Source organism: Paraburkholderia sp. BCC1884 (assembly GCF_900996225.1).
Lineage (GTDB): Bacteria > Pseudomonadota > Gammaproteobacteria > Burkholderiales > Burkholderiaceae > Paraburkholderia.
Genome location: NZ_CAAJGL010000145.1, coordinates 285,759 through 342,832, shown reverse-complemented (window position 1 = coordinate 342,832; position 57,074 = coordinate 285,759). Strand labels below are relative to the sequence as shown.

The 57,074-nt window shown below is 62.7% G+C and carries 51 protein-coding genes and 2 pseudogenes (2 of these 53 cut by a window edge); 21 read left to right on the top strand and 32 right to left on the bottom strand.

All coding sequences use genetic code 11. The annotated features are described in order from the left end of the window. From phnV to FQ705_RS32475, 5 genes are all read right to left on the bottom strand, one after another. Positions 1–752: the 5' portion of a 2-aminoethylphosphonate ABC transport system, membrane component PhnV gene (gene phnV / locus FQ705_RS32495; protein WP_144148891.1), read on the bottom strand. Its footprint begins 112 nt before the window's first position; the window shows 752 of its 864 coding nt (coding positions 1–752); the start codon lies at positions 750–752; the stop codon falls past the left edge of the window. Then, on the bottom strand, positions 742–1,698 hold the full coding sequence (locus FQ705_RS32490) for a 2-aminoethylphosphonate ABC transporter permease subunit (protein WP_144148889.1): 957 nt from the start codon (positions 1,696–1,698) through the stop codon (positions 742–744). Before FQ705_RS32490 ends, phnV begins: the two co-directional genes overlap by 11 nt. After that, the gene (gene phnT, locus FQ705_RS32485; protein ID WP_144148887.1) at positions 1,676–2,776 is read right to left on the bottom strand and encodes a 2-aminoethylphosphonate ABC transport system ATP-binding subunit PhnT; all 1,101 of its coding nucleotides are present in this window, start codon (positions 2,774–2,776) and stop codon (positions 1,676–1,678) included. Before phnT ends, FQ705_RS32490 begins: the two co-directional genes overlap by 23 nt. A 90-nt stretch (positions 2,777–2,866) precedes the next feature. Next, positions 2,867–3,958, bottom strand: a complete 1,092-nt coding sequence (gene phnS, locus FQ705_RS32480; RefSeq protein WP_144148885.1) for a 2-aminoethylphosphonate ABC transporter substrate-binding protein — start codon at positions 3,956–3,958, stop codon at positions 2,867–2,869. Between the two features lie 384 nt (positions 3,959–4,342). After that, entirely contained in the window at positions 4,343–5,098 is a 756-nt protein-coding gene (locus tag FQ705_RS32475; protein WP_144148883.1) for a DeoR/GlpR family DNA-binding transcription regulator, read from the bottom strand. 220 nt (positions 5,099–5,318) lie between these two features. On the opposite strand from FQ705_RS32475, the gene FQ705_RS32470 reads away from it, so the two are divergent. Both FQ705_RS32470 and FQ705_RS32465 read left to right on the top strand, forming a co-directional pair. After that, on the top strand, positions 5,319–6,878 hold the full coding sequence (locus FQ705_RS32470; protein WP_144148881.1) for an ABC1 kinase family protein: 1,560 nt from the start codon (positions 5,319–5,321) through the stop codon (positions 6,876–6,878). 235 nt (positions 6,879–7,113) lie between these two features. Continuing rightward, entirely contained in the window at positions 7,114–7,983 is an 870-nt protein-coding gene (locus tag FQ705_RS32465; protein WP_144148879.1) for a DMT family transporter, read from the top strand. A gap of 19 nt (positions 7,984–8,002) precedes the next feature. Here FQ705_RS32465 and FQ705_RS32460 read toward each other — a convergent pair whose 3' ends face one another. Further along, complete coding sequence (locus tag FQ705_RS32460) at positions 8,003–8,899, bottom strand: L,D-transpeptidase (RefSeq protein ID WP_409934754.1); 897 nt, start codon at positions 8,897–8,899, stop codon at positions 8,003–8,005. Positions 8,900–9,400: 501 nt separating this feature from the next. On the opposite strand from FQ705_RS32460, the gene nadE reads away from it, so the two are divergent. Further along, entirely contained in the window at positions 9,401–10,261 is an 861-nt protein-coding gene (gene nadE, locus FQ705_RS32455; RefSeq protein ID WP_144148874.1) for an ammonia-dependent NAD(+) synthetase, read from the top strand. Between the two features lie 66 nt (positions 10,262–10,327). Here the strand turns inward: nadE and FQ705_RS32450 are convergent, their stop codons facing one another. From FQ705_RS32450 to FQ705_RS32425, 6 genes are all read right to left on the bottom strand, one after another. Then, positions 10,328–10,594 (bottom strand): RNA-binding protein, encoded by a 267-nt coding sequence (locus FQ705_RS32450; protein WP_144148872.1) that lies wholly within the window; start codon positions 10,592–10,594, stop codon positions 10,328–10,330. Positions 10,595–10,599: 5 nt separating this feature from the next. After that, positions 10,600–10,905 (bottom strand): hypothetical protein, encoded by a 306-nt coding sequence (locus tag FQ705_RS32445; RefSeq protein WP_144148870.1) that lies wholly within the window; start codon positions 10,903–10,905, stop codon positions 10,600–10,602. 134 nt (positions 10,906–11,039) lie between these two features. Then, on the bottom strand, positions 11,040–11,390 hold the full coding sequence (locus FQ705_RS32440) for a hypothetical protein (RefSeq protein WP_144148868.1): 351 nt from the start codon (positions 11,388–11,390) through the stop codon (positions 11,040–11,042). Positions 11,391–11,493: 103 nt separating this feature from the next. After that, positions 11,494–12,165 (bottom strand): hypothetical protein, encoded by a 672-nt coding sequence (locus FQ705_RS32435; protein WP_144148866.1) that lies wholly within the window; start codon positions 12,163–12,165, stop codon positions 11,494–11,496. Between the two features lie 217 nt (positions 12,166–12,382). Further along, complete coding sequence (locus FQ705_RS32430) at positions 12,383–14,035, bottom strand: S10 family peptidase (protein WP_144148864.1); 1,653 nt, start codon at positions 14,033–14,035, stop codon at positions 12,383–12,385. Between the two features lie 83 nt (positions 14,036–14,118). Further along, entirely contained in the window at positions 14,119–15,681 is a 1,563-nt protein-coding gene (locus FQ705_RS32425; protein ID WP_144148862.1) for a protease pro-enzyme activation domain-containing protein, read from the bottom strand. A 304-nt stretch (positions 15,682–15,985) separates the two neighbouring features. On the opposite strand from FQ705_RS32425, the gene FQ705_RS32420 reads away from it, so the two are divergent. Then, complete coding sequence (locus FQ705_RS32420) at positions 15,986–16,495, top strand: DUF1993 family protein (RefSeq protein WP_144148859.1); 510 nt, start codon at positions 15,986–15,988, stop codon at positions 16,493–16,495. A gap of 26 nt (positions 16,496–16,521) precedes the next feature. On the opposite strand, the gene FQ705_RS32415 is transcribed toward FQ705_RS32420, so the two are convergent. Continuing rightward, positions 16,522–16,842 (bottom strand): YnfA family protein, encoded by a 321-nt coding sequence (locus FQ705_RS32415; protein ID WP_144148857.1) that lies wholly within the window; start codon positions 16,840–16,842, stop codon positions 16,522–16,524. A gap of 135 nt (positions 16,843–16,977) precedes the next feature. Here FQ705_RS32415 and FQ705_RS32410 point away from each other — a divergent pair, with 135 nt between their 5' ends. Beyond that, complete coding sequence (locus FQ705_RS32410) at positions 16,978–17,151, top strand: DUF1289 domain-containing protein (protein WP_144148855.1); 174 nt, start codon at positions 16,978–16,980, stop codon at positions 17,149–17,151. A gap of 13 nt (positions 17,152–17,164) precedes the next feature. Here FQ705_RS32410 and FQ705_RS32405 read toward each other — a convergent pair whose 3' ends face one another. Then, the gene (locus FQ705_RS32405) at positions 17,165–17,827 is read right to left on the bottom strand and encodes a LysE family translocator (RefSeq protein ID WP_144148853.1); all 663 of its coding nucleotides are present in this window, start codon (positions 17,825–17,827) and stop codon (positions 17,165–17,167) included. Between the two features lie 158 nt (positions 17,828–17,985). On the opposite strand from FQ705_RS32405, the gene FQ705_RS32400 reads away from it, so the two are divergent. After that, a complete protein-coding gene (locus FQ705_RS32400; RefSeq protein ID WP_144148851.1) occupies positions 17,986–18,453 on the top strand; it encodes an Lrp/AsnC family transcriptional regulator in 468 nt (155 codons plus the stop codon). A gap of 66 nt (positions 18,454–18,519) precedes the next feature. Beyond that, the gene (locus FQ705_RS32395) at positions 18,520–18,753 is read left to right on the top strand and encodes a hypothetical protein (protein WP_144148849.1); all 234 of its coding nucleotides are present in this window, start codon (positions 18,520–18,522) and stop codon (positions 18,751–18,753) included. 320 nt (positions 18,754–19,073) lie between these two features. Here FQ705_RS32395 and FQ705_RS32390 read toward each other — a convergent pair whose 3' ends face one another. Continuing rightward, entirely contained in the window at positions 19,074–19,415 is a 342-nt protein-coding gene (locus FQ705_RS32390; protein WP_144148847.1) for a hypothetical protein, read from the bottom strand. 225 nt (positions 19,416–19,640) lie between these two features. Between FQ705_RS32390 and FQ705_RS32385 the strand changes: the two genes are divergently transcribed. Both FQ705_RS32385 and FQ705_RS32380 read left to right on the top strand, forming a co-directional pair. Beyond that, a complete protein-coding gene (locus FQ705_RS32385) occupies positions 19,641–21,647 on the top strand; it encodes a bifunctional DedA family/phosphatase PAP2 family protein (protein ID WP_144148845.1) in 2,007 nt (668 codons plus the stop codon). A 140-nt stretch (positions 21,648–21,787) separates the two neighbouring features. After that, a pseudogene (locus FQ705_RS32380) lies at positions 21,788–22,669 on the top strand (formylglycine-generating enzyme family protein); the annotation flags it as partial. A 135-nt stretch (positions 22,670–22,804) separates the two neighbouring features. Here FQ705_RS32380 and FQ705_RS32370 read toward each other — a convergent pair. After that, entirely contained in the window at positions 22,805–23,254 is a 450-nt protein-coding gene (locus FQ705_RS32370) for a YMGG-like glycine zipper-containing protein (protein WP_144148841.1), read from the bottom strand. Positions 23,255–23,536: 282 nt separating this feature from the next. Here FQ705_RS32370 and FQ705_RS32365 point away from each other — a divergent pair, with 282 nt between their 5' ends. Then, positions 23,537–25,159 carry an intermembrane transport protein PqiB gene (locus tag FQ705_RS32365; RefSeq protein ID WP_144148838.1) on the top strand — a complete coding sequence of 541 codons (1,623 nt, stop codon included), beginning with the start codon at positions 23,537–23,539 and terminating at the stop codon, positions 25,157–25,159. Positions 25,160–25,214: 55 nt separating this feature from the next. Here the strand turns inward: FQ705_RS32365 and FQ705_RS32360 are convergent, their stop codons facing one another. The 6 genes from FQ705_RS32360 to FQ705_RS32335 form a co-directional block, all read right to left on the bottom strand. Next, positions 25,215–26,708, bottom strand: a complete 1,494-nt coding sequence (locus FQ705_RS32360) for a transglycosylase SLT domain-containing protein (RefSeq protein ID WP_144148944.1) — start codon at positions 26,706–26,708, stop codon at positions 25,215–25,217. Between the two features lie 241 nt (positions 26,709–26,949). Next, a complete protein-coding gene (locus FQ705_RS32355; RefSeq protein ID WP_260854687.1) occupies positions 26,950–28,389 on the bottom strand; it encodes an efflux transporter outer membrane subunit in 1,440 nt (479 codons plus the stop codon). Between the two features lie 2 nt (positions 28,390–28,391). Beyond that, complete coding sequence (locus tag FQ705_RS32350) at positions 28,392–31,556, bottom strand: efflux RND transporter permease subunit (protein ID WP_144148834.1); 3,165 nt, start codon at positions 31,554–31,556, stop codon at positions 28,392–28,394. A 3-nt stretch (positions 31,557–31,559) separates the two neighbouring features. After that, entirely contained in the window at positions 31,560–33,275 is a 1,716-nt protein-coding gene (locus FQ705_RS34870; RefSeq protein ID WP_144148832.1) for an efflux RND transporter periplasmic adaptor subunit, read from the bottom strand. Between the two features lie 653 nt (positions 33,276–33,928). Then, positions 33,929–34,888 carry a zinc-binding alcohol dehydrogenase family protein gene (locus tag FQ705_RS32340; protein WP_144148830.1) on the bottom strand — a complete coding sequence of 320 codons (960 nt, stop codon included), beginning with the start codon at positions 34,886–34,888 and terminating at the stop codon, positions 33,929–33,931. A gap of 46 nt (positions 34,889–34,934) precedes the next feature. Further along, positions 34,935–35,186: a hypothetical protein gene (locus tag FQ705_RS32335; protein WP_144148828.1), complete on the bottom strand. Its 252-nt coding sequence runs from the start codon at positions 35,184–35,186 to the stop codon at positions 34,935–34,937. Positions 35,187–35,285: 99 nt separating this feature from the next. On the opposite strand from FQ705_RS32335, the gene FQ705_RS32330 reads away from it, so the two are divergent. Beyond that, positions 35,286–36,086, top strand: a complete 801-nt coding sequence (locus tag FQ705_RS32330) for an AraC family transcriptional regulator (protein WP_260854686.1) — start codon at positions 35,286–35,288, stop codon at positions 36,084–36,086. Between the two features lie 2 nt (positions 36,087–36,088). After that, entirely contained in the window at positions 36,089–36,235 is a 147-nt protein-coding gene (locus FQ705_RS34275; protein ID WP_186308100.1) for a hypothetical protein, read from the top strand. A 60-nt stretch (positions 36,236–36,295) separates the two neighbouring features. Here the strand turns inward: FQ705_RS34275 and FQ705_RS32325 are convergent, their stop codons facing one another. The 6 genes from FQ705_RS32325 to FQ705_RS32300 all read right to left on the bottom strand — a co-directional run bounded on the left by FQ705_RS32325 (position 36,296) and on the right by FQ705_RS32300 (position 43,142). Further along, complete coding sequence (locus FQ705_RS32325) at positions 36,296–37,930, bottom strand: FGGY-family carbohydrate kinase (RefSeq protein WP_144148824.1); 1,635 nt, start codon at positions 37,928–37,930, stop codon at positions 36,296–36,298. 73 nt (positions 37,931–38,003) lie between these two features. Next, positions 38,004–38,732, bottom strand: coding sequence for an SDR family oxidoreductase (locus FQ705_RS32320; RefSeq protein ID WP_144148822.1), 729 nt, complete (start codon positions 38,730–38,732; stop codon positions 38,004–38,006). A 29-nt stretch (positions 38,733–38,761) separates the two neighbouring features. Then, positions 38,762–40,042, bottom strand: coding sequence for a sugar ABC transporter permease (locus FQ705_RS32315; RefSeq protein WP_144148820.1), 1,281 nt, complete (start codon positions 40,040–40,042; stop codon positions 38,762–38,764). Positions 40,043–40,061: 19 nt separating this feature from the next. Beyond that, entirely contained in the window at positions 40,062–40,865 is an 804-nt protein-coding gene (locus FQ705_RS32310; RefSeq protein WP_144148818.1) for an ATP-binding cassette domain-containing protein, read from the bottom strand. Between the two features lie 73 nt (positions 40,866–40,938). Then, positions 40,939–41,997, bottom strand: coding sequence for a sugar ABC transporter substrate-binding protein (locus tag FQ705_RS32305; RefSeq protein ID WP_144148816.1), 1,059 nt, complete (start codon positions 41,995–41,997; stop codon positions 40,939–40,941). A 128-nt stretch (positions 41,998–42,125) separates the two neighbouring features. After that, on the bottom strand, positions 42,126–43,142 hold the full coding sequence (locus FQ705_RS32300) for an AraC family transcriptional regulator (RefSeq protein WP_144148814.1): 1,017 nt from the start codon (positions 43,140–43,142) through the stop codon (positions 42,126–42,128). Positions 43,143–43,628: 486 nt separating this feature from the next. Between FQ705_RS32300 and FQ705_RS32295 the strand changes: the two genes are divergently transcribed. Beyond that, positions 43,629–44,018 carry a hypothetical protein gene (locus tag FQ705_RS32295; RefSeq protein WP_144148812.1) on the top strand — a complete coding sequence of 130 codons (390 nt, stop codon included), beginning with the start codon at positions 43,629–43,631 and terminating at the stop codon, positions 44,016–44,018. A gap of 98 nt (positions 44,019–44,116) precedes the next feature. Here FQ705_RS32295 and FQ705_RS32290 read toward each other — a convergent pair whose 3' ends face one another. Then, positions 44,117–44,638, bottom strand: coding sequence for a PH domain-containing protein (locus FQ705_RS32290; RefSeq protein WP_144148810.1), 522 nt, complete (start codon positions 44,636–44,638; stop codon positions 44,117–44,119). A 443-nt stretch (positions 44,639–45,081) separates the two neighbouring features. Between FQ705_RS32290 and FQ705_RS32285 the strand changes: the two genes are divergently transcribed. Next, positions 45,082–45,513, top strand: a complete 432-nt coding sequence (locus FQ705_RS32285; RefSeq protein WP_144148808.1) for a hypothetical protein — start codon at positions 45,082–45,084, stop codon at positions 45,511–45,513. A gap of 89 nt (positions 45,514–45,602) precedes the next feature. On the opposite strand, the gene FQ705_RS32280 is transcribed toward FQ705_RS32285, so the two are convergent. Further along, a complete protein-coding gene (locus tag FQ705_RS32280; RefSeq protein WP_144148942.1) occupies positions 45,603–46,553 on the bottom strand; it encodes a LysR family transcriptional regulator in 951 nt (316 codons plus the stop codon). Positions 46,554–46,676: 123 nt separating this feature from the next. Between FQ705_RS32280 and FQ705_RS32275 the strand changes: the two genes are divergently transcribed. The 7 genes and pseudogenes from FQ705_RS32275 (at position 46,677) to FQ705_RS32245 (ending at position 55,477) form a co-directional block, all read left to right on the top strand. Then, positions 46,677–48,023, top strand: coding sequence for an MFS transporter (locus FQ705_RS32275; protein ID WP_144148806.1), 1,347 nt, complete (start codon positions 46,677–46,679; stop codon positions 48,021–48,023). Positions 48,024–48,106: 83 nt separating this feature from the next. Further along, the gene (locus FQ705_RS32270) at positions 48,107–49,633 is read left to right on the top strand and encodes a CoA-acylating methylmalonate-semialdehyde dehydrogenase (protein WP_144148804.1); all 1,527 of its coding nucleotides are present in this window, start codon (positions 48,107–48,109) and stop codon (positions 49,631–49,633) included. A gap of 27 nt (positions 49,634–49,660) precedes the next feature. After that, the gene (gene mmsB, locus FQ705_RS32265; protein WP_144148802.1) at positions 49,661–50,563 is read left to right on the top strand and encodes a 3-hydroxyisobutyrate dehydrogenase; all 903 of its coding nucleotides are present in this window, start codon (positions 49,661–49,663) and stop codon (positions 50,561–50,563) included. A gap of 678 nt (positions 50,564–51,241) precedes the next feature. Next, positions 51,242–51,420, top strand: a pseudogene (locus FQ705_RS34725) (LysR family transcriptional regulator); the annotation flags it as partial. A gap of 290 nt (positions 51,421–51,710) precedes the next feature. Further along, positions 51,711–52,469 carry a GntR family transcriptional regulator gene (locus FQ705_RS32255; RefSeq protein WP_144148800.1) on the top strand — a complete coding sequence of 253 codons (759 nt, stop codon included), beginning with the start codon at positions 51,711–51,713 and terminating at the stop codon, positions 52,467–52,469. A 579-nt stretch (positions 52,470–53,048) separates the two neighbouring features. Continuing rightward, positions 53,049–54,449, top strand: coding sequence for an MFS transporter (locus FQ705_RS32250; RefSeq protein ID WP_260854685.1), 1,401 nt, complete (start codon positions 53,049–53,051; stop codon positions 54,447–54,449). After that, positions 54,446–55,477 carry a D-2-hydroxyacid dehydrogenase gene (locus FQ705_RS32245; RefSeq protein WP_144148798.1) on the top strand — a complete coding sequence of 344 codons (1,032 nt, stop codon included), beginning with the start codon at positions 54,446–54,448 and terminating at the stop codon, positions 55,475–55,477. The genes FQ705_RS32250 and FQ705_RS32245 overlap by 4 nt, the downstream gene beginning before the upstream one ends. A 126-nt stretch (positions 55,478–55,603) precedes the next feature. On the opposite strand, the gene FQ705_RS32240 is transcribed toward FQ705_RS32245, so the two are convergent. Together FQ705_RS32240 and FQ705_RS32235 are read right to left on the bottom strand one after the other, a co-directional pair. Then, complete coding sequence (locus FQ705_RS32240; protein ID WP_313955692.1) at positions 55,604–56,461, bottom strand: class II aldolase/adducin family protein; 858 nt, start codon at positions 56,459–56,461, stop codon at positions 55,604–55,606. 159 nt (positions 56,462–56,620) lie between these two features. Next, positions 56,621–57,074: the final stretch of an MmgE/PrpD family protein gene (locus tag FQ705_RS32235; protein WP_186308096.1), read on the bottom strand. The gene runs 953 nt beyond the window's last position; 454 of the gene's 1,407 nt are visible here — the last part of the coding sequence; its start codon lies beyond the right edge, outside the window; the stop codon is at positions 56,621–56,623.

Below are 57,074 nucleotides of genomic sequence, written 5' to 3'. Positions count from 1 at the left end.
ACCTGGCCGACCACGACGATCGGCACCGTCGCAAAACCCGGCGGATATACGGTGAGCGTGGCGCCGAGTTCGCCGAGCGAAAGCGCGAAGCCCAGCGCAAGGCTCGCGCGGATGGCCGGCACCAGTTGCGGCAGCACGACGCGGCGCAACACCATCGACGGCGGCGCACCGAGGCTGGCGGCCGCTTCGCGCAGAATCGTCAACTCGGGGCGCAGGGCGGCGGCCGCGCAGCGATAACAGAACGGCAGCACCAGCGCGAGTTGCACGTACACGACAATCGCCGCCGAGCTGGACAAATCGATCGGCCGCTTGTGATACGCGATCAGCACCGCGAGCCCGAGCACCACGCTCGGCACGCCGTTGGGCATCATCGCGATGGTGTCAACGATTGCGCCGAGGCCGCGCCGGTCGCGCCTTTCGAGCGCCAGCGCCAGCCACAGGCCGACTATCGTGCCGAGCACCGCGACGCCCATGCCGATTTCAAGGCTGGTGGTGAGCGCGTCGAAGTCGCTCGAACCGAGCCGCTCGAACCAGCGCATGCTGAAACCGTCGGGCAGGATCGTGCCGGACCAGTGCGCGGCCACGCTCGAAAGCGCGACGACCAGCACCGGCAGCACGAACAACCAGAAGCACAGCAACGCGGCAAAACCGAGAAACAGGCCGCCGAGCATTCGCGTGAGCAGACTGCGGCGCACTGGCCGCGCTTTCTTGTGCATGACCGGCAAAACGGTCGGGTCGAGTTCAACGGCCATGGCCCGCTCCTTTCACCTTGCGACGGTTGACCTGGCGGTACAACGCATACAGCGACAAAGACATGATCAGCATCACGACCGCGCCGGCGGCGGCGGTCGGCAGATCGAGATCGACGGTGGCGGAGCTATAGATCGCCACCGGCAGCGTGATCAGATGCGCGGAGCCGAGCACCAGCAGAATGCCGAACTCGTTGAGCGTCAGCAGAAAACACAGGATCGTGCCGGCGGCGATGCCCGGCCATGCGAGCGGCAGGATCACCTTGAACGCGACCATCCAGCTATTCGCACCGAGACTGCGGGCGGCTTCGATCAGACGCATATCGAGCGTGGCGAACGAGGCGAGCGTCGGCCGCACGACAAACGGTGCGTAGAACACCACTTCCGCGAGAATCACGCCGCCGACGCCGAACAGAAAATCGAGCGGGGGCGCCTGCAGATGAAACAGCCGCTGCAAGCCGATGCTCACCGAGCCTTGCGAGCCGTACAGAAAGATCAGCGTGAACGCGACCAGAAACGATGGGAACGCCACGAACAGTTCGAGAAAGCGCGTGACCATGCGCGCGCCGGGGAACGGCTTGAAGAACAGCAACGCAGCGAGCAGGACGCCGAGCAGCGAGGCGAGTCCGGCGCTGGCAAACAGAATCCACAGCGTCGTGCCGATCACGCCGCTCGTTTCCGGATTGCCGAAGAAGTTCGAGTAAGCCTGCACGCTCAAGCCGTGCGGACCGGTCAGGCTCAACAGCACGAGGCGCACGAGCGGATAGATGACGAGCGGCCCGAGTATCACCACCGCGATGAACAGCAGATGCCATTGCGCCACGCGCTCGCGACGCTTCACGGCAGCCGTATGCGCCGCGGCGCTCGCGCTGCGACGCGCGGCAGCGGCGTCGTCGGTCGCCGACGCGCCGAGCGAGTTGGGCGTATCAGGGGTTGATAAGGACGACATCGTTAGCCTCGTAATGCAGGGAAACACGCGCGCCCTTCTCCGGCATCATGCCGTGGCCGCGCTGCATGGTGACGAGCACCGGATCGTTGGGCATCGCGTCCAGCAGAACCGAGACCGACAGCACCGCGCCGTACCATTCGACCGAGGTGATCGCGCCGTGCAACTGGCCTTCGCCGAGCGGCACGATACGCAGCGCTTCAGGCCGCAGGCAGGCCACGCGGGCGCGCTCGTTGTAGCGCACATCGCCCATGCTGAAGGCGACTTGCGGCGGCAGCAGATTGGCCGCGCCCAGATAACGGGCGACAAACCCGTCGGCCGGCGTGTCGTACAACTGTTGCGGCGTGCCGAGTTGCGCGATGCGACCTTCGCGCATCAGCAGCGTGCGGTCGGACAACACCAGCGCGTCGTCCTGATCGTGCGTCACGCAGACGATCGTGAGATTCGGCAGACGCTCGTGCAAGGCCTTCAATTCGGAACGCACCGAGGCGCGCAGATTGGCGTCGAGTGCGGAAAGAGGTTCGTCGAGCAGCAACACGTCGGGTTCGATCACGAGCGCGCGGGCCAAGGCCACACGCTGCTGCATACCGCCCGACAATTGCGCCGGCATCACATGGCCGGCATCGCCGAGTTGCACCAGCTTCAACGCATCGGCGACGCGTCGCGCCACGTCTTTGGCCGGCGTGCGACGCGCGCGCAAACCAAACGCCACGTTCTCGAACACCGACAGATGCGGGAACAGCGCATAGCTCTGGAACAGCAGGCCGAGATTGCGCTTGTGCGGCGGCACGTGCGTCAGGTCGTGACCGGCCACGGTCAACGTGCCCGACAGTCCGTCCGCTTCGATGAACCCGGCGATGAAACGCAACAACGTGGTCTTGCCACAACCGCTGCGGCCCAGCACCGTGAGCAACTCGCCGCGCTGGATCGTCAACGAGAGATCGTCGAGCACCGTGCGCGAACCGAAGCGCACTGTCAAATGATCGATCTGTACGCCGCCCGGCGTAGTTGAACGCGCGGCGTCGAGCGCGTCCGGTGAGGCGTCGAGCGCGCCTCGGTGAGCAAGACTGGCCGTATTCACCGGATTCATCCTCCAACAAGATTAATGCTGATGCGGCGCTCCAGAATTCCGGAGACGCCGCCTGACTCTATTTCTATGGCGTACGACGGCTTACTTCGGCTTGACCACGTCGAGCTGCTTGCCCGACGAACCGATCACATCGTTCTTCCAGCGCGCGGTCCAGTCGGCCTTCTTCGCCATGACCTGGTTCCAGTCCACCGGAATCAGCTTCACGCCGGCGATGGCCTGCTTGACGGCTTCGCCGTTCTTGCCGGCGAGCGGCACGTCGGTGCGACCCGGAATGCCGAAGATGTCCGGCACTTTGGCCTGCACTTCCGTCGACATCAGGTAGTCGATCAGCTTCTTGCCTTCAGCCTGGTTCGGACCGTTCTTGATCAGGCCGATGGCGTACGGCAGCTGGAACGTGGTCGGCTGGCCGCCGGGCGCTGCGGCGAGGAACACCGGCTTGAGCGACAGGCCGCCGTTGGCTGCGTCGTCCAGATCCATCTGCAGGTCGCCGTTGGCGACCGCGATCTCGTTACGCGAGAGCAGCACGTCGAGGTAGCCCGTGCCCTTGGTGTGGAACTTGGCGCTGTTTTCGAGCTTCTTCAGATAGTCGAACGCCTTGTCTTCACCCATCAGCGACGAGGTCAGGATGATCACGGCCATACCGTCGCCCGCCGTTGCCGGGTTCGAGTACGCCACCTTGCCGGTGAAATCCGGGTGCAGCAGATCGGCGAAGGTCTTCGGCTGGGTCTTGGTGACTTCCGGATTGATCGCAAACGAGAAATAGTTGTTCACGAAGGTCGCCCACGCACCGTTCGGCGCCTTGGCGATCGCCGGCACGTTCTTGTAGTTGGCGCTCTGATAAGCCTGCAGCAGGCCGGATTGATCGGCTTGCTGGATAAACGGCGGCAGCGTAACGAGCACGTCGGCCTTCGGCTGATCCTTTTCGATGGTGGCGCGGTTTACCACTTCACCACTACCCGCCGTGACGATGTTGACCTTCACGCCTTCCTTCTTTTCGAAGGCCGGCAGCACATCCTTGTAGAGGTTTTCGAGGCCGTCGGCGGTGTACAGGACCACGGCGTCAGCCGCATGAGCCTGGATTGCCGTGCCGCCGAATGCAGCGGCGGCGACCAGCGTCGGCAGCAGTTTGCGGGCGAGGCCAAACTTGGCGTGAAGGGAATTCGTCTTTGTCATGTCGCTTTCTCCGAAAGGCAAAAAACCAGACGGTCGGGAAGACCCGATACCTGTTGTGATTGAACGGCGGTAGTGCCGCACCGCTTGCGTGTTGCCCGCAACCAGTTGTCGTGCGTTTTGGGCAGATTGCAGATTGCCGACAACTTTGCTGCTTATTCTTCAGCCTGACTGACAGCCTGCCTGTGCCACTCGCGCTGCCGACCCTGCCTGAACTGGCACGGCAAGGATCACAGGTTTCCGTGACAACGCAATGACGATTCTGGCGAATTCCAAAAAATGACACAATTCGCCAATAATATCCAAACGAAACTTATCCTCGCCCGGTTTGGGCGACGCGCGTACGTTGGGCGTTCGGGAGTGAACGAGGGTGAAGGCGTGGCCGCCTCAGGCAATCAGAATTTCCGGACCGTGGGCCGTGATCGCCTTGCCGAGCGCGCGCTCGGGGGCGAGTTCGGTGACCAGATAGCGCGCCAGCTCGATGCCGTTGATGCGCACCGGCGTGACCCGCCCGAACTTCGAATGGTCGGCGACGATCACCACCATGTCGGCGGCGGCGATCATGCGGCTGCGCACTTCGGCGGCCATGCGGCTGTAGTCGGTCAGATAGCCGTCCGGCGAAATCCCGCCCGCGCCGATGAACGCGAAGTCCGCGTGATATTGCGTGAGCTGGTGAACCGTGTCGAGGCCGAACGTGGCGTCTTCGATATCCGACAGTTCGCCGCCGAGCAGCGTGACGCGGTTGTCGTTGCGGCGGCCGAGCAGCAGCGCGATGCGCCAGTCGTTCGTGTACACCGCGAGACGATGCCGGTCGAGCAGCGCGCGGGCCAGTGCCTGAGTGGTGCTGCCGGAGTCGATGATGAGCGAGGCGCCGTCCGGCACGAACTCGGCCGCGCGCTCGCCGATGGCGCGTTTTGCGCCGGCGTTGGCAGCTTCGCGCGTGTCGAGGTCGGGCTCGCGCCGGTCGCTCGAGAGCGCGCCGCCGTGGGTCGTGACCAGCAGGCCACGGCCGGCCAGCGCGTTCAGATCACGACGGATGGTCTCGCGCGATACGTTCAGTTCGCGCACCAGCTCGGCGACCGAAAGCGCGCCGGTTTTGGCGACTTGCGCCAGGATGTATTGGTGACGTTGTTCTGCGAGCATCTGTGAAAGGCCGGAAGCCGGCACGCTTGGGTTTCGCCACGGTTGGAGAAGGCCGGCGTATTGTATTACGCAAGGCGCGGCGATGCGGCCCAGATGCGCGCTGGAGAAAGGCCGCCTGCCTGCCGGGCGCCCCCAACCGGTGCGCCGACCTGCTAACCTGATGCCCTGGCCACGCGCCGATCCCCCGTCGATACCGCCTGGTCCGTCAACCGAACTGCCGATGCCGCCACTGTTTCGCCGTCTACTCCTGCTGTTCCACGCGCTGCGCTACGGTGCGCGCCTGCTCTGGCTGGCCGCCCCGCCCGACCACAAACTCCACTGGATGATCCAGCTGATCGGCCGCGTGCATGCCTCGGGGCGCAGCGGTCAGGGCCTGCACCACGTGTTGCCGGCGCTGGGGCCGTTGGCAAGCCGCTTCGCGCAGACGCTCGCCGAACGGCCGGAGCTGGCGACCAGCACGCTGCATGACGCCATCGACGCCATCGATCACATGGAGGCCCCGCTGCCGCCAGCCGAGTCCGGGGCGGCGCTGGCGCGCGCCTTCGGACGGCCGCTCGCCACGCTCTTCAGTGCCGTCGACCTGGTGCCGGTGCGCGGTGGCTTCGCCGAGCAGACTCACTTCGCGCGGCTGCTGGAGCCGGTCAACGGCCATTGCGAGGTCGCCATCAAACTGGTGCGCGTCGACCAGTTGCAACAGATCGGCGACGAACTCGCCCTGCTGCGCTGGGTCGCGCGCTGGCTGGAGAAGCTGTCCGGCTCGGCGCGCCGCCTGCAGGTGCGCAAGCTCGCCCAGAGCTTCACCGACGACATCCTGCGCCGCTTCGATCTGCGCGCCGAAGCCGCCAACCTGAGTCAGACCGGCCATCATTTCGACGGCGACAAACGCATCGTCGTGCCGGCCGTGATCTGGGACCTGTGCACCAACCACACGCTGACGATGGAGCGCGTCAGCACCTTGCCCGCGAGCGACCTGCCCGGCCTGCACGCGCATCACATCAAGCTTGCGCCGCTGGCCGCGCACATCGTCGAGGTGGTGACCGAGCAGGCGTTCGAGCACGGCTTCTTCCACGCCACGCTGGACGCCCGGCGGGTGCGCGTGAGCATCGAACCCGACACGCTGGGGCGGCTCGTGCTGGCCGAGTTTTCGATCATGTCGAGTCTCTCCACCGGCGAGCGCGAGTTCTTCGTGCACGGCGCGACCGCCTTGTTCGACCAGGACTACGGGCGACTCGCCGACATGCATCGCGATGCCGGCCACGTGCCTCACGACACCCGCGCGGAAATGCTCGAAGCCGAGTTGCGCACCCGCGCCGAAGCGCATTTCGCGGCCGAGCCAGAGGACCGCTCGGCGGGCTCGCTGTTTCATCATCTGTTGCACGCGGTGCAGCCGTTCGCGGGCGCCGTGCCGGCCCGGCTGGCGACCGCGCAGCGCTCGTTCCAGCAGGCCGAGATGCTGGCGCGCGCGCTGCATCCGGGCGTCGATACGTGGAATATCACGCGCGGCGTGCTGGCGGGTATCGCACGGCGCGATGTGGATCATCGCGGATGGATCAAGCGCATTTCGCGTGAGCTGCCACATCTCGCGCATATGTTGCCGCGCGTGCCGCAACTGGCCGTGCGCTATTTGCAGCAGGAGCACGATCGGGCTCGCACGCCACGGCAGAATGCCCAGCTGATCGCGGACATCGGCCGGGAATACCGGCGCACGCGCGTATTGCTGTGGGCGTGCGCGGTGTGCGGCGGGGTGCTTGGCGCGGGGACGGTGCTGCTGATGTGGTGACGTGCGGCGAGACGGCGATGTGCGGTGAATCGGGGAACCGGTTGACGGATGCGGATGCGGATGCGGATGCGGGTGCGGGTGCGGGTGCGGGTGCGGGTGCGGGTGCGGGTGCGGGTGCGGGTGCGGGTGCGGGTGCGAATTCTGCTGACCACGAGCGTTCGTCGATTGCAGCTTCGAACAAGACACACCTCGCCCGTCGCGACAAGATGGCGGCCTTCTCACCGCCCAGATTCCAATGCTCGTTTCCCTCATTGCCGCTGTGTTCGTCGTATTGTGGTCGACCGGTTTCGTGGTCGCCCGCGCGATCACGCCTTACGCCGATCCCAACCTGTTCCTGCTCGCGCGCTTTAGCGGCACGGCGCTGATCTTCGCGCTGGCCGCTTTGGCCACGCGCGCCGCATGGCCAAGCGGCCGCGATCTCGGCAAGCACCTGCTGGCAGGCGCCCTGCTGCAAGGCGTCTATCTCGGCGCGGGCTACTGGGCGGTGGCTCAAGGCCTGAGCGCCGGCGTGATGGCGCTGCTCGGTGCGCTCCAGCCGCTCGCGACCGCCGCCGTCGCGGCGCCGTTATTCGGCGAGCGGCTCTCGCGGCGCGGCTGGAGCGGCATGGCGCTCGGCCTGGCCGGCGTGGTGCTCGTACTGGCGCCAAAACTGGGCGCCGCGGCGCCGACAACCCACGCAAGCGCGCCCGCGTGGCTCGTCGTGTTGATCTCGATTCTCGCCATCGGTGCCATTACGGCCGGAACGCTATTTCAGAAGACATCCCTCGCGAAGGCCGATATTCGCAGCGCGAGCGCCGTGCAGAACTTCGGCGCCGCGCTCGTGGCCGCGCTGCTTGCGCTTGCACTCGGTGAACATCGCTGGATGGCGTCACCCACGCTATGGGCGTCGCTGGCGTGGGGCATCGTGATGCTTTCCGGCATCAGCGTCACCTTGCTGGTTTGGATGGTCCGGCGCGGCGATGCGGCGCGTGCCACCGCGCTGATGTTTCTCGCGCCGCCGCTGGCTGCGCTGGAAGGCTATATCGGTTTCGGCGAAACGCTGCTGCCGGTGCAGATCGCGGGTTTCGCCGTGGCGCTGGTCGGCGTGCTGCTGGCGCGCTCGTGAACGACACGCGCCTCCTGCCTCAATCGCCCGTATCCGCGCCCGCCGGCATCTTCGCGCGCGCCTTGCTGCCCGGTGCCGGCGCCCACGCCGGGCGGCTCTTGCGCTCCGAATCGACCACGACGATATAGCGGCCCGCCCAAGGCGTGATCTGCCGATCGCTCTTCAATACCCACAGCGATTTACCCGATTCGATCAACGCCGCGTATTCGGCGTCGAGAATGCCGTAGTGATCGAGGAAGACGTTGAGCGATGCGGGAATCCGCACACAACCCTTCGAGTGACGAATGCCGAGCAGTGACTCGAGCCGGTCGGGATCGGTGGCGTGCATCTGGAAGCGCATCTGCGACATGCCGCCCTTGCCCCAGCCGCGCTCGCCTTGCGCCCAGCCGAGATCGAAGATGCGCATGTCGCGCTTGCCGTAGCCACGAATGTGGTTTTCGTTCTGGGTGCCTTCCGAACGGAAATCCATGTTGGACGGCGTATGTTCGAACACGCCCAGCGGGGTGATGAAATGATCGTATTCGCCCGGCCGGCCGGTCGACACCGGCGATGCGCCGATGATTTGCCAGCTATCGGAAGGCGTCGCGCGGAAGTAGATCATCAGCGCCTGCACGTTGGCGTTGCGATCCACCAGCACGACGTACTCGCCCGACAGATCGCCCAGCACGTGTGCGCCGAGCGCGGCTTGCAGCCGGTCGGCGTAGGCCTTCTGCTCTGCGGGCGGGACTTTTAGCCGACGCGTGACGCTCTGATCGAATACGTCGCGCAGCATGAAGGCGCGGTGGGGATCGACGACGCCGGCCGCGTCAGGCGCGGCCACGGTGGAGGCGTAGACGACGGCTAGCGGGTGGGCTGGTTGCCTGGAGGTCGATCTGGATGCCGATGCCGATTTCGCTGCAGACGCCGATTTCGACACCGATGCCGCCTTAGGTGCCGAAGCTGCAAACGCGACCCCGCACGCCATCACGCAAACGGCTGCACTCACCGCGCGCCTCATCAATCTGCGAACAGAAACACGTTCGTCTGAAAACGCCGACATGCACAACACTTCTCGCGGACGATCTACCGATGCGGAAGTCACACGGTCTAGTACAGGCTGGCCAGGCCGATTGGGGTAGTTCATCGCGTAATTGAGCAAACCTGATTATTATTGACTGCTCGCCGGCTCATGCGGCGCTCGGAACGACGATATTACTAAGCACATCGCATTCTGTCGATGAAGTTCAGAATGATTGGTCAACATTACCTTTATACGTTAAGTATTCGCCAATCTGACTGTCGATTTAACGCTAATTGAAAGGCGAATTGAAGCTGGTATTAGCGATAAAAAATCGCGAGACGGATACGTCCATTGTTAATCGAACGGCCACGCCCGGCCCTTGACATCGCGATACTGCGCGAGGAGCAATAAGCCATCATGACGCAACAGGATTTAATCGCCCGCCAGACGAGCATTGCCGAGGAAATGCAGGTGAGCAGCGAGTTTGTCGCCGAGCTTGAGATTGAGCGGCGGGTCGCATTCCTCGCGGATTATTTGCGCGCAAGCGGCCTGAAAGCCTATGTGCTCGGCATCAGCGGCGGTGTGGACTCGACCACGGCCGGACGGCTCGCGCAACTCGCAGTGGAACGCCTGCGTGGGCAACACCATGACGCGCGCTTCATTGCCGTGCGGCTGCCTTACGGCGAACAGAAAGACGAAGCCGACGCGCAACAGGCATTGCAATTTATTCGTGCCGACGAAAATCTTTCCATCGATATCAAACCCGCGGCCGATGCCATGCTTTCTGCATTGGATCAAAGCGGCGTGTTATTCAAGGACGAAGCGCAACGGGATTTCGTCCACGGCAACATCAAGGCGCGGCAGAGAATGATCGCGCAATACGCGGTGGCCGGCGCACGGGCCGGCGTGGTGATCGGCACGGATCACGCCGCCGAATCGGTGATGGGTTTCTTCACGAAGTTCGGCGATGGCGGCGCCGATATCCTGCCCCTCACCGGATTGAACAAGCGCCGTGTGCGCGCCGTGGCGAGAGCCCTGGGCGCGCCGGATGCGCTGGCCCACAAAGTGCCGACCGCCGACCTCGAAATGTTGCGCCCGCTGCGCCCGGACGAGGACGCCTACGGCATCCCATACGACGCCATCGACGATTTCCTGGAAAACAAGCCGGTGGACGACGCCACGCGCGCAACCGTCCTGCGTTTCTACGATGCGACGCGGCACAAGCGCGCGTTACCCTACACGCCGTTCGACTGGACGGCGCCGGCAACCGGCGAATAAAGTGGGATGACGACGAACGGGGCGTGCGCTCGCGGCACGCCCGCTACGAAGAATCGATGACGTGTGTCAGTGAGCGGCGGGCGGTTCGTCGGTGAACAGATCGGCGCTCGCCTCGAGCGTCACGCCGCCCAACTGCTTACCGTGAATCTGCCGCGCGATCACGTCGCCCACGTAAGGCACCTGCGCATCCAACTCGACCGTGGCGTAGGCACCGGGCTTGCCGGCGTCGATCACCTCGACGTGCTTCGCGTAATGCCCTAGTTCGCGCGTTAGGAACTCTCGCACTTCCTGCTCACTGCAGGACTCCGCGATGTTGCGCACGATCAGGTTCATGCGGCTTACCCTCGCCACTCGCTGCGGCGCGTGCCGCGATCGGCTGTCTGGACTCGCACGGGGCGCAATGCAGCGCGCTCTTTCGCCTGGGCGGCAGCAAGCTGGCGAATCAGCGCAGCGCCAGCGGCGCCCAAAGCAGCCAATGAAAGATAGAAAGCGATCATTTTTAACTCTCCCCAGTGGATTTTGTCCTGTTTGCAGGATAGCCACATTCTCACAGCAAAAGCGACGCAACACAGTGTCGTAAAACAACGGCCCTGAAAACCGCCGTTAAAGCACTGTACCTGAATAAGCGGCATCAAAAATAGCAAAACAGCTGTTCATTGAGCGACACAACCCCAACTCGGGCGACCGCGTTCACGCAGAACGCAATAACCGGGCCGCTGGGACCAGCATTCGGGGCATCCTGCTGGCCGATGCGCCGAAAGTGGCCCCGAACGGCAGATTAGTCCGCCACCTGAACGTTGGCGGCGCTCACCCACCACGCGTTGCTGCCTTCGGGCGCCCGGACCAGCACGGCGGACGGATCGTCCACGCCGTCGTCGGCGATTTCGCAGACGGCCAGCCCGTCAGGCAGACGCTTCACTTCGCCGGCCGCCTGGAACAGCGCGACGCGCTGGGCGTTCAAGGGCCGCAGTTGCCGGTAGACGTCGAAGCTGATTGCCGCCGGCACATCGCCGCGAATCCGCAGTGCGTCGGCCTTGCCGCAGCCCACGGGGTCGGCGGCGAACGCGGCGGTGCTGCCGCACAGACAGGCGAAAGCCAGCGCGATGGCGGACAGGCGTGTATGAGTCATGGTGATTCTCCGGGAAAGGTGGAAACGGCGTGCCGCGAAAGGCACAACCGGAAAGGCGGGCAGAAAACGACACAGCCGATAGTGCCGGCGACGAGACCGGAGTTCACGGCGCGTTGTCGCGCGCGGCGCCCCGTTCGCTCTCGCCACCGGTCGCCACGTCGAGCCGGCTGATGTCGCAGGAGGTCTGGCTGAAGCCGGAGTACACCACTGACCAGTTGCCGACGATCGCGGCTTGCGCTTCGGCGAGGCTCAATTTGCCTTCGCAGACGCAATGTTTGAGCATGACCGCGGCGCGCGCCTTGCGGCGCTCGCCCTCGCGGCCTGCCCACGGCAGAAGGTCGAGATTGGCGGAGGCGTCCGGCGAGCCGCCGAGCACGATGGGCACGCGCCGGTCGAGCGCGAAGGTGATGCCGCTGTCCGCGTCGATGCCGCGCGCCGCAAGCAAGCGGTCCTTGTGCGCCATCAACGCATCGAACGGCGGCGCGACGGTGTCCGCGTAGCCGGGCCGGCAGATCGTCCCGGCAACCGATTGCTGGGTGACGCGTTCGTCGAGCATGCCGGCGTCCTGAGCGCGCACGTGGGCTGCGCCCAAGCTGAGAAGTGCGCTCAGCCCGACGGCCAGTGCGAGGCGAGTCTTACCGCAACCGCGCGACTTGCACCTGGCGCGCGTGGGGTCGCCGCTGCGCGCTGGCGCCGGCGTGATCGCCTCGTCGAAACTACAAGTTGGGTCGCTCGAACGGAGCGAACGACGCCTCTGTGCAATACCTGCGTTCATCCGTCGGCGCGCCGGGGAACGGCACGCAATAGTTTATTCGCAGACTAATTAAAACACATTCAATATGCTTACGCGAAAAACGTCGGCACGCGTGAGCCCCGATCGGGGCGGCGCCGGTCATGCGCGCCACCCTTTCACGCAGCCGACGCTGCCCAGCCGGCCGATCGCGCCGCGCACTTGCGGCATCACGTCGCATCCGGGCGCGCGCCGCTTGCCGCTACTTCGCCACTCGCGCCTGCAACGCCCGAATCCGCACAAGCGCCTGCGTATTGGCGACCGTCGCGTCGTACATCTTCGCGAGATCGCCCTTTAGCGCGGTGCGCGAGCCGCCGTCGAGATACACCATGTGCCCGGACGGATAAAACCGCGCCGACAGGTTCTGCCGAACCTGCTGGCTGAGCAGCGGCATCTGCTGCAGATCGATCACGGTTTGATAGAACGGCGTCACGTAGTCGAAGAACCCGTTCGCCGACAACACCTTGAGGTCCGGATTGAGCGCCATCACGGCGGCAAGGTCGCCCGCGGTGTAGAGGATCACATTGCCCTTCTTGTCGAGGCCCTTTTGCGCGCCCGTCGGGTCAATGTGGCTGAAGTCCCAGTACTGGAAAGCCTGGTCGTTCAGGTCGGTGAACGCCGAGTTCGACGTGTACTTCAACTGCTCGTTGAGGTACACGTTCCACATCGTCGTGTAGACGCCCGTTACCGCCGTCATGGTCGGATCGTTGCCACCCGAGTTCGGGTCGATCTTGCCGGCGATGCCGGTACCGATCGCCGTCACCCGACCGTCGTACTCGCCGAGCTCGAGCCCTTGCGCTTTGAGCAGCGTGGTCAGGAATAGCGAGTTGCCGCGACTGTCGTAGGACGTGATGTCGAGGCTCCAGGCAAGCAAGGTGGTCTTGTCGATGCCGGTGTATTCGCTCAGCTTTTCCACCGTCGCCGAATCGGTGGTCGGAAACTTGCGCAGCGCGGCCAGATAATCGGTGCGTGAGAATTGCGCCACTTCTTCGGCAAAAGTACCGAGATCGGTAGGTCGCGGCGCAATACCGAGCTTTTTGTGATACCAGGCGTCTGCCGCAGCGGTGGGCAGCGCGCCGACCGGATTGCCGGCCTGCGTGTAGTCGAGAATCGACGATTGCAGCGTAATGCCATTAAGGTCCACGCCGTCTTCGTGCAACCGGTACGCCACCACGCAACTGCGCGCCGTGCCGTACGACTCGCCGTACAGGTACTTCGGCGAATTCCAGCGGTTGTTTTTGGTCAGGAAACGCTTGATGAACTGCTTGATCGAATCCGCATCCTGGTCGACGCCCCAGAAGGCACGATTTGTTTTCGGCGCGATCGCCGCCGAGTAGCCGGTGCCCACCGGGTTGATGAAAACGAGATCGCTTTTGTCCAGCAAGCTGTCCGGGTTGTCTTCCATCGCGTACGGCGCGGGCGGCGTGAAGCTCGGCATCGAGGTCTTGATGCGGCGCGGCGCGAACGAACCCAGCAACACGAATACCGACGACGAGCCCGGGCCGCCGTTATAGAAGAACGTGACCGGTCGCGTTTCCTCCTTCTGGTTGTCCTGCGTGAAGGCGACGTAGAACATGCGCGCTTCCGGCTGCGAGCTGCTCGGGTCGACGATCACGAGGTGACCCGCCGTTGCCGTGTAGTTGATCTTGTGACCACCGATGGTGGTCGAATGATGCGTGATCGCCGCGGTTTCCGCGGTGTCGGTGACCGAGTCGTCCGGTCCGTTGCCGTAGGCCACTGGATCGAAGAACGGCTGATCGCCGGCTTTGTGCGGCGCGCTGGCGGGGCTCGCCGCGCCGGTAGCGTGACTGTCGTGCGACTGCGGACTAACGGAAGCTGACTCGGTATTCGTCATGATCGCTCCATGGGTTCGTTCACGTCTTGTCTGCCGCGCCCGAAGGGACCTCCTTGGGGCGCGTGTTCCTCACCGGTTCCTGACTATAGTGCGGCGGCCACCTTCTGACCATTGGGACTGCCGAGCCCCGTGCAGGCGTCCCATCCCGCGGACGCCGCGAAACTGCCGTTGTTGCCTTGCGTGATGTCGTTGCACGCACCCGTCGCCTTATACAGCTTCGGGTTGATGAAGCCGACCGGCTGTCCTTTGGCGGCATTGATCCGCGCCAGCAGCGCGGCCCATAGCGGCGCGACCGCGCTGGTGCCGCCCACCACCGTTTGCGAACCGTCGATCAGCACGCTGTAGCCGGTGACAGGCGAGGCGTCACCCGCCACGTCCGGCACGCCGCGCCCGCTGAGCGCCTTCTTGCCGCCGCTCGTGGCCGTGGCGGACAAACCCTTCTGCCACACCGGCACCGGGAAAGTCTGGCTCACGCCCCCGCCGCCCGCACCGCCTTGCGCGCCGTCGTTCCACACCACTTCATGCGAGATCGTGGTGCCCGACGCCGTCAGGTGCGTGCCGCCGCAGGCCAGCACGTAAGGGCTCGAGGCCGGAAAGTCGACCTGATTGCCCGCGCCCGCGCCGTCGCTCGAACCGCTATCGCCCGAGGCGACGCAGACCGTTACGCCGAGCACCGCCGCGCTCTGCAGCACGCTATTGAATGCCTGCAACGACTGGCTGGTCCAGTTCGACTCCGGCGCGCCCCAACTGATCGAGATCACCGAAGGCTTGTTGGTCGTGTCGTGCACCGCGCGCGTAACCGCGTCGATGAAACCGGCGTCGCTGTTCTGCGTGAAATACACGGCGATGGTCGCACCCGGCGCGATCGCACCGACGATTTCGACGTCGAGCGTGACTTCGCCGTCCGGGCCGTTCGGATCGCCGCTCGGCTTATTGCCGCCCTGATCGACGCCGACCGCCTTCACCGTGGGTGAGGCGACACCGAGGTTGCCGAAATACGTCTTGAGATCCGACGCGTTATACCCGCCGCCAAGTTCGACGATACCGACGCACTGCCCGCTGCCGTCGCCTTGCGGAAAGTGATAGAGCGACGCCAGTTGCAGCGGCGTGAACGAAGCCGGATGTCCTTGTGCCGCCTGAAACGGCGGCCGGATGCGAAAGTGCGGGCGCGCCTGCGGCCGGTTGTCGAGCCCCAGCACCGCCTGCACGACGCCGTGCAGCTCGTCCGGCACACTGATCGTGCCGGTACGCCCACGAAACTGGCTGGACGTGTCGTGATGTTCGTAATGCTCGAGCTTGACGCCGAATGCTTCCTGAAACTGCGCGATCGTGCCGCCTAGCAACACGGAACGCGCGGCCGCATCTTCCTTCACGACACTCAGGCCGTGGGCCGCGGCAAAAGTCTTGACCCTGGCGATATCGGCGGGCGCCGCGCCGTAGTCTTTGGCAAGCGCCTCGCGAGAGAGCGGTTTGACACCGGGGTCTCCTGCTTCGATCTTGCTGATGAGCGCGTCGAACTGCGCCTGCTGCTGACGGCGCAGCATCACGAACACCTCGATCCGTTCCGCTGGGTCGCACTGTCCGACCACCTTCGAACCCGGCTCGACCTTGCGCTCGCTGCCCGGCAATTCATGTCTGTTGACCATGGTGATGACTCTCCTGTTAGCGTGACGGCGCGAACCACGAAGTGGCTTCCCAGCACGGCACGCGCCTGCACAACCCGTGGCCCGGCAAGCGGGCGCAGAGTTGCTGTTTCGAGGACTGCGTCAATCCGTCCGACCTATGCATTCGAACACAGTTCCGGTGCGCGCGGCAGTTGTCCGAATGGCTAACGCGGTGTTGCATCAACACGCATGAACCAGCGCTCGCGCTATGATGCTGCAACGGCAATCCAGCCGTTCCATTGCCTCGCGCGCCGGGCGCGCACGATCGAAGAATCAGAGGAACTCCATGTCGATTTCGATGTATCAAGCATCTCTACCCGCGTTGATTCGCGGCATGACGAACCTGCAAGCCATCCTCGGTAAAGCTCAGGCGCACGCCGCCGCGAAACAGGTCGAGCCGTCGGTGTTCATCAATGCCCGGCTGGCGCCGGACATGCTGCCGCTCGTGCGCCAGGTCTATATCGTGAGCGACACCGCCAAGGGTTGCGCCGCGCGACTCGCGGGCGTCGAAGCGCCGAAGTACGACGACGTCGAACAGACTTTCGACGAACTGCATGCCCGTCTTCAAAAGACGATTGATTATTTAAAGGAATTCAATGCAGGACAGATCGACGGTTCGGAAGAGCGCACGATCACGCTGAAAATGCGCGTCGGTCCGGTCGAGTTCACCGGCTTGTCATATCTACTCGGTTTCGTGCTGCCGAACTTTTACTTCCACGTGACGACCGCTTACGACATCCTGCGTCACAACGGAGTCGAACTCGGCAAGCTCGATTATCTGGGCGGCGCGAAATAAATCCCGCGGGGGCGTTGCCGGCAAACTCACATGCGCGGCTGGAAGGCGATGATCGCCATGCCGGCTAGCGTGAAGGCAACGCCCGCCGCGTCCCACAACGTGGGGCGTACTTTGTCTACACACCATAGCCAGGCAATCGCCACGGCCACATACACGCCACCGTAAGCCGCATACACTCGGCCTGCGGCGGTGCCATGCAGAGTCAAAAGCCACGCGAACAATGCGAGGCTGAGTGCACCGGGCACCAGCAGCCAGACCGAACCGCCCTCTTTGAGCCAGCGCCACGGCAAGTAGCAGCCGACTATCTCGGCAAGCGCGGTCACGGCATACAGCAAAAAAGTTTTCATCGACGGGAAAGCTGCGGGTGATTGTGACGACGCACGGGCGTGCGAGGCTCTATCGGCTTTATTAACACAATCACTTTGCTTACGGGCATGGCGCATGCGAGAGTCCCCGCATTGCTTCTTCAATCGCTATCGACCATGAGCATCGCCTCGCCCTGCATCGACATCTGCAAGTTCGACAGTAAAACCGGCTTCTGCGTCGGCTGTATGCGCACCCGCGAGGAATGCAAAAGCTGGAAGAAAATGAAGGACAAGCATCGCCGGAAAATCATCGAGGACCGGTCGCGCCGCGAGCATAAGCTGAGTAAATAGCGGCGCGCCGTTGTCAGTCGAGTGATAGACGCAACGCGAAACCGATCAGCGCAGCCGAAAAAGTCCAGCGCTGCAAAGTCTGCGCGAGCGGATGAGCGCGCATCCAGCCTGCGATCCGGGCCGCGCCGATCGCATACATCGCATCGAAACATGCGCCGATGATAAGCAGCACGACACCTAATTCCACCATCTGCACGGCAACCGGCCCCGCTTCCGGACGTACGAACTGCGGCAATAACACCGAGCAGAACAGCAGCGCCTTCGGGTTCAGCAGATTCGTCAGCAGACCTTTGACGAACGCGGCGCGCAAGGGCTGCGATTCCCTGTCGGCCGCGTTCAGCGCCGGACGATTGTCCGTGACTTTGTCCGCAGCCTCCGGCAACGCGAACACCGGCGAACGGAAGATCTGGATCCCCACCCACGCGAGATAAACCGCGCCGCCGTAGCGCACCACGTCATAGAGCCACGGCGCATTGCGCAAGAGCGCCGCGACACCACATGCCGAGAGCGTGACATGGGTTGCGCGCGCCACACCCAGGCCGCCCGCCGCCGCGAATCCCGTGCGCATGCCGCGTCCAATACTGGTTTGCAGGATCAAGGCCATGTCCGGTCCCGGCACGGCATAGACGACGAACAGCGCGGCGATATAAACGGCCAGCAGATGGGCGGAAATCATGGCAAACCTCTTCTTGTCGAGGGCTCTATCTTGCTATCGTCGACGGAGAGATTGCTGGCGAATTTCCGGACACGATGTCGAACATTTGGAGGAATACGCTAATATTTCGACCTCAAGCCACGCTTTCCTCCAACCGCCCGAAAGACGCCCTCAAACCCATGACAACCCCGCTCGACAAGACCGACCGCGCGATCCTCGCCGCCTTGCAGAAAGACGGCCGCATGTCGAATGCACGTCTCGCCGAACTGGTCGGTTTGAGCGAAACACCTTGCGCGCGTCGTCTGAAGCGCCTCGAAAACGACGGCTATATCGATCAGTACCGCGCGATGCTGTCGCGCTCGGCACTCGGTTTCGGCGTGGTGGCGTTCGTTTACGTGCGCTTTGCCGTGCACGACCGGGCGGTGGCGACGCGCTTCGAGCACGAGGTGCAGGCGATTCCCCGCATCCTCAGTTGCCACAATGTGTCGGGCAGCGCGGACTACATTCTGCAAGTGGTGGCGCGCGACCTCGATGACTACGGCACCTTCATGCGCGACGAAATGCGCAGCTTGCCGGGCGTGACGTCGGTGGAGTCGTCGCTGTCGCTGCGCGAAGTGAAGAGCAACGGCGGCCTGCCGCTGTCCTGAGCGCGAACGTGGCATAGTCACCCCTTTGAAACGGCGCAAGCCGACCCGACGAATACGGAGTTTTTGATGGAACACGATCAGGCACGAGCCGAAGAATCCGCCGCAATGGAGCGCGTGTTGACCGCCACCAGGCGCGTACAGGCGGCGTTCGCTTCGCTGCAGTCGCAATTTCCGCCGGCCGGCAGCGGCAACCCTTCGCAGTTCGCGTTGCAGACATTCGACGCCGCGTTGCAGGAACTCGAAGATGCGCAAGCCGCCTTCGACGGCCTCCTCGGCGACCTGCTCGACGGCAATCGTTGACACGCCTCGCGAATCGTTCATTCGCCTTTTCTTGCTGCTGGCGGTCGTAAAAAACTCGACGCGCTTTGCACGACCTCGCGTGGCGTTACGCTCACAGGGCCACAAAAGTGTTTGCTTCGTTAAACGAAGCATGTTGACTTAAAAAATATTCGCCCGTCTTCACTAACGGGGCTCATGCCTCGGACACAACAGTCACTGACCTTCGAACCGTTTCACTGCCTGACCGGCCCGACACCCGCGCTTTCTTCCTGGGCGCCATGACCTTTGGTGATCGTGAAAGTCGTGCGGATGGCGCTGCTGCACTGAGCACCGCGCAAATGCTAACGCGACGGCGCGGCGTGGCCGGTCAGATTCGGCGCGCGTGGATCGGGGTTCATATTCAGGCTCGTGCCGTTCGCCCGCATCGTGTTGAGCGCCGGCCCCGATCCCGCGCCGCCGGCCGTGCCGGGCGAGACGAGACCGCCCAGCGATCCGGCGCCCGGCGTCGGATTCAGGCCCGTGCCCGTGCCGGGCACGGTCATTCCCGCCGCGTTCCCCCCACTATTGGCCGCGCCGGAGGGCAGATTGCCCGCGCTGCCCCCGCTACCCGATTGCGCATTCGCCAGGCCGGCGACACTCATCATCAACACCGACACCACGACACTGTCGCGTACGAATTTCATCGCCGCCTCCATCACATGATTGAATCGCACCGGGCAACCTTGTCCGGCTTGCGAACCCTCGAAGAGTATGACGACCGCGAACCCGGTTCGTTCAGACTCTGCACACCGGCGAGCGCTGCAAGATCCAGGATCTGGCCCGCGAGGCCGTGCACGCCACCCATACGCGGAAACGCCGCCGCGTTATGATCAACCGTTACCTCAGAACGGTCGATCGTCACGCGCACGATGGAGCATGCCTACAGCCAATTCCTGCACCAGCTAGCCGGTCACCCGGCCTGGACGCTCACGGTCGTGTTCCTCGCCGCATTTCTCGAAGCGATCGCCGTCATCGGCACCTTCATTCCGGGCAGTACCGCCATGTTCCTCGCCGGCGCGCTGGTCGGCAACGGCTCGTTGAGCCTCGGCTGGGTATTCGTCTGGGCGATTGCCGGCGCCATCGCCGGAGACGGCATGAGCTTCTGGATCGGCAGTCGCTACAAGGACAAGATCGTCAAGCTCTGGCCGTTCTGCACGCATCCCGAGGTGCTCGAGGCCGGTCACCGTTTCTTCCACAAGCATGGCGCGAAGAGCGTCGTGCTGGCGCGCTTCGTCGGACCATTGCGCGCCATCGTACCGGTGGTGGCCGGCATGCTCGGCATGCCGCCGCTGCGCTTCTACGCGATGAACCTGCTGTCCGCCGTGCTGTGGGCGCCCGCCCATATCCTGCCCGGCGTGGTGTTCGGCGCTTCCGTGCTGCTGGCCGGTGCCGTGTCGTTTCGCCTCGTGGTCATCATCGCGCTACTGGTGGGCATCGTCTGGCTGACCTTTCGCGCCACCGGCTTCCTGCTTTCGCATGCGCATGCCTGGTCGGGTGCGACGGGCCGCTATGTGGGCCAATGGGCGTGCCGGCATCCGGGTCCGTTCGGCCGCTTCGCGCGGAAAATGCTCGATCCCGACACGCCGGACGCCACCAGCCTCGTCATCACTTCGCTGGCCGTGCTGGTCTCCGGCGCGCTCTTTTTCGGCGTGCTGCAGGACGTGGTGAGCGGCGATCCGCTCACGCAAGTCGATGTCTCCGTCTATCACTTCCTGCAATCGGTGCGCACGCCCTGGGGCGACGCCACGCTCGCCGGACTCGCGACGCTCGGCAGCGGCCTCACGCTGACCGCGCTGATCGTCACCGTGGTGGTGTGGATGCTGCTGGAGCGGCGCTGGCGCACCATCGGCTACTGGCTCGCCGCGGTCGTGTTTTCCCAATTGCTGATCTTCGCGCTGCAGTTCGCGATGCATCGCGCGCCGCCCAATGAAGCGATCGTCGGCGCTTACGTGTTTCCGAGCAATCACGTAGCGGCCACCGTCATCGTGTACGGCTTCCTCGCGTTTCTGCTGGCGCGTCGTGTCGGCATGCTGGAGGGCGTGCTCGTCGCGACCGCCAGCACGATCGTGGTGATTCTGGTGACGCTCGCCGGCCTGTCGTTCGGCCGCTACTGGGTGTCCGACGCGATCGGCGGCGCCGCGCTCGCCTATGTCTGGGTGGCGATCGTCTCGATGACGGCCCTTTGGCGACATCCCGAGCAGCCACCCATCCGCACCTTCATGCCCGCCGTCGTGCTGGTGGTGATGCTGCTCAGCGTCGGGGTGCAACTGGGCATGCGCCCGCCCGCGCCGCCGCCCGGCAGCGCGGCGCGGCCCTTGCCCGTGCTGGTCTCGCAGTCTCAGTGGACGCTTTCCTTGTGGAAGCATCTGCCCTGCTATCGCTCCGACATGGGCGGCGATCGCAAGGAGCCGCTTACCCTGCAATGGGTCTCCAATCTCGACTCGATCCGCGGACAACTGCGCGCCCAGGGCTGGATCGAAGGCACGGATCTGTCGGCACACAGTCTGTTGTCGCTGGCCACGCCGAATGTCGCGGCGGTGTCACTGCCGGTCTTGCCGAAGCTCAACAACGGCGTGCCGTCGTCGCTGGTGTTCATGCGTCCTGGCGACACCCGCGACGAACGCGACGTGCTGCGCTTCTGGCCGAGCGGCTATGCCGTGCAAACGGGCACGTCGGCCACACCTTTGTGGGTCGGCGCCTTCGCGCATGAACGGCTCTCGCGGGCCTCGTGGCCGATCAACATTTTGCGGATCGACAACAGGGTGAGCGGCTTCGATACGCACGAAAAATCCAGCGCCAATCTCGGCGCGGCGATCGTCGCCCGGGTGAGTTGCCACGGCGTGCCGGTGGCGCTGCTGTCTTCGCCGGTGGAATGAGCGGCCCGTGAGCCGATGCCGCGTCTTTCGAAGCCGGCGCGCGTTCGCTGGCCTCGCGCGGAAATCGTCATGCGATCAAGCAGTTGCCCGCCTTGGCCAGGAGTTGTCCACAAGGATATGAACATTTTCTGTGGATAAGCATGGCGGTGCCCACCGAGCGACGCGGTGTCGCACATGCTCCACCTTCAGTGCACAAAGTTTCCGGCGGCGAATTCCTGATGGGCAGCGACTCGAAACAGGCTCAGCCGAACGAGCGTCCCGCGCACAAGGTGCGGGTGCACGGTTTCTGGATGGACACGCATCACGTGACCAACGCGCAATTCCGTCAGTTCGTCGAAGCAACCGGCTACGTCACCACCGCCGAGAAAAAACCCGATTGGGACACCCTGAGAGTGCAATTGCCCCCCGGCACACCGCGCCCGCCCGACAGCGCACTGGTCGCCGGCGCAATGGTGTTTGTCGGCACCGACCGTCCGGTGCCGCTCGACGATTATTCGGCCTGGTGGCGCTTCGTACCCGGGGCCGACTGGCGTCATCCCACGGGACCGGACAGCAGCATCGCCGGTAAGGACGATCATCCCGTCGTGCAGGTGTCGTACGAGGACGCACAGGCATATGCGAAGTGGGCGGGCAAGCGCCTGCCGACGGAAGCCGAGTGGGAATTCGCCGCGCGCGGCGGCCTCGAACAGGCCACCTATTCATGGGGCAATCAGTTCGCCCCCGACGGCAGACAGATGGCCAACGTCTGGCAAGGTCAGCAGGAACAGGCGTTTCCCGTGGTCAGTCCCAAAGCGGGTGGCGCGCTCGGCACGAGCCCGGTCGGCACCTTTCCGGCGAATCGCTACGGACTGTCCGACATGACCGGCAACGCGTGGCAACGGGTTGCCGACTGGTATCGCGCGGACCAGTTCAGACGCGAAGCGGCCGGCACACGGATCGTCGACAACCCGGCCGGCCCGCGCGATTCGTGGGACCCCGCTGACCAGGGCGTGCCAGTCGACGCACCCAAACGCGTGACGCGCTGTCGGTCGAGTTGCGACAGGACCCAACGGTCTTTCAGCGTCCGGTGAGCCGGCTGGTTCTCTTCGTGATTCGTGTTCGAGATGAACACCGAAGAGCGGCAAACCGGTTGGGGACTGCATAGCAGAAGCGCGCGGCTATTGAACCGTATAACCCTTGCCCTGCATGCAGGCGCTGTAGGCGCGCCAATAGGTGCTCATGGCCGCCTGCTGATTGACCTGCGCGTTTTGCGCCTGCGCCGCCTGCTGCCGGCGGTTGCGCGCGCCGCCGGCTACCGCGCCGGCGGTCGCGCCGACGGCGGCGCCATGCCCCGCGTCGTTGCCGCTGACGTCGCCGATGATGGCGCCCGTGGCCGCCCCGCGCGCGGCGCCGCGCATGCGTGAGCCATTCGGCCCCGACGGCGGCGGCGGTGCCTGCGCGACCACCGCCGGGTCGATGCCGGTGTTCTGCTTGGCCCACGCGTAACACGCGCCGTCGTCCGAAGACTGGCGCTGCGGACTCTGTCCGTGCGCGGGATACACCGCGGGTTTTTGAGCCAAGGCGAGCGCGCTCACGCTGGCCAGCATGACGATGGCGAATCGCTTCATAGCGTCCTCTCGTATCGTGGAATGATCCGGTAGCGCACGCGGGTCAGACGAACCACGATAGTTAACCCGAATGCCAAACGCAAGGAAATTGTCAAATGAATTGATTAATCTGAATTCCGTTTCAGTACTAAGAAAACCCTTGTCGAATTCAGCGATGCGGCGCGCTAATTAGTCGCGTGCAACCTGAATTTATTTGCGTCAAATTCAGCACACGCGCTGGAAAAGGTTTATTAATCTTCCCATTACACGAAACGGAGTTTTCAGTGTGAAGCGAGACCGGCCATGAGCAGCCCGCGAGAACCCGTCCCGTCGTCCGAACCTGCCGATCGGGACGGCGAGCCACGACGTGGCTGGCTGCCCTCGCTCGTCTGGATGATTCCGTTGATCGCGGCGTTAATCGGGCTTGCGCTGGTCGTGAAATCGGTGACCTCGCGCGGGCCGTCGATCACCATCGTCTTCGAAAACGCCGAGGGCCTCGAACCCGGCAAAACCGAGGTCAAGTACAAGGACGTCGAGATCGGCTCGGTCAAGTCCATTACGCTCTCGAAAGATCAATCGCACGTTGAAATCGCCGTCCAGTTGACCAAGGAGGCCGAGAATTTCGCGGTCAAAGATACGCGCTTCTGGGTCGTGCGTCCGCGGGTCGGCGCGAGCGGCGTGTCGGGCATCGGCACCCTGCTGTCGGGCGCGTATATCGGCGTGGACGCCGGGCGCTCGAAAGACACCCAAACCCATTTCGTCGGGCTCGAAACGCCGCCGCCGATCACGGCGGACCAGAAAGGCCATCGCTTCACGCTGCACGGCGATTCGCTCGGCTCGATCGACGTCGGCTCGCCGATCTTCTACCGGCGCGTGCCGGTCGGACAGGTCTACGGTGTCTCGCTCGACAAGGACGGCACCGGCGTCACCGTCCAGGTGTTCGTCTCCGCGCCCTACGACCAGTACGTCGGCACCAACTCGCGCTGGTGGCACGCGAGCGGCGTCAACGTGCGGCTCGACTCGGACGGCTTCGTGGTCGACACGCAATCGGTCGCGGCGATTCTGGTGGGCGGCCTCGCGTTCCAGTCGCCGCCCGGTCAGTCGATCGGCGCACTCGCGCCCGCCAACAGCGAGTTCCGCCTCGCCACCGACGAAACCGACGCCATGCGGGCGCCAGACGGCGTGCGCGTGCATGCCGTGATGCGATTCAATCAGTCGCTGCGCGGACTCGCCGTGGGCGCGCCGGTCGATTTCCGTGGCATCGTGCTCGGCCAGGTCACGAATATCGGCGTCGCCTACGATCCGCAAAGCCACAGCTTCACCCTGCCCGTCACGCTCGATCTGTATCCGGATCGTCTCAGGAAACGCGTGCGTGACGCGTCGGTACCGGAGCCGCGCACGGTGGAAAGTCGGGACCTGGTGCAACGGCTGGTCGAACGTGGTCTGCGCGGCCAGTTACGGACCGGCAATCTGCTGACGGGACAACTTTATATCGCGCTCGACATCTTTCCGAAGGCCGCGCCGGTCAAATTCGACGCCGGGCAGGATCCGGTCGAGTTGCCCACCATCCCGAACACGCTCGACGCCTTGCAGGTTCAGATCGCCGACATCACGAGAAAGCTCAATCAGGTGCCTTTCGACCAGATCGGCACGAACGTGAACAGCGCGCTGAAGAATGCAGACAAACTTTTCGCGCAACTGGACAGTCAGGTGATGCCGCAGGCGCGCGACACGCTCGCCGCCGCGAAGCAGACTTTCAGCTCGGCCGAAACCACTTTGCAACAAAGCTCGCCGTTGCAGTCGGACGTGCATCAGGCATTGCAGGAATTGACCCGCACCCTGCAATCGCTCAACGGACTAGCGGACTATCTGCAGCAGCATCCCGAATCGCTGGTGCGCGGCAAGCCTGCGGACAACAAGCCATGACGCCTGCATCGCGGCGACGCCCCGGCCCACGCAGCGCCCTTCGCGGGCGCTGCGCTCAACCGGGCTGTGCCGGCTGCCGGAGTTTCTCCAAGGCCTTGTTCCTGGTGGCCTGCGCATCGACGATCAGTCGATAGGCCACGTAGTACTTGTAGATATTGCGAACATAGGTCGTCGTTTCGATCCCGATCTTTTCCGCCACGACAATTTCCACGTTGTTGAACCACTTGTCCGGATCGAGTCCGCGCGCGGCCGCTTCCTTGCGCATCTTCGCAATATTTCCCGGTCCGGCGTTGTAGCTCGCGAAGGCGAAGAGCGGTCGGTCGGTGTCGCTGAAATGCGCGTCGGAGAAGTAACGTGTCATGAGTTGATCCATGTACTTGGCGCCGGCATGAATATTGGCCTCGCTAACCGCGATGCTGCCGACGTTCATCTGCTTGCCCGTGGCCGGCATGAGCTGCATGATGCCGACCGCGCCAACATGGCTTTTCGCGGACTGGTTGAGTTGCGATTCCTGGTAACCTTGCGCGGCCAGCATCAGCGGATCGAAGTTGTACTCTTTGCCGTACTTGTCGAACAACGCCAGCATCTGCACGAATCGCTCGCGTTCCTTCGCATCGGCGCTATTCGAGATCTGTTTGATCCGCTTCATGTACTGGGCCAACCGGTAAGCGGCAATGCCCTGCTTCTTGACCGCGTTGACGTAAAAGTCCATCAGCACGGCCTGCAATTGCGGGCTGTTTTTGCGAATCGCCCAGCCGACGTACCCCTGATCGCGTACAGCAAGGTCGTCGTGAACCTTGATATGCGGCAGTATCTGCGCCCACATGTTGGCCTTCCAGTCATCGACCACGACGATGTCGAGCAGCCCGGCGTTGAGCATCTCCAGCTTGTCTTCGTCTTCCAGCGCATCGGGCAACAGCGTGATGGTCATGAGCGGCTTGCCCGCCGCCTTGAAGCGTTCGTTCAGCGCGATCAGGCTTTCGTAATAGCTCGTCGACCGACGCACATAAACCTGCTTGCCGGCGAGATCGTCCAGTGAAGCAATCGGTGGCGACCTGGGTCCGGTCACGATTAGCTCGCGCACCGGTTTGCGGTCACGGGGCGCCACGAAATCGACCAGCTTGAGCCGCTCGTCGGTCGCGGTCAGGTTGCCCGCGGAAATGTCGCCGAGCCCTGCCGGCAACTCGGAGAGAAGCTTGTCGCGGGTGGTCGGAATCAGGTAAAGCGTTATCGGACGCTTGCCGAGTTCGCTCGCGTAGCGCTTGTTCAGATACCGTTCGAAGTCGCGCGCAAGCTCCGCCGACAAGCCGCGCTCACGGCCGTTGTCGTTGAAGTAAAGCGTGCGGCTGTAGGGCACGAGAAAGCGGATCACGCGCCGTTTCAGCATGGCGTCGAAATCGCCGGTCCACGGTTTGTTGGTGAGGCTTAGCGTGCGTGGACCGGTGGCGCGTGTCGTCGCGCCTGGCGAGGTGACGGCCGCCTGCGAAGCCGGAGGTGGTGAAGCCGGCTGCGGCGCCGCTGCGTGCGCAGCGCTTGCCACGGTCAACATCGCGATGAACGCGGTAAAGACACGACGGTAGAGTGTGTACATGACGATATGCCTCCTGACGATTCCGCGCGACAGCACGGTCCTTCAGATGTCATCTCGACTGGCGCCGGTCGGCGCCAGAGTCATGTACCAGCATGGCAGTAAATCGTTTTGCGTCCGTGCGCTTGCGCGCAGAGCGCTTGAATCTGTGCGCCGTCCGTGTGAAAACTGCCACGCGCGATCCGCATCGCGCTGCGCGCGGCTAGCGAGGTGCTGAGGAGTCCGCGACGCCCACTTGCGCGCGCGGCGTGGCATCGACGCTCCAGCCGTAGCCCAGCGCCTTGTACAGCGCAACGATCTGCGCAAGCTGCTGGTCCTGCAACTGGGACTGCTGAAGCTGCGCAGCGAACAGACTACGCTCGGCATCGAGCACTTCCAGATAGCTCGTATACCCCCCCTCGTACAGGTCGCGCGCGAGCGACGCATATTGAGTCAGCGCTTCCACCTGCCGGTTGGTCGCGTTCAACTGATCGCGCACGCGCGCCTCGCCGACCAACGCATCTTCCACATCCGCGAAGGCCGACTGGATGGCTTGCTGATAGCCGAACAGCGCCTCCTGCTGCTGCGCCTCGGCAGTTTTCACCGAACCGGCGATCGCGCCGCCGGTGAAGATCGGCTGGGCGATCGCGCCCGCGAACGACCAGATGCGCGCGGGACCGGTCCACAGTCCGGAGAGCGCCGTACTCGCCGCCCCGAACAGGCCAGTGAGCGAAATGCTCGGGAAGTACTGCGCGCGCGCCGCACCGATCGACGCGTTGGCGGAAACCAAAGCCTGCTCCGCCTGCACGATATCCGGTCGTCGTTCGAGCAAGGACGACGGCAAGCCGGCCGGAATCGCAGGCGCGGCAAGTTGGGTGAGCGGTTTGCCGCGCGGGATGGGTCCGGGGTTGTCGCCGAGCAGCATCGACAGTGAATTCTCCTGCTGGGCAATCTGTTGCTGGAAAGCATAGACCGATGCCTGAGCCGATTCATACTCCGACTTCGCCTGGCTCACCTGCAACTGCGAGACCACGCCGCCGCCAAAGCGCTCCTGAAATAGCGAGAGCGCATCCGAACGGGTGACGAGCGTCGATTGCGCGATCTCGAGTCGCTGGTCGAGATCGCGCAATAACAGGTAGCCGGTCGCGACACTCGATATCAACGCGATACGCGTCGCCTGCTGCGCGGCCTGAGTGCCGAGATAATCCGCCCGCGCGGCTTCGGTCATGCGCCGCACGCGGCCGAACAGATCGATCTCCCACGACGCCATCACGTCGAGTTGCACCTGATTGCCGACCGATGGCGGATAGCCCGGCGCAGGCACGCCGCGACTGCGGCCACCCGCGAGATTCGCGCCGACCTGCGGGAACAGTCCGGCGCGGGTCGTCATCAGGCGGCCGTAAAACTCGTCGACCCGCGCGGCCGCGGTCAACAAATCCTTGTTCTGAAGGAGTGCTCGCTGGATCAGCGAATCCAGCACCGGGTCGTTGAACTGGGTCCACCAGTCGAGCGCGGCAGGATCGACCACCTGCGCATCCGGCGCCGCATAGCGAAACGACGAAGGGGTATCGACGCCGGGACGCTGGTAATTCGGCCCGACCGTGCAGGCAGCAAGCGAGCAGGCACAGAGGATGGGCGCGAGGCGACGCATCGGGCGCTTCACGATCAGTCCTCCTTCGGTCCGTGCACGGCCGGCGGCACGGCTCCCGGTTCGGGCGGCTTGTGTTTACCGCGCGACGACAGCGTCTCGAAGCCCCAGAAAAACATCGGGATGAAGAACAGCGCAATGACCGTCGCGCCGAGCATCCCGAAGATCACGCCCGTGCCCAGCGAGCGGCGGCTTGCCGCAGAAGCACCGCTTGCGATCGCCAGCGGCACGCAGCCGAGAATGAACGCGAGCGAAGTCATGATGATCGGGCGCAGCCGCAGCTTGGCGGCTTTCAACGCGGCGTCGTAGGCGGAGAGGTTTTCTTTCTCGCGTATCTCCACCGCGAACTCGAAGATCAGGATGGCGTTTTTCGCGGCGAGCGCGATCAGCACCGTCAAGCCGATCTGGAAGTACACGTCGTCTTCCATGCCGCGCAGCAGGATGCCGACCAGTGCGCCGAAGATCGCGAACGGCACGGCGAGCAGCACGCCGATCGGCAGCGACCATTTTTCGTATTGCGCGGCGAGAATCAGGAACACCATCAGCAAGGCGAAGGCGAACACCGCGGCCGCGGTGGAACCGGCCTGCTTCTCTTCATACGCCTGACCGCTCCACGAATAGCTGTAGCCTTCGCCGAGCGTCTCCTGCGAGATCTGCTCCATGGCGGCAAGCGCTTCACCCGAGCTGTGTCCCGGGGCGGCGTCGCCGGTGATCTTGGCGGCCGGAAAGTTGTTGAAGCGCGTGACGATGTCGGCGCCCGGCACGAACCTGAAGGTCGTGACCGCCTTGATCGGCACCATGTCGCCGCTGCGATTGCGTACGTAGAGTTGCTGGATGTCCTCGGGTTGCGTGCGGTACTGCGGCTCCGCCTGCACGATCACCTGGAACAGACGGCTACTCTTCGGAAACTGGCTCACGTAGGCCGAGCCGAACATCGTCTGCAAGGCCGAGTAGACGTCCTGCACCGGCACGCCGAGCGACTCCGCCCGCTCGCGGTCCACCTCGACCAGCAGTTGCCGCGAGTGGGTGTTGATGGTCGAGCTCACGCTGCGCAAGGCGGGGTTCTGGCGGGCCTTCGCGATCATCGCGCGGACCCGGTCTTCGAGTTGCTGATAGCTACCGTCGCCGGTGCTCTGCAGCCAGAATTCGAAACCGCCGGTCGTGCCGAGGCCCGGAATCGACGGTGGATTGAGCGGCACCACGACGCCTTCCTTGTAGCCGGCGAAAGCCTTGTTGGCGTCGCGGATCAGATCTTCCGCCGTGCCGTTCTCGCCGCGCTCGTTAAAGCCCTTGAGCGTAATGAACAAGGTGCCGGCGTTCGACTTGTACTGCGAGTCGATCAGGCTGAAGCCGATCGGCGCGGCCACCGATCTGACCGCCGGCTGTTTCGCAAACCATTGCTCGGCACGCTGCGAAAGATCGCCGGTCCGGTCGAGACTCGCGGCGTCGGGCAGCACGACTGCGCCCAGCAGATAACCCTGGTCCTCGGTCGGCACGAACGACGACGGGATGTGCTTGAACAGGGCACCGGTGGCGATCACCATCACCACGATCAGCAGGATCGAGATCGCGACGCGGCGGATCACGAGTTGCACTGCCCGGCCGTAGCCTTGCGTCACGCTGTCGAAACGGTCGTTGAACCAGCGGAAAAAACGGTTTTTCTTGTGCGTGCCGGGCTTGAGCAATATCGCGGCGAGCGCCGGCGAGAGCGTCAAGGCCACCACGCCGGACAGCACCACCGAAACCGCGATCGTCACGGCGAACTGCTTGTACAGCTGACCTGTAATGCCCGACAGAAACGCCACCGGAATGAACACCGCGAGCAGCACCAGCACGATCGCGATGACCGGGCCGGTGACTTCGTCCATCGCGTGTTTGGCGGCTTCTTTCGGTGGCAGCCCGAACTCGGTCATGTTGCGCTCGACGTTCTCGATCACCACGATCGCGTCGTCCACCACGATGCCGATGGCCAGCACCATGCCGAACAGGGTCAGCATGTTGATCGAAAAACCAAACGCCGTCATGCCGATGAACGCCCCGAGTATCGACACGGGTACGGCGAGGATCGGCACGAGCGTCGCGCGAAAGCTTTGCAGGAAGATATACACCACCAGAATCACGAGGATGATGGCGTCGCGCAGCGTGTGAATCACTTCGCCGATCGACTCCTGCACGAACTCCGTGGTGTCCAGCGCGACCTCGTATTTCAGGCCGGGCGGAAAGCTTTTCTGCATCTGTTCGAGCGTCTGATGCACCTGCTTGGCCACCTGCAGCGCGTTGGCGCCCGGCTGCTGGTAGACGGCAATCAGTGTGGCGGTCTTGCCGTTGTAGCGTCCGCGCAGCGAATAGTCTTTGGCGCCGAGTTCCGCGTGGCCGATGTCCTTGATGCGAATCGTCGAGGCGTCGCCCGAACCCGCGCGCAGGATGATGTTGTCGAAGTCGGAGGCCTCGGTCATCCGGCCTTTGGTCGCGACCGGAAAGGTCTGCTGCACGGGGCCGTTGGTCGGCGCCTGGCCGAGCCGGCCGGCCGAGAACTGCTGGTTCTGATTGCTGACCGCCTGCTGCACATCGGCTACCGTAATGCCGAGCTTCGCCATCCGGTCGGGTTTGATCCAGATGCGCATGGCGTAGTCGGCCGAGCCGAAGATCGACGCCTGATTGGCACCCGGAATCCGCTTCAACGCATCGAGCACATAGACGTTCGCGTAATTCGCGACGTACGACTGGTCGTAGGTGTTGTCCGGCGAATAGATCGCGATCACCATCATGAACGCCGACGAGCGCTTCTGCACCGAGACACCTTGCGCCGTCACCGAATCGGGCAGCGTGGGCAGCGCCAGGTTCACGCGATTCTGCACGTCCACCTGCGCGAGTGACGGGTCCGTGCCGGCCTTGAAGTACACCGTCAGCGTCATGTTGCCGGTCGACGAGCTCGACGAGTTCATGTACATCATGTTGTCCGCGCCGTTCACCTGCTGCTCGATCGGCGCCGCCACGTTCTGCGCGACGACTTCCGCGCTCGCGCCAGGATAGGTGGCGCTCACGGTGATGGTCGGCGGCGCGATGTCGGGGAACTGCGCGATCGGCAGATTGAGCATGGCGACGATGCCGGCCACCACGAGGATGATCGACACCACCGACGCGAAGATCGGCCGGTCGATGAAAAAGTGGGCGAACTTCATCGCTCAGCCTCCCGACGTGGGGCTGAATGTGACGTCGACGCGACGCGATTTGTCGGGCGGGTCGCTGGCCACCACCCGCGCGGGCCGGTGCATCTCGATGCGGCCGACCTCGACGCCCGCGACGATCAGCGCGGAGCGCACCGTCGCGGCGCGGGCGGCGGCGAGCTTGACGTTGTCGGCGTAGGAGCCGCTGGCGTCGGTGTAGCCGGAGATCACGGCGCGGGAGCCGGGTGTCGCCACCAGTTGACGCGCCACGGCGGCGAGCCCTTGCGCGGACCGCGGATCGAGGCTGGCGCTGCCGAGCGCGAAGAAGAGTTCGGTGCGCGCGGATGAGGTGACGGCGCCGCCGGTTGCGCCGCCCGATGAGTTGCCCGATCGGGCGGTGTTGTTGGCCTGGGCGGCGCTGGAACCTGCGCCAGCGGATTGGTTTGCGGCACCTGCCGTTGCGTTGGCGCCTGCGTTGGTGCCAGCGCCCGCGTTCGCACCTGCATTCGCTCCCGCGCCGCCCTGCCCTGTGCCGCCCGCGCCGCCGCCCGCCGGCGGCGCACTACCGCCTGCAATCGCGGCGATATTCACGCTCGCCGCCGGCAAGGGCACGACATGCGCGTTGACCGCCGCGCCCGGCATCAGCCGCAAAGAGTTATCGACGACCACACGGTCACCCACGCTCAAGCCCGAATTGACCACCCAGTCGTTGCCATTCCACTCTCCCGCTTCGATGGCGCGCTGCTGGGCTTTGCCGTCCTTGTCGACGGTCCAGACGAATTCGCCGCGTGGTCCTTGCATGACCGCGCCTTGCGGCACCGCGACCGCCGCGCTGCGCTGTGCGCCGAGCAGCTTGATCCGTACGAATTGTCCCGGCCGCAGCGAGCCGCCGGGATTGGGCACCGCAGCACGAATCAGGTAAGTGCCGGTTTCGGAACTCAGCGACGCATCCCTGAACGCGATGTGGCCGCGCTGCGGATAGATGCTGCCGTCCGCGAGCACGATCACGGCTTCGAGATCGCCCACCGCCGGCAGCTTCAACGTGCCGTTTTTGGTCTGCGTGCGCAATTGCAGCATTTCGTTTTCGGACAGCGAGAAATTGATCCACATCGGATCGAGCTTGGCGACGTAGGTCAGCAGGCTACTGGAGGCGTCGATATACGAGCCGTCCTGCTTCTTCGCAAAGCTCGACAGCCCGGTGACGGGTGCCGTGATCGTCGTATAGCCGAGATTGAGATTCGCGCTCGTGACGTTCGCGCGCGCCTGTTCGAGCGCGGCCGCGGCGGCCTGTTGCTGGCCGATGGAATCGTCGAGGTCTTTCTGGCTCAGCGCGTTTTTCGCCACCAGCGGACGGACGCGGTTGAGATTCGCCTGCGCCGTGTCGAGCCGCGCCTTCTGCTGGGCAAACTCGGCGCGCGCGGCGTCGAGCGATGCCTGGAATGGCTTGCGGTCCATCAGGAACATGACGTCGCCTTGATGGACCATCGAGCCCTCCTCGTACACGCGCTTCTCGAGAAAGCCGCTCACGCGCGCGCGAATCTCGACCTGCTGCGAACTCTCCGTCTGGCCGACGTAGTCGAACGCCACGGGCACGTCGCGCAATGCAATGTCGACCACGTCGACATTAACCGGGGCTCGCGCGGCCTCGGGCGCCGCTTTGTCATGACACCCACTCAGCGCGGCAAACGCCATCAGGAAGAGGCCCGCGGCAAAGAAGTGCGACCGTCGTGTCATCTTGATCTCCGTTGGCCAGTCGTTGCGGTGCGGTAGCACCGGCGACGCAATCGGGTGATGCCAAAGATCTTTCAGTTGTGGCGCGTGTACAGGGACACGAAACAGAAACTCGATAACACGCCGTGAGTTGCGCACGGATCAGCATTAACCCCACGTGCGGCCCGCGCGCGTTTGTCCCTGCGCCTCGTTCAAGACGGAGAAACGTGGAGAGGTCTAGCGAAAAACGGTCATGCGTGGCGCACGGGGGCGCCTTGATAAAGACCGAAAACAACTATTCAAAGTGTAGAAAGGGATGGTGCCGGATTGCCCGTGCAGAGCAAAGCCGGTAAACGCGTTCAGAGTCGATCATTAGCCGATGCATACGTGCTCCTTATAGTTCTCGCCGTATGTCAATTCAATGTCCAACACGCTGCGTTGACGTCATCGGGCAAATGGCAACTCGCCCTGGAACGTTTTCTTACCTCGATGCGCCGGAGTGTAGCATCGCTAATCAAAAAACAACACGCCGTAAATTGCAAGTTAATGACCGGCGCATAAAGCGCGCGGAAATGCGCCGATTTGCGGCGCTGCGGCGAACGCGACGCGCAATGAACAACGCGCGCGCGCCTGCGATCGTGATCGAGGCGCCGCGCGCGTCGGTGTTCGTGTCGTTCCTAGGGAGCAGGCACAAATACAGTGCGCTGCTGGCTGTTCGCGTGTTCCCAGTGGGCGCTCAATTGCGCGAGCGGAACGGCAATGGTGTCGACCTGCCAGCTCGCGACGGCGGCAGCATCGAACACCGCTTTCATCGCGTGCAGCAGTCGCGCCAGCGGCACGCTGCCCATGCCGCTGCCGAGCAGCGTGATGTTCGCCGAACGAAGCACGGCGCCAGGCAACTGGATGTCCTCACCGCTGACGGCGCCGATCTGCACGAAGCGCACCGGATGATCGTCCGGCGAAGCTTTGGCCGCTGCGACCAGCAAGGCTTGCGCGCTGGGTCCCCAGAGATAGTCCAGCACGACGTCCACGCCCTGGCTGAATTGGGCTTCGAGGGCGCGCGTGAGATCGGCTTCGCTTTGCTCCAGCGAAATCGTCGTATCCGCGCCGGCCGCCTTGAGCGATTCGAGCGACGCCGCGTTCCGCCCTGTCGCGATGACCCTTCGCGCGCCGAGGTGTTTGGCGATCTGCACGGCAAGTCGCCCCGACGTGCCGGTTGCGCCGTTGACCAGCACGGTCTCGCCCGCCACGAAACGGGCGCGTTCGATCAACGCCGCCCACGACGACATGCCGGGGATCGCCATGGCCGCCGCAGTGACGTCGTCCACGGCATCGGGCAGTGCGATGCAGTGATTGGCCTGCGCGAGGCTGCGCTCGGCCATCGCCCCGAACGGCGCATGCGGCTTGAAGAAATAGACGCGCTGCCCGTCCTCCAGCCGCCCCGTGCCGTCGACGCCCGCCACGAACGGAAAACCGCTGCCGGATGAATAGTGCGACCCGGCTGCCCGCGAGCGCGTCACGTGACTGAGCGCGGCGGCGCTGACATGAATGAGATGCTGCCCGCTCACGGCGGCAGGTTCGTCGAAGTCGGCATACACCGGCGCTTCGCCTTTGCTTTTGACAACCGCTGCTTTCATGGTTGCTCCTTGAATATCTGCATATAAGTAGAGACTGGAATGTCGATCACTGTCTGACGACCCACGCGCGCAGCGCAGGGTCGCGAATCTCCAGGACGTCCAGCAGCCCGATCGCACGCAACGCCGGCAGCGCTTCGCGCAGGTCGGCGGCCGCTTCGGCACGCGCGCTTTCGCTGGCGCCGGTATCGCTCCAGACGCGCGCGTTGGCAAGGAACGCAGCGACGGTGCCCTTGCGGACGGTCGTGCCTTGCAACTCGACATGATCGACGTCGTCGGGAAGAAACTGGTGGGCTCGCATCGCGCTGCACTCCTTTGTCCTTGAAGAATGAAACTGAGTGTAGGCGTGCAATGGCGGCCCGTCTCCGGTATAAATGCCATTCGATACCGCGTTTTGGCCATGTCCCATCCATTCGATCCGCTCGATCCGCTCGATCCGCTCATCCGTCCCGATCTCGTTACGTCGGCGGCGGGCCCGTTCCTCGCCGCGGCGGAACTCACGCAGAGCGAAGCACGCGCGACGTCCTCGCACCGCCATGCGCGCGGGCAACTGATGGGCGCGCTGAGCGGGCTGGTGTCGGTCGGGCTGGACAAACAGCAGTGGGTCGTCCCGGCGATTCATGCGATCTGGATTCCGCCGCATTTCGTTCATTCGGTACGCTCGTACGGGCCGTTTTCAGGGTGGAGCGTGTTCATTGCCGAGCAGCGCTGCGCGGACTTACCGCGTGAGCCTCGCGCGATCAGGACTACCGCGCTGCTACGCGAAGCGGTCCGGCGCGTGGCCACCTGGCCGGGCGACGAACTCGACGCGTCGCAGACGCGCATCGCGGAAGTCATCCTCGACGAACTCGCCGCGTCGAACGAGGAATCGCTCGATTTACCGCGCCCCGACGATCCGAGGCTCGTGCGGATCACCGACGCGCTGGTCGGCGATCTGTCCGATAACCGCCGCCTCGAACAATGGGCCACGTGGGCCGGACTCGCGCCACGTACGCTGAGCCGGCGTTTTCTGGCCGAGACGGGTTTGACCTTCGCGCAGTGGCGGCAGCAGGCGCGGCTACTACGCGCGCTCGAACTGGTCGCGGACGGCGTGCCGGTGACGACGATCGCGCTCGAACTCGGCTACGACAACGTCAGCGCGTTTATCGATATGTTCCGCCGCGCCTTGGGCACGACGCCCGGCCGTTATCTAAAACGCTGATCGTGATTTCACACGACGACCGCTATTTCGGCGCGGCCGATCGCTATATCCGGCTGGAGAACGGGCTGATTATCGAGGAAGTGCGACCGTTGCGCGCGCCGGGAGCCAATGGAGCATCGGGCCACACGCCGCTGCCTGCGCGGGCGTAACGCACGGCCATCGGCGACGCGGTATGCGCGTTCGCCGACGCCCCACCCGCCTTTGCCGTTCTAGCGAATTTCGCGCGCCACGTCCTGCAATTTTCTGAAGGCGCCATAGCGCGCTTCATGCAGTACCGCGATATCACCCGTGGCTGGCTCGTAGGTCCGGCTGATCTCCGACATCGAGGTCATCGCCGAGCGCAGGTCGTCGAACAGCGCGCCCGCCACGCCACCCAGCATCGCTGCACCCAGCAGCACCGGCTCTTCCGCCTGGGTGGCGAGCACCGGCTTGCCGGTGGCGTCGGCGAGCAGTTGACGAACGAGATCGAGCCGCCCCGCGCCGCCGCTAATCATCACGCGTTCGATCGGCGCACCGGCCGCGGCCTGCACTTCGATGATCTGACGCAAGCCATAACCGATACTGCAAATGCCCGCGATATAAAGCGCGACCAGACTGTCCAGGTCGTCTTCCATGCCGAGGCCCGCGATCACCGCTCTCGCGTGCGGGTCGGCGAACGGCGCGCGATTGCCGAGGAACTCGGGCACCACGTGCAGGCCGTCGGCCAGCAGCACCGCCCCGGAGAGCCCGCGCGAATGCCGTGCAGCCAGGCCGGCGAGCATCGACGGCAAGGATTGGCCTTCCTGCTCGGCGCTTTGCTGGGCGTCGGGCGCGGCCGGGTGCATCGCGAGCAGTCTTTCGATGGCCGCGCCGGCCACCGACTGACCGCCTTCGTTGAGCCATGCGTCGGGCACCATCGCCGAAAAGTACGGACCCCACACGCCGTCCACGAAGACTGGCTCGCGGGTCGTGGTCATCGTGCACGACGAAGTACCGAACACATAGGCGAGACATTTCTCCGGCTCGCCCCCCGCGCCGACCGTGCCGATGCCGCCGGCATGCGCATCGATCACGCCCGTCGCCACCGGCGTGCCGGCGCGCAGCCCGAGTTCGGCCGCGGCCTTTTCCGTCAGTCCGTTACCCAACGGTGTGCCGCCGTCGACGACCGTCTGGCCGATTCGCGCAAAGCCCTCGTCGGCCAGCACGCCGAGGCCGACCGTGCGGAAGTAGCTCTCGTCCCAGCGCCGTTCGTGCGCCAGATAGGTCCATTTGCAGGTCACCGTGCAGGTGGAGCGGGACAGATCGCCGGTGCAGCGCCACGTGAGAAAATCGGTCAGATCGAAGAATTGCCAGGCCGACGCGAACACTTCCGGCTTGTTTTCCAGCAGCCACAACAATTTCGGCGTTTCCATTTCCGGCGAGATCTTGCCGCCGACGAATTTCAGCACCTCGTGCCCCGTCGCGTTGATACGCTCGGCCTGCTGCAAAGCGCGGTGATCCATCCAGACGATGATGTCGCGTTCCGCCTCGCCCGACGGACCCACGGGCAGCGAGCGGCCGCCCTCGCCCAGCACGACCAGCGAGCAGGTCGCATCGAAGCCGATGCCGCCCACCTGATCGGGCGACACGCCGGACTGCGCGAGCGCCTCTTTCACCGAATCGCAGACGGCGCGCCAGATTTCACTGCTCGACTGCTCGACGACGGAGCCGCTTGCATGAAACAGCGTGATGTCGCGTTTGGCCGACGCCACCATGCGGCCGGCCAGATCGAAGAGTCCGGCCCGGGCGCTGCCCGTGCCCACGTCCACGCCGATGACGTAACGCGGGTCGCCGGTCGCGCCGGAGCGCGGGATGTCTGAAGTCATAGTTCTTTGCCTGTCATGGGAGGCGTTTCAGGACGACGGCGCGCCACCGCGGCGGCGCGCAGCTTCAGGCGTTTTACAGGTCGACGCTGTTCGGCAGGATCACGATATCGCGAATCGTCACATTGCGCGGCCGTGTCAGCATGAAGAGCACCGCATCGGCGACTTCCTTCGGCTGCATCAGGCTGCCCGAGGCGAGCGCTTCGTCCATCTTGGCTTTCGGCCAGTCGTCGAGCAAGGCGGTCACGACCGGCCCCGGCGCCACCGCGCCGACCCGCACGCCATGCTTGGCAAGTTGACGCCGCGTCGTGTGGACGAAGGCCTGCACGGCGAATTTGGACGCCGTGTAGATCGGCTCCCACACCACCGGCACGATGCCTGCAATGGAACTCGTGAAAACGATGTCGCCCGACTTCTGCGCCACCAGATGCGGCAACACGGCATGCACCGAACGGAATGCGGCGTTGATGTTCAGGTTGAGCATGCGGTCCCACTCGTCGGGATTGCCCTCCACCACGTCACCGCCGACATAAGCGCCCGCGTTCGCATGAAAGATGTCGAGACCGCCGGCCAGCGCGACGATTTTCGGCAGCATGCCGGACACTTCGGCGGGTTGCAGCAGGTCCACGACCAGTGGAAAGGCAGTCGGTCCCAACTCCGCGCAGAGCTGCTCCAGCTTCTCTTTCGCACGATCGATCAGCACGACCTTCGCGCCTTCCGCGATCAGCGTGCGGGCGCATTCGAGGCCGATACCCGAGGCCGCACCCGTGATGGCGGCGACCTTTCCTTTGATGGATTCACTCATTGATTGCTCCACGATTCCTTGAATTAAGCTTATGCGCGGCCGTGCGAAACCCGCGACTGACGAGCGAGCGAATCGACGATCACCGCAATCGCCAGCACCGCGCCGGTGATCATGAAGCGCAGCGACGACGACAGATTCAACAGCGTCAGCCCGCTTGCGATCGACTGGATCACGATGATGCCCAGCACCGCCGAATACGCACTGCCGCGTCCGCCGAACAGACTCGTGCCGCCGATCACGGCCGCCGCGATGGCGTTCAGGTTGACGTCGCCCGTGCCGGCCTGTTGACTGGCCGACGCAAGGCGCGCCGCCGTCAGCACGCCGCCGAGCGCCGCGAGACTCGCGCACAGCACGAAGGCACTGGTATAGATCGCGTTGACTTTGATACCCGCGCGTCGTGCCGCCTCGTGATTGCCGCCGACCGCGTGCATCGAGCGGCCCCAGCGCGTTCTCTTGAGCGCATAGTCCATCGCCACCGCGAGACCGAGGAAGATGCCGAACATCAGCGGTACGCCACGGCCCATGTTCAGGTAGGCCACCACGGCCTCCAGCAACACGGTGATGGCGAGCGCGCGCGCCAGCAGACTGCTCATCGAAGGCGCGGAGAGATTGACCGCGCGACGACGCGCACTGGTGCGCATGCCGAGCACCAGCATCACGCCGCCTGGCACCAGCGCGAGCAGATAGGAGATCACCGCGGGAATGATGATGAGCTGGCCGAGATTCACCAGCGCCGAATCGTAGGGCAGGTTGATCGAGCCGGTCGCGCCGAGCACGTACAACTGCATGCCGAGGATCGCGAGCAGGCCGGCCAGCGTCGCGACGAAGCTGGGCATGCCGAGCCGGTTCAGCAGCAACGCGTACAGCGCACCGACCACCGCGCCCACCACGATGGCCGCGACGATCGCCAGCAGCACTGGCCAGCCGTGATTGACCCACAGCATGCCGAGCAGCGCCGAGGCGAAGCCGCTCATCGAGCCGACCGACAGATCGATCTGCCCCACCATCAGCACGCAGACGATGCCGAGCGAAATGACACCCACTGTCGAGCAATCGAACAGCAGGTTCACCAGATTGTCGGCGGAGAGAAACACCGGGTTCAGGCTCGTGAACACGGTCCAGATGATGACGAGACCCGCCACCACCGGCAGCGATCCCAGATCGCCCGAGCGCACCCGGTCGACGAATGCCGAGACCGTGCCGCCGACGCCGGTGGCGTGCTTGACGCGCACGTCGCTGCGATCGAGCAGCGTGGGCTGCGGAGCACCTTGTGGCGCAGGCTGCGGCGCCCCTTGAATATCGTTACTCATGATCTTTCCTTGAGGTGGTCTAAACGCCCTGCTCGGCCTGGCGACGGCCGGCGCGACGCGACACGGCGTTCTCGGTGGCGCCGGTGATCGCGGCCACCAGTTCCTGATTCGAGGAGTCGGGATAGAAGACACCGTTGTTGCGGCCGAGCCGCAGTACGACGATGCGATCGGCGACGGCGCGCACGTCCTCCATGTTGTGGCTGATCATGATCACCGCGTGGCCGCGGTCGCGCACCCGCTCGATCAGGTTCAGCACTTCGGCGGTCTGCGCGACGCCGAGCGCCGCGGTCGGCTCGTCGAGCATGATCAGCTTCGGGTCGAGCAGCAGCGAGCGGGCGATCGCCACGGTCTGGCGCTGGCCGCCCGAGAGCGAAGCGACCACGTCGCGCACGCTTGGGATGCGGGCCGACAGCTCGTTGAGGAGCGTCCAGGCCTTCACCTCCATCGCGACTTCGTCGAGGCGCATCGGGCCCAGTTCGCGGCCGAGATAGATGTTCGCGACGACGTCGAGGTTTTCGCAGAGCGCCAGGTCCTGGAACACCGTGGCGATGCCGAGGTCGAGCGCCGTGCCCGGATCGGACAAGGCGACCTCCTTGCCGCGGAACGTGATCGTGCCCGAGCTCGGTTGATGAACCCCGGCGAGCACCTTCACGAGGGTCGATTTGCCGGCGCCGTTATCGCCCACCAGGGCGACTACTTCACCGGCGTGCACGTCGAGCTCGATGTCCGTCAGGGCCGAGACTGCTCCGAAGTGCTTTGAGACGCCGCGCAGGCTCAGCACGAGTTCGCCTGGCCTGGACCGTGTTGTGGAGTTGTCAGTCATGAGACGGATACCTCGTTAAAAATTAGCGGGAATCCGGCGCGGGCCGGATTCCGTCGTCCGGGATTGCGCCGGATCAGTTCGTGATGCCCAGCTTCTTGCAGCCTTCCGCGTAACGGTCGGTGCACAGATCCTTCGAGCTCGCGAAGCCCTTGTCGACCACTTCCGCCTTGATGTTCTTCGCCGTAATCACGGCCGGCTTGAACAGTTGCGACGGCGTATTGAAGAGCGTCGTTTCAGCCTTCGGCGTCTGGCCGCTCAGGAAGCCGACGGCCACCTTCGCCGCCGCAGCCGCGACGATTTCACTCGGCTTCAGGATCGTGTTGTATTCGTCGCCGGCGATGATGAGTTGCAGACCCGCGAGCGTGGCGTCATTGCCGGTCACCGGCGGCACCGGATTGACACCCGCTGCCTTGAACGCGGCGACCGCGCCGCCGCCCGTGCCGTCGTTCGCGGCCACCACGCCGACGATCTGCGAGCCGAAGCGCGTGATCTGGCCGCTCACCCATTGCTGCGCTTTCGGCGGCGCCCAGTCCGGCGTGTCGTATTCGGCCAGCGTCTTGTAGCCGCTACCCTGCAGGCCGGCGTGAATGCCCTTCTTGATCAGCCCTGCTGCCGCATCGGTCGGCGAACCGTTGACTTCGAGCACGCCGCCCTTGCTGGTCGGCACATTGCTTTCCTTCAGATGCGCGACGAGCGACTGCGCGATGGCCTTGCCGATGCCTTCGTTGTCGAACGAGACGTAGTAGTTGGCGGGCGTCGAGGGCACCGGGCGGTCATAAGCGATGACCTTGATGCCCTGGTTTTGCGCCATATGCACCAGCGAGGCAGCCGCCGTCGAATCCACCGGATCGAGCACGATCACCTTGGCGCCTTGCGCGATCACCGAGTTGAATTGCTGCTGTTGCGTCGAGACGTCCGCATTGGCGTTCTGATAGAGCACCTTGCAGTCGGGACACAGCTTGGTCATTTCGGCCTTGAAGCCGGGGAAGTCATGCTGTTCGTAGCGCGTCGACGCCTGGTCTGGCATCAGAAAAGCGACCGTGCCGCTCGGTGCGGCCAGTGCCGCGGTGCCGCTGATCAATCCCACGCTCAGCAGGCTGGCGCCGATCAGGTGGTTGGAAAGTCTGGTCATCTTATGTCTCCGTTTTTAGAAAATTTCCGGCGCACGTGGTGCCGTGGTTGGGACGCGGGTGAAGCTTCTTCCTGAAGTTTTCGGTGCGGGGTGCGGTAGCCCGTTTAGTGCTCTCGTCGTTGCTCTCGTCATGCACCTGAATGACAAAGCGCACTCGTGACTCGCCCGGCATCGGACGACTCGTCCGCACTCGCCGCATTGAGTTGCTGATACGCACGCCATCGCGATGGCGACATGTTCTTCAGCGACAGAAACTGCCGATTGAAATTCGACAGATTGCTGAAACCGACCTGATAGCAGATATCCGTAATAGTCAGTTCGCCCGACATCAGCAACTGGCACGCGAGATTGATACGCAGACGGTTCACGTATTGCACGAAAGGCACACCGGTATGTCGGCGAAAATATCGCGAGAAGGCGCTTGCGCTTTGTCCCGCGAGTTCGGCCAGTTCCGATTCGCGCAGCTCTTGCGAAAGGTTCCTGCCGATATACGACAGCACGTGATTGATACGTGTCTCGGCGTAGCGCGCGGGGTCTGCACGATAGGCGGCGCTGGCCAGCTTTACCGGCCCCATGCTCTGCACCAGCAGGTCGAGCAAAGCCAGGAACAGGGTGATGCGGCGCAGGCCATGCGCGTTCAGCATCTCGCGCATGATCGGCTCAGCCGCTGCGCCCGTTTCCGGCGTGAACAGCACGCCCCAGCACGCTGCATTGAGCAGCGACTCCACGCGCTTGAGTTCGGGCAATGCCTTGATGGCACGCACCACGAAGTCGGCGTCGAATTGCACGATCAGACAGCGCTCGTCCACACGGCCGCCTTGCGGCACATGGCTGACCCAGTTGTGCGGCAGGTTCGGTCCGGTCATCACGAGATTGCCGGGCGCGAAATCGCCGATGTGATCGCCCACAAAGTATTTACCCGTGGTCGACGTGATGAGCTGGATTTCATACTCGGGATGGAAGTGCCAACGCACCGTGCGATAGGGATAGCCGTGCGACCAGACCTTGCACGATTCATCGCGCGGCACGGCGACCAGCTCGAGATCCGGCTCGGCGAGGTTGGCGCGGCGCGCGTCCGTGCGTGCCGCGCGGCAGTCGCCACACGTTGCGCATTGACACGCCTTGCCGCCTGAAACCGTGTGCATCGACCGCCTCCCAAGTCCCCTTCGTTTTAAGGCCGCTCGCGTCGTCTGCAATGCGGCAGCCATAACCGAAAATTAAACTTTTCGAGTGCGATCCACTACTGAAATTGCGACCGCAAACTAATACTTATTTGCATGAGGGTTAATGCGTAAGGGGTTATTGGTCAAAATTTGTGCGACGCACCAGGTGCGGTTCAAGAAAATCGACCTTGGTCCGGACGCGTTCATCGTCCATAGTGAAAGTCGGACACCCGGCTGGCTTCGCAATGCCACACGTAAAAATACGGATGCGAAAACCGCTTCTTCCGGACCACATCATTGACTGTGTCTGTCTCGTTCCTGTTAATGACAGACATCGATAGTCGGCGTAATAGCGCCGCCCGAATCTGTCGCAACACCTCATTAGCACCGCGCAATCGCGTTCCGATGCCAGACCGTCCGATGGCTAACCGACGGGCGCGGCCACAAGTCGATGTACCAAGGGGGAATATGGAGCGACATGGCTATTCATCGCGCGGCCGAAGCAGGTTGGTTGCGACGCTCGCTTTTTGCGCCTTTTTTACGGCTCCAGCCGGCGCGCGCGAGGGCATCGACAACGCAAACGCAAAGGCGGCGGGCCAGAGAGCACACTTCGCCCATGAGTTTTGCGGAGTATCGGCCGAGCGCATCGAGAACTACAGACTGAAATTCAAGGCGACGTTACGCGCGTCCACTGATTTCGATGTGTGGTGGAAGCGTGGATGGCACAGTGAGGTCGCCCAGACGACGCAACTTCGCGCCATGCAAGCCGGGAACCCGAAGGAGTACGCCGCGCGTGTCAGGAGCGACTGCGCGCGCCTCAAGTGGCAGGCAAACAATGCTTTGCGAAAGGGTAATTGAACGCCAGACGTATCTTCTGCGGACTGTCCACCTGAGCAGCCGTTCTGGAGAAAATAACGGTCGGCAAGACCCGTCGTTTGCGAACCAGCACCGCCCGTTCAAACACTCCGCGCTTGCGAGTAACCGGCGGCATTCGGATCGTACGTCGTAGCAGGAGTCACCCGTTCCTGGTACACGGCAACGGCCTCGGCAAGCTTCCGGCAGACCTGGTCAGCGTTCCTGATGCCCGGCAAACGCCTCACGGGACGAGTTGCATCGTTGGTGGTCAGTATGATCGAGCCCACGCCGAACGCGCGCTGCCACCATGGGTGGATCGACGTGACTGACTGAATCCGGGAAATCTCGAGAACCGAAGTGCGGCGATGCAAAATGCCTTGCGTCCAGGTAATCCGCGCGGTGTCGATGACGATTCGAGTGAACGCCGTCTTGACGAACGGCCAACTGGCCCCGATCAAGACCGCACAGGCCTGTGCAAGCAGCACATGCCACTGAAACGGGAAAGAGCTCGACGCGCAGACATGGATAGCGGCAATCACTGCCATGACCGCGCCCCCCTTCAGGAGCGCTGGAAGGTTGCAAGCCTGCGACGGAGAGCCGCTGAAAATAAACTGATTGGCCATCGCACGTGCCTTTTTTTAACCCGCGGACCATCGGTCCGTCGAAAGCGGCGGCGCTGCATGATCCGTTTGAGCGCCAGTGAATCGACACGCACGCCGACTCAGCCGCATACCAGTATAGCCCTTACGAGCCGTGCCGACCGGGCGACGGCGGAATTAAGCGGCCGTTGCCTCACGGCCGCCAGCGGCCCTTCCCGGCTTGACGCGTGGGTTCGCAAGGCATCCTATTGTCGAGACACAAATAAGTCCGCACCCGCTATCGGCGCCAGTATTGGGTTTCGGGGAGTTGCAGCGCGAAGTCCGCGTACCTTAAGTCCGCCGAACACCTGCTCAATTCACCTTGGGCAACCAACTGGTCTTTTCTCAGCCCGAAGTCAAGTAAACGCCCCTTCAGGTGTCCGCTGGCGGTCGAGTCCGCAGCACCTCAGTCATCCATGAACTACTGCATGGAAGCGATATTTCGTCGATGGCGTGCCGAAGTTGGTCTACGTGACGATGGGCAAGAGTTCGAGGACGACGAGGACGCGCGGACCCCACGCCTATTTTCCCGTTTAGACAACCAGATCGAGCATCTGTTTTTTTTATCGGTCCGCTCGATGCTTTGGTCGTCGCAGAGGCCAGCATTGAGCAAGATGGCGATCAATCTGCTAACGCACGAGTCTCTCGTGATCCCGAAACAACTGAAAGTGTGCGGCGAGTCGAGTCAACTGCCTGCGTCGGATGCGGTCTCACAAATGGTGCATGCGCTGATCGGCAAATCGGTTCGAAGGTCTCCAGGAAAAACGAAGCCCAGTATTAAATGGGTACCCGGCGTCTGGCGTCAGAGTCGCCTGACGTGCAGATCGATATCAGGCAGGCTGCTGAAAGTCAGCGGCTAACGAGACGCCGCTGCAAATACTTGGCAAGACCTGGCTGTGATGTTTTCCCACCTAAAGTTTTTGCGTATCCGCCCCTGCCACATGTATCCCTAGCCACCGGAAAATATCATCTTCTTCCCCTCCCCCATCAACAACGGGCGATTAAGTTCTGCCGCCTCTCGCAGGTAATCCCACAACACGGCAATACGCTTCAACTTGCGAAGATCTTCGCGGCAGCACAGCCAGAAATGACGGGTGATGAAAATTTCATCTGGAAGAACGGCGAGCAGACGCGAGTCGGTCTGTGCCATGAAGCAGGGAAGAATGGCGAGGGCGGTACCCTCCAGCGCTGCGTGATATTGCGCAACGATACTTGTCGTACAGAAGCTCGCCTTCGCGTTCGGGATTGCACGATCCAGATAGAGCAACTCCGGACTGAATACAAGATCCGTGACGTAATTCAGAAACGTGTGGCCGCGTGTATCGGCCACCTTCCGCATAGGCTCGTGTGACTCAAGATACGCCGAGGTGCCGTACAGCCGAAGTTGATAATCGCAAAGCTTCGTGTGTACGTACTGTCCCCGTTCCGGCCGTTCGAGCAGGATGGCGATATCCGCTTCCCGCTTCGAAAGACTGACAAAGTGAGGGACGGGTAGCAGATCGATCGAAATCTCCGGATGCAGCGTCGAAAAATGAGCGAGTTGGGGCGCCAGAAAAAATGAGCCAAAACCCTCGGTCGACCCGATCCGGACGTGGCCGGCAAGGGTATTCGCTCCACCGTTGAACTGCTCGCTGGCAGACTGGATGGTGGTCTCCATCAAGTCTGCGTACGAAAGCAACCGCTGACCTTCCGAAGTTAACGAGAACCCGCCGGACCTGGACTTTTCAAAGAGCACCGTACCCAGCGACGCCTCCAGTTCGCGAATCCGGCGTGCCACCGTAGTGTGATCTACCTCAAGCCGCTTCGCCGCCGCGCTTGCCGACTGCGTTCGAGCGACGGCAAGGAAGTACCGCAAATTGTCCCAATTGATCGCCTCCTGCGGTGTTGTGCTTTTTTGCATAACGGTTGGGCTTTTATGTCCATTCATCGTGGATATTCGAAGAACTATACTCGTTCGCACGCCCGTACGGAACATAGCTCGGGCATGAAGATCTGCAGCGACAGACACAAAGACGGAGACAGAATGGACACCCGCAATATCGGCGCGAATGCAGCAGCCAGAACAGCCCCACCGAAAACCGCTCGCGATTACATACTTGCAGGCTGGGCGAGTATGGCGGGCACCACGATCGAGTGGTACGACTTCTTCCTGTATGGCACGGCAGCCGCCCTGCTCTTCAACAAGGTTTTTTTCCCAACGCTCGACCCTGTTCTCGGGACACTGGCCGCCTTCGCGACATACGGTGTGGGTTTCATCGGGCGTCCTCTGGGCGGCATCATCTTTGGCCACTTCGGAGACCGGCTCGGTCGCAAGTCGATGCTGATGGCGACGCTGCTGATGATGGGCTTGCCAAGCATGGCCATTGGACTGATTCCTTCCTATCAAAGCATTGGTTATTGGGCTGCTGGCACGCTGGTGGCGATGCGCTTTCTGCAGGGCATGGCTGTAGGCGGCGAATGGGGCGGCGCAGTGCTGATGGCCGTCGAACACGCGCCCGAGGGTATGAAAGGCTTCTTTGGCAGTCTGCCGCAGACCGGCGTCGGCTTCGGCCTGATCCTGTCCACACTCGCCATGTCCGCAGTCGCCGTGCTGCCTGAGGCAGACTTACTCTCATGGGGATGGCGACTTCCATTCCTCGCGAGCTTCATATTGCTGGTGGTGGGTTGGTTGATCCGCACGCGCGTTCCTGAATCGCCCGACTTCGAACGCATGAAACGTGAAGGGGAATCAGTAAAGGCCCCGGTTCTTGCCGTCATGCGCGCGCACCCTCGCGCACTGCTGCTCATTATTGGCGCCCGCACCGCCGAGAACACATGGTTCTACCTGGTCGTCGCGTTCGCCCTCGCCTACGCCGCCAATCAACTGAAAATCCCGAAGGCGCAAATCCTTCATGCGATAACCGCAGGCGCGGCGGTGTCGCTCGTGACAATGCCCCTTGCTGGCTATATCAGCGACAAGATCGGCCAGAAGCGTTTGTTCATCATCGGTCTGCTGGTCATGTGCCTGTTCGCGTCGCCGTTCTTCGCCATGCTTGCGACGCGCGATCCCGTGACCGTCTGGTGGGCAATGGTTCTTGGCGTCGGCGTCGTGTTTCCGATCCTTTATGCACCCGAGTCGCAACTCTTCGCGTCGCAATTTCCCGCCGAAGTCCGCTATAGCGGCATTTCCGTGTCGGTCCAGATTGCCGGTGTACTCGGAGGCGGCATCGCTCCGATGATCGCCACTGCCCTGCTGGCAACTGCAGGAGGCAGTCCTCGCTACGTAGTGGGCTACATGCTCGCCCTGGGCGTGATTGCGCTGGTCTGCACATTCTTCATGCGAACCGGAGAGGCCGCCGTCGAAACCGCAATCGTGGCGCAACCTCGATAACGTCTATCCCGCCTTTGCAGTCGCCGGATCAAATAAATGCTGATCCTTACTCATTTTTATTGCCCAGCCATAGAGAGTAGAACATGAATGCTGTTACCAAAGAGTCCAACGCCGCGATCGCAAAGGTCAAGCTTCTGATCAACGGCGAGTATGTCGATTCACAAACGACCGAGTGGCGCGAAGTCATCAATCCTGCCACTCAGGAAGTGTTGGCCCACGTACCTTTCGCTACTGTTGCAGAAGTCGACGCCGCCACACAGGCTGCACACGCGGCGTTTGCCAAGTGGAAGACCACGCCGATCGGTGCCCGCATGCGCATCATGCTGAAGCTCCAGGCGTTGATTCGCGAGAACATGTCGACCATCGCAAAGACGCTGAGCGCGGAACAGGGCAAGACCGTCGCCGACGCTGAAGGCGATGTGTTTCGCGGTCTCGAAGTGGTTGAACACGCGGCATCGATCGGCACTCTCCAACAAGGCGAGTTTTCCGAGAACGTGGCCGGCAGCGTGGATACATACACGCTGCGTCAGCCGATCGGCGTGTGCGCCGGCATTACTCCTTTCAATTTTCCGGCGATGATCCCGCTGTGGATGTTCCCGATGGCCATCGTTTGCGGGAACACGTTCGTGCTGAAGCCTTCGGAACAGGACCCGCTGTCGACCATGATGCTGGTGGATCTGGCACTGCAGGCAGGCGTACCGAAGGGTGTGCTGAACGTCGTCCACGGCGGCAAGGAAGTAGTGGACGCGATCTGCACGCATGAACACATCAAGGCGATCTCGTTCGTCGGATCGACTGCTGTCGGCACCCATGTCTATCAACTGGGCAGCGAGCACGGCAAACGTGTGCAGTCGATGATGGGCGCGAAGAATCACGCAGTGGTATTGCCGGATGCCAATCGCGAACAGACGCTGAACGCGCTGGCCGGTGCGGGCTTCGGCGCGGCCGGGCAACGTTGCATGGCGACCTCGGTCGTCGTGCTTGTCGGCTCGGCCTCTGAATGGTTGCCGGACCTCGTGGAGAAGGCGAAGACGCTCACGGTCAATGCTGGCAACGAGCCCAACACGGACATTGGACCGGTGGTCTCCCGGGCGGCCAAGCAGCGCGTGCTCGGTCTGATCGAAGCAGGTGTGAAGGAGGGCGCGACGCTTGCGCTCGATGGCCGCGACGTGGTCGTGAAGGGATATGAGAAAGGCAACTTCATCGGCCCGACGATTTTCACCGACGTCACCACCGATATGTCGATCTACACGACAGAAATCTTCGGACCGGTACTCGTTGTGCTGCAGGTCGCCACGCTCGACGAGGCCATCGCACTGGTGAACAGCAATCCGTTCGGCAACGGTGTTGGACTCTTCACGCAAAGCGGCGCTGCCGCGCGCAAGTTCCAGAGCGAAATCGACGTCGGCCAGGTTGGCATCAACATTCCGATTCCGGTTCCGGTTCCCTACTTCAGCTTCACTGGCTCACGCGGTTCGAAGCTTGGCGACCTGGGGCCCTACGGGAAGCAGGTCGTGCAGTTCTATACGCAGACCAAGACGGTCACCGCACGCTGGTTCGATGATGCGACAGTAAACGACGGCGTCAACACAACCATCAGCCTGCGCTGATTTACGTCTACGCGGGGGGACTACTTCATGAAGATCGCGTTTATCGGGCTGGGTAACATGGGCTCGCCGATGGCCCACAATTTGCTCAAATCAGGTCACTCGGTGACGGTCTATGACCTCAGCCAGCGGGCGGTGCAACTGATGACGGATGCGGGAGCGAAAAGCGCTTCGTCGCCGCGTGCCGCAGTGAGCGACGCCGAATGCGTCATCACGATGCTGCCTGCGTCGGCACATGTGCGCAGCGTGCTTGAGGGGCCCGAGGGCGTCCTTGCAGGCATCCAACCGGGCGTGACGATCATTGACTCCAGCACGATCGATCCGGCCAGTGTCAGAGAGTTTGCGTCGCTGGCGAACGCCAGGGGCAATACCTTCGTCGATGCGCCGGTTTCCGGCGGCACAGGTGGAGCGGCAGCGGGAACGCTGACGTTCATGGTCGGCGGAAATTCAGCCGTCGTAGCAAAGGTGCGGCCGGTTCTCGAAGCAATGGGCAAGAACATCGTTCATTGCGGCGACGTGGGAACGGGCCAGGTTGCCAAGATCTGCAACAACCTGGTACTCGGTATCACGATGGCGGGGGTATCCGAAGCGATGGCACTAGGTGTCGCTCTCGGCATCGATCCGAAAACGCTGGGCGGAATCATGAACACGTCCACTGGACGTTGCTGGAGCTCCGATACATACAACCCGTACCCGGGAGTGATTGACACCGCTCCGGCATCGAAGGGATACGCCGGCGGCTTTGGCACCGATCTGATGCTGAAGGATCTGGGTCTCGCAACCGATGCGGCCCGCTCGGTTTCGCAACCTGTCTTCATGGGTGAGACTGCGCAGAAGCTGTATCAGACGTCGAGCCAGAACGGAAACGGTCGGCTCGATTTCTCTGCGGTCATCAAACTGTATCAGCTGGAAGCACTGGCAAACGTGAGTTAAGGCACGAATATGCGGCGACAATCCCAGTGTCAGGTTGTCGCCGCACGCCAGGTGGGTCAGTTAACTCTTGGGTGGACATCAACAGCGCGGCATCCCTAACCCTGACGATCGTCCATCCTTGCGATGCGATCGATACCGAGCAGGCCAGCGCAATTGCTACACAGAATGGCCCCGTGTATAGGCGGCTGTTGTGCGGTAAGGTCCCGGTCGAACTTGACGAATGTCACTACACATTCGAGCACGGCCAAGCGAAGCTGCTCGACGATGATTCGGCGAGCGATGCCATCCTACCCGTGCCAAAATCATCAAGCCGCTGGATGAATCCATGCTCATCGAGCAATGCAGCTAGCCCGGGCGTCTGGTGATCGTCGCAGAAAACTATAGCGCGGTGGCGGCCTCCCGAAGCGGCGGCGTGCACGCCGGCGCACGCACGTGTTGCGCCGGAGTTCCGCCAGGTCGCGTTGCCACACCAGTTTCTCGACGCTAGTGCGTTGCGTACACCTGGCCACAAATAGCCCAAGGCATCAGTTTCGTCGCCCAAACCGCATGCTTTGCAGTCAACCATTTCGTGCGACGATCCCTGATGCGGGTCCCTGACGAATGAAAACGGTGTCCCGTTTTTCATTGGAACAAAGCGCAACAGCGAGCTCACCCTGACTGACGGGGGGCTCCTCCACTCACGACGATGCGATCAGGAGCCTGGTCGCAGCAGGTTACGGTGTAGCGCTCCTGCCTATCAGCACAACGCCATTGCCCTGCACCCGCATTGTCATGCGCCCGGTGCTGTGGCATCGGCTCGGCATGCACATCATGCGGGGTACGTTGAGAGCTCCACGCGACACATACTTGTTTTGTGGCGGGATCTGACATTCGCGCAGGAGTTGAGCTTTCCACCGTTAGCTCGTTTTAGCGGGAACTACACGCTACTACGAACGGTTGCCTTGCTGAAATCTAACTGACGTAATCGGGCGACTATTCTCGGTCGCTGCTGCCTTGGTTTTGGTTTGCTGAAGCGCCCACTAGTATCGCGACGAAGGACCCACTAACTGCCCCCTCCTTCTATCCGCAGCGGGGCCGTGCAAATTAACAGTACAATCAGGAAATTCCGACCCAATGAGCACCCGACCGATGCCCCAGGTGAAGTCACATGAGCGCTAGCCAAGAAGTCCCATCGGTCATCTCCGGCAATACGAAACACGCAGTAGTTGCCCGTAGCCTGATGCATGACATCGTTTCCGGAAAATATCCTATCGGCGCGCAGCTTCCATCCGAACCTGAACTTGCACTTTCCTTGGCCGTCAGCCGGCAGACAGTTCGTGCAGCGCTGCGACACTTGCGCACGCTTGGTCTTATCACCGGCGGTCAGGGCGTGCGAAGCTTGGTATGCGCTGCCGCGCCGTTCCATCGCTTTGGATACACATTCGATTCCCTGCAACACTTGCTGCAATACGCTGCGAATACCAAGGTTCACGTTATAAGCCGTGAGGAGATCCGACTGAACCCCGCGCAGTCAGAGTGGCTAGGGCGTAAGGAAGGAGAAGTATGGTGGCAAGTCCAGACAATTCGCCGCGAGCCTGAAACCGACGACCCGATCGCCAGTTCAACCATTCTCTTGCCCTATGTCTATGGGCACGTCCTCGATGAACTCGACGCGTCGCGCGAAACGATATTTTCATTAATCGAACGCAAAATGGGCGAGTCGGTAACAGAAATACTTCAGAACATCCAGATCGCCAAAGTCGATGCGGTTCACGCGGCAGCGCTGAGCATCGCTGTTGGCGAAGCTGTGATGTGCATCGAGCGTCGCTATTTTGGTCGAAACGGCAACCTGATCGAAGTTTCGCGAACGCTGCACCCTTCAGACAAATTTGAATACAGCATGCGGGTGCGCGTTCAGGAAACCTGATCTGCGCGCCGGCAACCTTAAGCTCACGTATCCGTTGTGGATTGCTGATCGCCGGCCCGCTTGCCCGAACCATCTCCTACCCCGGCCGTTCGCGGTCGACCGTTGTATGGCGTAATACGGCGCGTGCTTTCATGTAACACGGATCACGTCGTTTGCGACCATGTGCGGCGCGGTCAGCCTCCTGTCACCAAAATCCTCGAGACACTGTCGCAAGCTACTCACGCGGCCGGGCCGCGCATCGCGCCGCCTCCGACATCCGCATATGCTTTGCATATCGACCATTTCGTGCAACGAACCCCGATGCGGGTCCCTGACGAATGAAAACGGTGTCCCATTTTTCATTCGAATAAAGCGCAACCACGAGCGCGCCCTGACCGGTGGGCTCCTCTACTCCGGGCAAGTCGCTCTCGCGCCGAAAATCTACCTGCCGCCGGCCACTTACCTCTCCTGGACACGGCATCCAGCGAGGTAGCTTCGGGTTATGCCGTATTGCGCGTCAGTCCAGCTTGGTTGATTGTACGGACAAGTGAGCAGGCAAGCTGCTTTCCTTTCCGTCTAACCTATGCGTAGGAGAATCCTTTGATTCATCCACACGTCTATTCCGCCAACCGGCTGGACCGGTTACCCCTCAGCCCTTTTCACTGGCGGCTGCTGTGGCTGATCGGCGCAGGCATCTATCTCGATAATTTCGATTTGACACTGGGGAGTTCAGTATCTAGTGCTTTATTGAAGGCGGGCTGGTCGACACTGAACCTGAATGCACTATTCGGTACGCTTACTTTCGCCGGACTAACGATCGGCGCGCTAGTCGCCGGAATTTTGGGAGACCGCTATGGTCGCCGCTTCTCTTATCAGATCAATCTGGCGATTTTCGGCTTTGCTTCATTGATCGCTGCCCTGGTCCCGGACATGCACTGGCTGAGCGTTACGCGCTTCTTCATGGGCCTCGGTCTGGGCGCGGAAATCGCGATCTCCTATGGAATGCTCTCGGAGTTCATTCCTCCGCAGTATCGCGGCAAGCTCCTCGCATTACTGTGTTTCTTCTCGGGGCTCGCCGCGTTCTCTTCGTCGTTCATCAGTCTTTGGGTGATTCCCTATGTCAGCTGGCGTTGGCTATTTGCGCTGGCAGGTGTGGCGGCCTGGGTGCTCTGGATCATGCGCAAGTCGCTGCCCGAGTCGCCGCGATGGCTCGAATCACAAGGACGCCATGCAGAGGCAGAAGCCGTCCTGAGCCGTATTGAATCCGAAATCGGCAAACTGGTCCCGTTGCCGGATTACTCCCGCGCGGCACCGGTCGTGCTGCCTCCCGCGTCGATCTCGATCCTGTACTCCAGGGACGTCATCTTCCGGACGATGACCGGCTGCCTGATCCTGATCACGATCGGTTACAGCGTCTACGGATTGCTCAACTGGCTGCCGACCTTTTTCGTCACGCAAGGCTTCGACATCGTCAAATCGCTGACATGGATTACCGTAATGGGAGCGGGAGCGCCCGTCGGATGTCTGATTGGCGCGCTCATCAGCGACAGGGTGGGCCGACGACCCGCGATCATTGCCTCATGTCTGACCACCGCTGCGTTGGGCATGGCTTATCAACATGTCACCACTCCGTCTGCGCTTTTATCGATCGGATTCTGTCTGGTCGCTTCCATCTATGTTCTGGGCGCGGTGGGACAGGCAGCGTATGTACCGGAGCTGTTCGCGACACCCTACCGTCTGCGCGGATCGGCAGTCTGCGGAACCGCCGGGCGTCTCGCCTCAGCCGGATGCCAGTTCTTCGTGCTGTGGCTGTTCACTGTCGGCGGCGTGACGATGGTGCTGTACTCAGTGGTTGCCTTGCAGCTCCTGCTGGCACTCACTGTGTGGCTCAGCCGCATCGAAACCACCGGCAAGCAGCTTGAAAAAAGCGAATCGGATCATTTCAACGCTTCCCCGGGTGCCATCTCGTCGACGTTAGCGGGACAAACAGACCAGGCATGAAACCCTCCTCGCACGAAACTTCCAACGAGCTACGACTCCTGCTGTCAGCGCGCCAGTTTGAGAGCAATGGGTCGCGCATCGCCGAATGCCTTGCAGTGGCCGGAAAAACACTTGTTCCGGTATTGCTCGAAGACACAAGGCCGGTTTCAGATTGCGGCGCCGAGGTCGCCTGGTTCACCCGCGACGTGTACAGCGATTCGATCGTCAATCATTGGTCGCAGCACGCTCAGCGATTCTTCGATTGTTGCAAGGCCAGTCGTCGGTTGCGGTTCGTCCACCTGTTTTCCTCAGGTAGCGACTTCGAGGTGGTCGACGAACTGATCGCGAACGGCGTCGCCGTATCGTCTTCAATAGGCGCATCGGGCATACCGCTAGCACACACTGCCATTGCCGGAATGATGGCGATCTCGCGCGGATTTCCACGCTTTATCGAGTTCAAAAGTCAAAGGAACTGGATCACGCCGACCACACACGACTATCCGGCCGATCTGGAAGGTCAGACTGCGCTTGTCGTCGGATTAGGTGCTGTGGGAAACGAAATCGCGCGACTATGTAAAGCACTGCGCATGCGGGTAATTGCCCTGACGCGTGACGGTCAACGGCAATGTCGGGATTGCGATGAACAGGCTTCGTTCGCCGATCTTCGTCTGGTCGCGCAGCGCAGCGACTGGATTTTCCTGGCGTGCCCTTCAACCAGCGAAACACGCGGGATGATCAGCCGCAAATTGCTCGATTCATTGCGGCCGGATTGTGCGTTGATCAATATTGCACGCGGCGCTCTGATCGACGAATCAGCGCTATGTGATGCTCTGGCTGAGCGCCGGTTGCGCGCCGCCTATCTGGATGTATTTTCGCAGGAGCCCCTGCCTGAAACGTCCCGCCTTTGGGATCTTCAGAATGTAATCATGTCGCCACACAATGCAGCACTATCGAAGGGTAACGAAGAGCGGGCAAAACTCGCATTTTTTGATAACCTGGGTGCGTACGTGCGCGGACTAACTCTTAAGCATCTAGCCGTGCGCAGATAAGGTTTTCCAAAAAGCGGTTCGTGTAGGCGAATTCGCTTCTGCCGACCGAAGAACGGCACGAGCGCCACGCACTTAACTCGCTTGCGCGCGTGGCGACACGCCGCAGGCGACATGTTAGAGGACCCCTCACTCCCGATAGGCGGGATCTTCGCGATCCAGCAAGCGAAGCATCGCTTCCCACTCCATCACACCGTAGGCGCGCCGCACGCCTGGTTGAAACAGACGCGCCGTCTCTTGCACCACTTCGTCCGGCGGCATGACCAGTTCGGTACCGGAACACATAGCATCCACCTGAATCTTGCATGCCGTCTCCAACATGTAATGTGTGTTGAAAGCCTGTGCAATGGTGGGGCCGCACGCGATCAATCCATGGTTGCGTAGCATCATCACGTCGTGACCGCCTAAATCTCGCGCAAGAGTTTCGCGTTCATCCATTTTCACGACGGTTCCCTCGCAATCGTGATAGCCGATATTTTTCGCGAATCGCATGCCGAACAGGCTCAATGGCAGGACCCCGACACTCATTGCCGATACAGCAATGCCTGCTCGGGTGTGCGTATGTATCACGCAATTGACATCGGGACGAGCCAGATGCACGGCACCATGAATGATGAACCCTGGATAGTTGATTCCATAGTGACTGTTTCCGCGCATCGTGATTTCGCCGTCATGATTCACGCGATGCAAATTAGAGGCGGTGATTTCGCTGTAGTGCAGGCCGTATGCATTGATCAGAAACTCGTCAGTTCGATCGGGAAGACGAGCTGTGATGTGGTTGTAAATCATGTCTGTCATTCCGTACTTCACCATCAATCGGTATGCAGCCGCCAGATTTACCCTCGTTTCCCACTCCACTTCCGACACTAGTTCGCGGATTGGGCGAGAAACGTTCTCTCCTTCTGCCGCCATGCCAAGTACCGATCCATTGTTGTTGCTCGCTTCGGCATGCTCATGCGGATGTGCAACTGCGTTCGACTCATTCATGGTTTGTCTCCGGATAAAAGGCAAAACTCCATGCCATTCATGGAATGGATAGTTCCGTGCACCAGCAGCGCACAAAGACAGGTCATCCCCGGCTGAAACGCACACGCCGACGCTGATATCGGCGTTCGCTTTGCAGATAACGTGGACGGCCCCTACTCGTCAGTCGCGGACGGCGCCGAAAACTTTCTCGAACCACGGCGCGACTGTCGACACAGCCGCGAGTTCCATTCCTTCTTCGAACCAGGCCGCGGCGCGCGCATCATCCCGCCGACCGCTCGCATACGCCAGACAATCGGACCACTTCTCGCGCAATTGCCCGGTCGTCATCGGATCCTCCGGCGATCCCGGCGATGCCGTGACGGTATCCGACAGCTCGCGACCATCTTTCAACCTGAGAATGACAGTGACCGGCATGCGGCCGAGATCGGTCCCCGGTGGCATCGGGTCGCCTTCCTCGATAAGGTGAATGTCCCCCAACCTCGCCTGGATGGGCGAGCGGGCAACCGCTTCATCCGTAAAGCTGGTTAGACCGACATTTCCGTCCGCCAGCGCCGCCGCTACCGCGTAAGGACCGCTGAATTTGCCGTTGAGGCCGCTCTTTGGATAGGGATGG

Excerpts from the sequence above, each read along its gene's own strand:
- FQ705_RS32490 (WP_144148889.1), bottom strand. The coding sequence starts at position 1,698 with ATGTCGTCCTTATCAACCCCTGATACGCCCAACTCGCTCGGCGCGTCG.
- phnS (WP_144148885.1), bottom strand. The coding sequence starts at position 3,958 with ATGACAAAGACGAATTCCCTTCACGCCAAGTTTGGCCTCGCCCGCAAA.
- FQ705_RS32475 (WP_144148883.1), bottom strand. The coding sequence starts at position 5,098 with ATGCTCGCAGAACAACGTCACCAATACATCCTGGCGCAAGTCGCCAAA.
- FQ705_RS32470 (WP_144148881.1), top strand. The coding sequence starts at position 5,319 with ATGCCGCCACTGTTTCGCCGTCTACTCCTGCTGTTCCACGCGCTGCGC.
- FQ705_RS32465 (WP_144148879.1), top strand. The coding sequence starts at position 7,114 with ATGCTCGTTTCCCTCATTGCCGCTGTGTTCGTCGTATTGTGGTCGACC.
- nadE (WP_144148874.1), top strand. The coding sequence starts at position 9,401 with ATGACGCAACAGGATTTAATCGCCCGCCAGACGAGCATTGCCGAGGAA.
- FQ705_RS32450 (WP_144148872.1), bottom strand. The coding sequence starts at position 10,594 with ATGAACCTGATCGTGCGCAACATCGCGGAGTCCTGCAGTGAGCAGGAA.
- FQ705_RS32440 (WP_144148868.1), bottom strand. The coding sequence starts at position 11,390 with ATGACTCATACACGCCTGTCCGCCATCGCGCTGGCTTTCGCCTGTCTG.
- FQ705_RS32435 (WP_144148866.1), bottom strand. The coding sequence starts at position 12,165 with ATGAACGCAGGTATTGCACAGAGGCGTCGTTCGCTCCGTTCGAGCGAC.
- FQ705_RS32430 (WP_144148864.1), bottom strand. The coding sequence starts at position 14,035 with ATGACGAATACCGAGTCAGCTTCCGTTAGTCCGCAGTCGCACGACAGT.
- FQ705_RS32425 (WP_144148862.1), bottom strand. The coding sequence starts at position 15,681 with ATGGTCAACAGACATGAATTGCCGGGCAGCGAGCGCAAGGTCGAGCCG.
- FQ705_RS32420 (WP_144148859.1), top strand. The coding sequence starts at position 15,986 with ATGTCGATTTCGATGTATCAAGCATCTCTACCCGCGTTGATTCGCGGC.
- FQ705_RS32415 (WP_144148857.1), bottom strand. The coding sequence starts at position 16,842 with ATGAAAACTTTTTTGCTGTATGCCGTGACCGCGCTTGCCGAGATAGTC.
- FQ705_RS32410 (WP_144148855.1), top strand. The coding sequence starts at position 16,978 with ATGAGCATCGCCTCGCCCTGCATCGACATCTGCAAGTTCGACAGTAAA.
- FQ705_RS32405 (WP_144148853.1), bottom strand. The coding sequence starts at position 17,827 with ATGATTTCCGCCCATCTGCTGGCCGTTTATATCGCCGCGCTGTTCGTC.
- FQ705_RS32400 (WP_144148851.1), top strand. The coding sequence starts at position 17,986 with ATGACAACCCCGCTCGACAAGACCGACCGCGCGATCCTCGCCGCCTTG.
- FQ705_RS32395 (WP_144148849.1), top strand. The coding sequence starts at position 18,520 with ATGGAACACGATCAGGCACGAGCCGAAGAATCCGCCGCAATGGAGCGC.
- FQ705_RS32390 (WP_144148847.1), bottom strand. The coding sequence starts at position 19,415 with ATGAAATTCGTACGCGACAGTGTCGTGGTGTCGGTGTTGATGATGAGT.
- FQ705_RS32385 (WP_144148845.1), top strand. The coding sequence starts at position 19,641 with ATGGAGCATGCCTACAGCCAATTCCTGCACCAGCTAGCCGGTCACCCG.
- FQ705_RS32370 (WP_144148841.1), bottom strand. The coding sequence starts at position 23,254 with ATGAAGCGATTCGCCATCGTCATGCTGGCCAGCGTGAGCGCGCTCGCC.
- FQ705_RS32365 (WP_144148838.1), top strand. The coding sequence starts at position 23,537 with ATGAGCAGCCCGCGAGAACCCGTCCCGTCGTCCGAACCTGCCGATCGG.
- FQ705_RS32360 (WP_144148944.1), bottom strand. The coding sequence starts at position 26,708 with ATGTTGACCGTGGCAAGCGCTGCGCACGCAGCGGCGCCGCAGCCGGCT.
- FQ705_RS32350 (WP_144148834.1), bottom strand. The coding sequence starts at position 31,556 with ATGAAGTTCGCCCACTTTTTCATCGACCGGCCGATCTTCGCGTCGGTG.
- FQ705_RS34870 (WP_144148832.1), bottom strand. The coding sequence starts at position 33,275 with ATGACACGACGGTCGCACTTCTTTGCCGCGGGCCTCTTCCTGATGGCG.
- FQ705_RS32340 (WP_144148830.1), bottom strand. The coding sequence starts at position 34,888 with ATGAAAGCAGCGGTTGTCAAAAGCAAAGGCGAAGCGCCGGTGTATGCC.
- FQ705_RS32335 (WP_144148828.1), bottom strand. The coding sequence starts at position 35,186 with ATGCGAGCCCACCAGTTTCTTCCCGACGACGTCGATCATGTCGAGTTG.
- FQ705_RS32330 (WP_260854686.1), top strand. The coding sequence starts at position 35,286 with ATGTCCCATCCATTCGATCCGCTCGATCCGCTCGATCCGCTCATCCGT.
- FQ705_RS32325 (WP_144148824.1), bottom strand. The coding sequence starts at position 37,930 with ATGACTTCAGACATCCCGCGCTCCGGCGCGACCGGCGACCCGCGTTAC.
- FQ705_RS32320 (WP_144148822.1), bottom strand. The coding sequence starts at position 38,732 with ATGAGTGAATCCATCAAAGGAAAGGTCGCCGCCATCACGGGTGCGGCC.
- FQ705_RS32315 (WP_144148820.1), bottom strand. The coding sequence starts at position 40,042 with ATGAGTAACGATATTCAAGGGGCGCCGCAGCCTGCGCCACAAGGTGCT.
- FQ705_RS32310 (WP_144148818.1), bottom strand. The coding sequence starts at position 40,865 with ATGACTGACAACTCCACAACACGGTCCAGGCCAGGCGAACTCGTGCTG.
- FQ705_RS32305 (WP_144148816.1), bottom strand. The coding sequence starts at position 41,997 with ATGACCAGACTTTCCAACCACCTGATCGGCGCCAGCCTGCTGAGCGTG.
- FQ705_RS32300 (WP_144148814.1), bottom strand. The coding sequence starts at position 43,142 with ATGCACACGGTTTCAGGCGGCAAGGCGTGTCAATGCGCAACGTGTGGC.
- FQ705_RS32295 (WP_144148812.1), top strand. The coding sequence starts at position 43,629 with ATGGAGCGACATGGCTATTCATCGCGCGGCCGAAGCAGGTTGGTTGCG.
- FQ705_RS32290 (WP_144148810.1), bottom strand. The coding sequence starts at position 44,638 with ATGGCCAATCAGTTTATTTTCAGCGGCTCTCCGTCGCAGGCTTGCAAC.
- FQ705_RS32285 (WP_144148808.1), top strand. The coding sequence starts at position 45,082 with ATGGAAGCGATATTTCGTCGATGGCGTGCCGAAGTTGGTCTACGTGAC.
- FQ705_RS32280 (WP_144148942.1), bottom strand. The coding sequence starts at position 46,553 with ATGCAAAAAAGCACAACACCGCAGGAGGCGATCAATTGGGACAATTTG.
- FQ705_RS32275 (WP_144148806.1), top strand. The coding sequence starts at position 46,677 with ATGGACACCCGCAATATCGGCGCGAATGCAGCAGCCAGAACAGCCCCA.
- FQ705_RS32270 (WP_144148804.1), top strand. The coding sequence starts at position 48,107 with ATGAATGCTGTTACCAAAGAGTCCAACGCCGCGATCGCAAAGGTCAAG.
- mmsB (WP_144148802.1), top strand. The coding sequence starts at position 49,661 with ATGAAGATCGCGTTTATCGGGCTGGGTAACATGGGCTCGCCGATGGCC.
- FQ705_RS32255 (WP_144148800.1), top strand. The coding sequence starts at position 51,711 with ATGAGCGCTAGCCAAGAAGTCCCATCGGTCATCTCCGGCAATACGAAA.
- FQ705_RS32245 (WP_144148798.1), top strand. The coding sequence starts at position 54,446 with ATGAAACCCTCCTCGCACGAAACTTCCAACGAGCTACGACTCCTGCTG.
- FQ705_RS32240 (WP_313955692.1), bottom strand. The coding sequence starts at position 56,461 with ATGAATGAGTCGAACGCAGTTGCACATCCGCATGAGCATGCCGAAGCG.